Here is a 53,921-nt window from a genome sequence, read left to right as displayed (position 1 = left end):
AACCTGTCGGTTACAGGTTTCAGCGCAGGATCGGCGAGTTCCGTCGATTTCGCATCCAGCTCGCGCCGCAAACGCCACGACGAGAAATGCCACATGGCGAGGGCATAGAGGATCGGGAGGACGAAAATCAGATAGCGCATGGTGTAAATATGGGGACCTCACGCCCCGCGACAAGCCTAACCATGGCGATGATGATCGCGCCATCGTTTCCACAACCAATGGCCAAAGCCTAACGTGAGGACGAGCGCGACCAGAAGGCCCGAGAGGTCAGAGGCAACTTCTGCCGCATAGATGATCTGATCCGCGAACAAGAGGCCGAGGGTGATGTAGATGAAAACCCAAACGGCCTCGCCTGCGGCGCCCCAGATGGTGAACCGCAGACGGTTCATCCCCACGATCCCGCCCGCGACATTGGCATATGGCCCCAGCGGGCTGAGCGCCCAACGGCTAAGGAAAATTGCGATGCCGCCATGTTTTTGGGTGAGGTCTTGGGCCTGTTGAAACAGCTTCGCCCGTTTTGGGTGGCTAGTGATCTGATGGCGGATGTGGCGGCCACCATGTTTTCCGATGATATATCCCGTCTGATCGCCCACCATCGCGCCCCCAAAGGCCGCAGAGGACACGGCGAGGTAGCTCAGATCACCCGCGCCAACAAAGGCGCCCCCCGCCATCATCGCAAGAGAGGCGGGGATCGGTAGGGCGAGGCACGACAGGAAGGTTACAATGAACAAGATCCACGCGCCATAAACCGCGACTTGCCCCAAAACCCATTCGGTCACCGCGCATTCTCCGCCAAAAAGGCCTGAACTTCGGCGATGACTTGGGCCACGGGGACACCGCGCATCTCTGCGATATCTTCGAGCGTTGGTCGGCCTTCGGGTTTTTCCGTGATGCCGATGGCGTTGGCTAGGTCGCGGCTATCCACATGCCAGCTGTGCGCGATGAAACCAGGGGTCATCCATTCCGCAGGATCAACGCGCCGATGGGCGGGATCGTTCCAAAACAGCATGTCGAGCACGAATTTAACCAGGAAGAACCCCAGCAAAACGACAGCCAGCACAAAGCCAACAATGGCGATGCGGTGTTTGGTAAAGAAACGGTTTAGCCTGCTCATCCCAGCGCCTTCATGCCGCGTTCGATCCCTTCGAGCGTCATTGGCACCATGCGGTCAGCACCAAAGATGTCGCGGATCATTCCGATGGATTGAGTATACCCCCAAAGCCGTTCCGGAACAGGGTTGATCCACAGGTGATTGGACCACTGATCTCGCGCCCGTTCGAGCCAAACCTGTCCTGCCTCTTCGTTCCAATGTTCATTGGCCCCGCCGCGATAGGCGATTTCATAGGGGGACATCGAGGCGTCACCGACAAAGATGCATTTGTAGTCGGGGCCATAGGTGTGCAGCACGTCCCATGTGGGCGTTTGCGCATTCCAACGGCGGGCATTGTCGCGCCAAACGCCTTCGTAGAGGCAGTTATGGAAATAGAAATGTTCGAGGTGTTTGAACTCGCTCCGTGCGGCGCTGAACAGTTCTTCGACCACCTTGATATGCGGGTCCATTGAGCCGCCGATGTCAAAGAACAGCAGCACCTTCACCGCGTTGCGCCGTTCGGGGCGGGTCTGCACATCGAGATAGCCGTGCTCTGCCGTGGCGCGGATCGTGCCGTCGAGGTCCAATTCATCCGCCGCCCCATCGCGTGCCCATTTGCGTAGACGTTTCAGAGCGACCTTAATGTTTCGGGTGCCAAGTTCGACGCTATCGTCGAGGTTCTTGAATTCCCTTTTGTCCCAGACTTTTACGGCACGTTGGTGTCGTGATTTGTCTTGGCCGATACGGACGCCTTCGGGGTTGTAGCCATAGGCGCCAAAGGGCGACGTGCCCGCTGTACCGACCCATTTCGATCCACCCTGATGGCGGCCCTTTTGCTCTTCGAGCCGCTGTTTCAGCGTCTCCATCAGCTTTTCAAACCCACCGAGCGATTGGATTTCGGCTTTTTCCTCCTCGCTCAGCGTCTTTTCCGCGAGCTTGCGGAGCCATTCCTCGGGGAGGTCCATCGCCTCGACCACATCGTCGAAACTGATGGCGTCAAGACCTTCAAAACTGGCGGCAAAGGCGCGGTCGAATTTGTCGAGGTGGCGTTCATCTTTTACCAGCGCGGCGCGGGCGAGGTAGTAAAACGCATCCACGTCATATGTGGCGATCCCTGCGGCAAGCCCGTCGAGGAACGACAGAAACTCCCGCAACGAGACCGGCACGCCGCCTTTCCGAAGGGTTTCGAAAAACGGCAGAAACATCGGTTACGGCCGATAGCTGCGGTCGATCCCGATCATGATGAACAGCGCGATCGTGCCGAGGATTAGCGCATAAACCGCAGCCCATTGCAGGATGTCGAGGGCGGAGCCGCCCCGTAGCTTTGCCCGAAGGCCCCCGAAAATGGCACCGAGAAGCAGGCCGAAAATGGGGATAAGCATGGGGCGTTTCTCCTTATCTTGGATCGAGTGCGGCAACCTCGCGCAATCGGGTCCTGACGTTTTGATCAGAGCCAAATCCATACCGCGCCCACGCCAGACTGTCCATGCGGGTTTGGGACGCCTCTGACGCGCGACCGAGGTTGTCCAGTGCTTCGGCTTTGAACATCATGAGGGTTGCAAGTAGGGCCGCGTTTTCATGGGCGGCGGCAATCGGGATTGCCTCATTCGTGATCTGCAGGGTCTGGATGTTGTCTCCTTCAGAAAGAGAGAACGCCGCGAGTTGCACCGCCACATGGGCGCGTTGCAAACGGGTTTCGGCACTGGCGCGATAGGCGCGGTCTGCTGCCTCGAACGCGGCACGGGCGAGGGCAGGGTCGCGCCCGACTTGCAGGCGACCATAAACAAAATTGGCAAAGCCTTCGCGGGTGTTCGACCATCCATAGCTACGCGCAAGGTTCACAGCGCGCTCTGCCGCGGCGGTTCGTCCACCAGCGGGTGTCCCAGAGGACAGCGCCGTTTCCATCGCGTCAATCCAGTCGCGGGACGTGTCGTTGACGGGCCGACCGTCGCTGCGTTCACCGGCGGGGTTCAACCGAGCTAGAATGGCGGGCAGGCGCGCGGCGACTTCACCGCGGGTCATGCCATTGCGCAGTTCGGGCGAATAATAGGCCTTGAGCATCAGCATATCAAAGCTGGTCAGCACCGCATGCATGTTATCGTCGTTAAAGATCGAATCCGGCAGGCGGTAGAGATCGTTGAGCGGGCCGATGGCTTGGGCTAGTTCTTCGTGCAGGCAGTCGCGAATTTCTTGCGGTGCCACATCGGCGGGCACAAAGACGGTCGCGCGGTCACGGCGTTCCAGAGTGGTCCAATCGACCTGCGGCGTGCGGCGCACTTGTTTAAACTCTTCCCAGCTTGACACTCGGGGCACAACGAAACAAGCGGCGCGTGGGACAGCGCGGGTTAGCTCGGCCCGAGGAATGGCTTGGATTGTGATGGCTGCCTCAGGCGCACCTGTGAGGAAAATGTCGATGCCCGCCTCGTTCTGCATCCGCGCCAAAAGCGCGCGCAAATCGGTGACGAGGGTCGCATTGGCGGGGCCAGTGACGCGCACTGAAATCGGGCCTTCGAACCGTGTGAGCGTGGCAATCGGGCGACCGCTCTCCATCCGGAACGAGAGGTCGAGGAAATCGCGCAGTAGTTCGCTGTTCGGGCGGGTCGGCAAGGAGACGTTGTTATTCGCAAAGGTCCGCATCGGCGGCAGGTGATCCTCCATGCTCAGCGCACGGGTCGGTTCAAACGTCTGCGGCATCGGTGTGCAGGCGGTCAGCGTTGTTACGGCCATAAGGTAGGCAGCTCTCATAGCAGGCCTCCTTTGGGCAGACAGGTCGCATTGGCGCCCAGCAGGGTGGCGCCAATTGTTTGTAACAGTCCAGACAGGCGCGATTGCGCGGTCTGGTGATCTTTAACGGTCCACAGCCTAGCCCGACCCGCAACCATTGCGGGGGGGAACTGGCGGCATTCGACCGGCATTTTTGCCTTGGTCAAAGTGCTCTCCTCAATTTACCCACAACCCTAACCTGCCGAAGGAGTGGGGCCGCATTCAGATCGCAAAGGGGTTTTACCAAGGCGAGCCTCACGCAACACGACAACTAAAAGGCGTCGTGCTGCCACAAATCACGCGAAAAATGGCAATTGTTTACCAATTTGGCGAAATCGTGTCGCAGCCGCGCCACTATCGTAGTGCGTGGCAACAATCGTGCCGCTAGATGTTGAATCGAGGCCTTAGCGCGCCCGACGCGCCATAAAGGCGAGTCGTTCGAAAAGATGAACGTCCTGTTCATTTTTCAGCAGCGCGCCGTGCAGTTTCGGCAGCGCATTGCCCGAATCCTGTCGCAGATCCTCAGCGCTGAGGTCTTCGGCGAGGAGGAGTTTCAGCCAGTCGAGCACTTCAGAGGTCGATGGTTTCTTTTTCAACCCAGGGGTTTCACGCACTTCAAAGAAGCGGGTGAGGGCGGTCGACAAAAGGTCGGCTTTGATATTGGGGTGATGGACCGCGATGATCTGGCGCAGCGTGTCGGCATCGGGGAAACGAATGTAGTGAAAGAAACAACGGCGCAGAAACGCGTCGGGCAGTTCCTTTTCATTGTTCGAGGTGATGATGACGATCGGGCGGTTGGTGGCGCGGATCGTTTCGCCCGTCTCATAGACATGGAACTCCATCCGATCGAGTTCTTGCAACAGGTCGTTCGGAAATTCGATGTCGGCCTTGTCGACCTCATCAATCAAAAGGACGACCTTTTCGTCGGCCTCAAACGCCTGCCAGAGCTTACCTTTTTTGATGTAGTTTTTCACGTCATGGACGCGTTCGTCGCCTAGCTGGCTGTCCCGAAGGCGGCTCACCGCGTCGTATTCATAAAGACCCTGTTGCGCCTTTGTGGTCGATTTGATGTTCCATTCGATCATCCGCAGACCAAGCGCCGCAGCGACCTGACGAGCCAGTTCCGTTTTACCCGTTCCCGGTTCCCCCTTGACCAAGAGCGGACGTTCCAGCGTGACCGCGGCATTCACCGCAACCTTAAGATCGTCGCCAGCCACATAAGAATCGGTTCCGTTGAACTGCATTGTCGTCCGTCCCTTCAAAGTCGTGTGACAGTATCACGACGAAAACGACCTGCAACCATTGAAGAAATTACCATTTTCGGGCGTGACACTCCTGTGCTGAGAGAGTAAAGGAGGGCGCGAGTTAGAGGGAGTGGCTGATGGCCGATGAACCCAACATGACGGCCGACAGCGCGATTAAGGGTAGTTCGATGAAAGCCGAGAATTTTCTTCCGGAAGATTACCGTCCCGCCGAGGACGAACCGTTTATGAACGAGCGTCAGCTCGAGTATTTTCGTCGTAAATTGATTGCGTGGAAAAACGACATCCTCGAAGAAAGCCGTGACACGATCACTGGCATGAAAGAGGGCACACGGAACATCCCAGACATCGCTGACCGCGCGTCCGAGGAAACCGACCGTGCGCTGGAACTGCGCACCCGTGACCGTGAGCGCAAGCTGGTGTCGAAAATCGACGCTGCGATCCGTCGGATTGACAACGGCGAGTACGGCTATTGCGAAATGACCGGCGAACCGATCAGCCTCAAACGTCTGGATGCGCGTCCGATCGCGACCATGACGCTCGAAGCACAAGAACGCCACGAGCGCCGCGAAAAAGTTCACCGCGACGACTAAGGCATGACCACCGGCGCAAATTCCGGCCGGCGGGTCGTTATCATTGGGGGCGGCATCGCGGGTCTCGCGGCCGCCCTTTGCTTTGCCCGCACGGGGGCAGAGGTTCAGGTTTTCGAACAGGCCGACGAACTGCGCGAAGTGGGCGCAGGGTTGCAGATCACGCCCAACGGCGGGGCTGTTCTGGCGGCGTTGGGGCTGGGTGCGATTGCCGATCAGCGCAGTATTTCCGCATCAGCCTTAGTGCCTGTCGATGCGATGACGGGCGAGGCGATTGGGCGGTTCGATCTATCGCGGCTCCCCGGTCATCCCTATCGATTTTTCCACCGAGCCGATTTGTTGGATCTTCTGGCCGAAGGCTGCGAACGGGCCAAAGTCAAAATCACCTTAGGCGCAAAGGCGGTCGAGGTTGGTGAAACCCATGTTCGGTTTTCCAACGGCGATACTGCAGAGGGCGATCTGATCGTCGGCGCCGATGGTCTTCATTCCGTGGTGCGTCCGATCCTGAACGGTGAGGATAAGCCGTTTTTCACAGGGCAGGTCGCGTGGCGGTCAGTGGTCAAGGTGCCCACGGCCCAGCCTGAGGTAAAGATCTGGATGGGCGCGGGCAAACACGTCGTCACCTATCCACTGGTGGGCGGGCGGATGAATATCGTCGCCGTGCAAGAGCGCAAGGAATGGGCCGCTGAAGGCTGGAACTTCTTTGACGAACCTGACGTTCTGCGCGAGGTTTTTGCCGATTGTCACCAGAGCCTCTTTGACCTCTTTGATCAGATGCAGACCGTCCGTCGCTGGGGGCTGTTCCGTCATCCCGTGGCCAAGGTCTGGCATGACCAAAGTCGTGCGATCTTGGGCGATGCGGCGCATCCGACGTTGCCATTCATGGCGCAGGGCGCAAACCTTGCGCTAGAGGACGCCTTTGTCATGGCGCGTTGTCTGGACGATGATCCGTCCGTTCATTTCGGCCTCAAGGCCTATCAATCGGCGCGGCGGTCGCGGGTCAATCGTGCGATTGAGGCGGCGAACCGCAATGCGGTGAACTACCACCTCACAGGGATCAAACGCCGCGTGGCGCATGCGGGTCTGCGGACGATGGCGCAACTCACGCCGAACCTGTTTTTGGGGCGGTATGACTGGCTCTATAACTACGATGTGACGGCTTAGGCGTCCAATTCGAGCCAAACAGGAACGTGGTCGCTGGGTTTATCCTTGGCCCGTTCGTCTTTCTGAATGTAGCAATCGACCATGAGGTCTGCGCACTGCGGTGTCAGCAGGAAGTGGTCAATGCGGATGCCGTCATCGCGGTTCCATGCGCCTGCCTGATAATCCCAGAAACTGTAGTGACCGCCGCCAGTGGTGCGGGCGCGGAAGGCTTCGGTAAAACCGAGGTTCAGGATACGGCGAAACGCGGCGCGGCTCTCTGGGCGGTAGAGCGCGTCTTCGGTCCATGCCTCTGGGCGCTTTGCGTCCTCTGCCTGCGGGATGATGTTGTAATCACCCGCCATGAACGCGGGCATCTCATCCGCCATCAGCGCTTGCGCGCGGGCATAGAGGCGCTCCATCCAGGCAAGTTTGTAGTCGAATTTTGGACCCGGTGCGGGGTTACCGTTGGGCAGGTAGAGGCCACAAATACGGACAGCCTCTTTGTCGCCAATCACGGTCGCCTCGATCCAGCGGGCCTGTTCGTCGCTGTCATCGCCGGGCAGACCGCGGGTCACATCCTCGAGCGGGAGGCGGGACAGGATCGCGACGCCGTTAAAGCTCTTTTGTCCATGGGTTTCAACGCGGTAGCCCATGTCCTCAAAATGTTCGCGGGGGAAGTTTTCGTCGACTGATTTTATCTCTTGCAAGATCGCAACGTCGGGTTTGCTCTCTTCCAGCCATTCAGTCAGCCGTTCAAAACGCGCTTTGATCCCGTTGATATTGAACGTCGCGATTTTCATGGGCTGCCTCCTGCGTTGCGCCTGTTGTCCTCGCTAGAGCCTTCAGGCGCAAGGGCTTTGTCACATGGAAAACGATGTTCCGCAGCCACAAGACGAAGCCGCATTAGGGTTGTCGATGGCAAAGCGAGCACCGATCAGTTCTTCGGTAAAGTCGATGGTGGCACCAGCGAGGAACGGCAGCGATGTCGGGTCTATCACGACTTTTTCACCAGCCCCCTCAAGGATCAGGTCATCCGCCGCAGGTTCATCCAATTCGATCTGATATTGAAACCCAGAACAGCCGCCGCCTTCAACCGCGATGCGCAGGGCCTTGCCCTGATCAGCCGCGCCGATTTCGGCCAGTCGTTCAAAGGCACGTTGGGTCACGTTGGGCGGGAGGTTGAGCATTTTCAGGCCTATAAGTTGCAGCGTGTTTCAAATATAGAGGTCCTAGGCAGACACAACAAGGCAGGGCAGATCACATGAGTGCGCCTTTTGCGACCGATCCGACGAAAACACGCGGACGTCTTTACCCCGAAGAAGAGAGCCATTTCCGCTCCCCGTTCCAGCGGGACCGTGACCGCATCATCCATGCGAGCGCGTTTCGGCGGCTGAAACACAAGACGCAGGTCTTTATCGAACACGAAGGCGATTATTTCCGCACCCGTTTGACCCACTCGATCGAGGTGGCGCAGGTCGGACGGACGATCGCGGGCACCTTGGGTCTGAACCAAGAGCTGACAGAGGCGGTCGCGCTCGCGCATGATCTCGGCCACCCGCCGTTCGGTCACACGGGCGAGGATGCGCTGCACGAGTTAATGGCGCCCTACGGTGGGTTCGATCACAACGCGCAGGCCATTCGGATCGTTACCAATCTGGAACGCCACTATGCGGAATGGGACGGGCTGAACCTGACCTGGGAAACGCTTGAGGGGATCGCGAAGCATAACGGGCCTGTTGAGGGCGAGATCCCGTGGGCGCTCCAGCAATATAACGCGCTGCATGACCTCGAACTCCACACCCACGCGAGCGCTGAGGCGCAGGTTGCGGCGCTGTCGGATGATATCGCCTATAACAACCATGACTTGCACGATGGTCTGCGGGCAGAGCTATTCAGCACCGATGAATTGGCGGACCTTCCGATCCTTCATGATTGCTGGGCGGAGGTCGATAAGAAATACCCGGGCCTCAACTATTACCGCCGCCGTCACGAAGCCCTGCGCCGTTTCTTTGGCATTTTGGTCGAGGATGTGATCGCGGTCAGTCAGCGCAATCTGGCAGAACTCGACGCTCATTCGGTCGAGGACGTGCGCCATGCTGGACGGATGATGATTCAGTTCTCTCCCGCCCTGTGGGAAGATTTAAAAGTGATCCGTAAGTTCTTGTTTACGCGTATGTATCGCCACCCAAGCGTGGTTGAAATGCGCCGCCATGTCACCGCCGCGGTCAAGGATTTGTTCCCGCTCTTTATGGCCGACCCGACCCATCTGCCGAAGCAATGGCGGAAGGATTTAGAAAATGTCGGTTCAGAGACTGACCTTGCCCGCATCGTCTGCGACTATATCTCAGGTATGACAGACCGCTTTGCCATTCAGGAACATGCGCGTCTGACCGGATCGGATATAATCGAGAGGACGCGCGTTACAAATGTCGGTTGAAGGGACAGTGGGGCAGATGGCCCCCGTGATGGCGTTCGCACTCGTTGGCGCCTTGGGGGTCGGATCACAATGGTTGGCGTGGCGGCTACGAATGCCCGCAATTGTTCTGATGCTGCTCGCTGGGATCATCGTCGGCCCCGTGTTGGGCATCTTTGATCCGTCCCGCGATATCGGGACGCTCCTCTCACCCATGATCGCGATTGCGGTTGCGATTATCCTGTTCGAGGGCGGGTTGACGTTAGAACGCCACTCGCTGTCGGACGCGGCAAAAGGTGTGCGGCGGTTGGTCTTTGTCGGGGCGCCAATGGGCTGGATTACTTCGGCGGCGGCCTTGCACTATGCGGCGGGACTGTCGTGGGAAACCTCTGCCGTTTTTGGCGGGATCATGATCGTTACTGGCCCCACCGTCATCGCGCCTTTGCTGCGGCAGGCACGATTGTCGAAACGTCCTGCGAACCTCCTCCAGTGGGAAGCCATCTTGAACGACCCCATCGGCGCATTGGCCGCCGTTCTTGCGTTCGAAGTCGTCGTGGTCGCGCGGACCGCATCGGACGGCGGGGCCGCGACGTTAGAGTTCATCACGGGCATTGGGATCGCCACGGCCTTGGGCCTCTTGGCGGGGTGGGGCGTGTCGAAATCGTTCAAGCGGGCGTGGGTGCCCGAATACATGAAGGTCCCCGTGATCTTTACCGTGCTTCTGGCCGTATTCGCGATCGCAGACACGGTGCTTCATGAAAGCGGGCTATTGACGGTCACGATCATGGGTATCTGGATCGCCAACGCCAAACTGCCATCTTACGTTGAGCTGCGCCGTTTTAAAGAGCACGCGACGGTTCTACTGGTGTCGGGTGTCTTTATCCTGCTCGCGGCGAACCTCGACTTTGCGGCGCTTGGGCGGCTCGATTGGCATGCGGGGCTGTTTGTGGTGTCGGTCATTTTGATCGCGCGACCTGTGGCGGTGTTCACCTCATTGGCGTTCACGGATGTGCCGTGGCGGGAACGTGTGTTGGTCGCCTTCACCGGTCCTCGTGGCGTTGTGCTGGTCGCGGTCGCGGGGCTGTTCGGGGAACGCCTTGCGCAGATCGGGGTTGAGGATGGCGCGGTCGTTGCACCGCTCGCCTTTGTCCTCGTCGCGACGAGCGTGGTTCTTCACGGCTTTACGCTAGCGCCTTTTGCGCGGTTCCTTGGGCTGACGGGCGGCGAACGTCCGGGGGTTATTATCGCGGGCGGATCGCGTTGGGCGACGGGGCTTGCTGAGGCGTTGAAAAAGGCAGATGTGCGGGCGCTGATCACGGACCCTAACCACATCCATTTACGTCATGCGCGATCCGCTGGCGTGCCGACGTTCACAGGTGATATTCTGTCAGAGGCTGCAGAGGATCGTCTGGAATGGGTGGGCTATCAGACGATCATCGCGGCGACCGACAACGATGCGTATAACACCCTCGTCGCGACCGACCTTGGCCCTGAATTCGGGCGGGATCGGGTCTATCAGGTGCAGCGCGAAAAGAGCGACAGTTCGCGGCACGCCTTGCCCAATAGCTTGGGCGGCAAACCCTTTGGTCCTGAAAAGACCATGCGCGATCTAGAGACGATGATGCGCGAAGGGTGGCTGTTCCGAGTTACTCGGCTGACCGAAGAATTCACTGCCGATCATTGGCGCGAAAAACGGCCTGATGCGGTGTTGATCGCGCGGGTCAGTGCGTCGGGGGATATTAGGTTCATTCGCCGCGATGATCAGATCAAGGGTGCGCCAGATGTACAGATCATCTCAATGTTGCCGCCCGGTAGTCTAGAGAGCGAAGCATCCAAAGTGCGTCCAAACTTGCCCGACGATTTACCTGCGTGAACTAAACAGGCGCGGGGCAAAGAGGCCCAAGAGGATCACCACGACCAGAACGGCGGACCCAATGCTCGACGTAAGGTGGAGAACGGGGAACTCATTGGTGGAGTCTGGCATGTGCCGCATCCCGCCTCGTTGCCCGATGGTCATCATCGGCAGGTAGGTCAGCAAGAGCGCTGATCCGAGTGCGCCAGAGTGGACCCACAGACACCACTGCGGACCCTGAGGTAATTTCCATCGAAACCAAGCGGCAAAAAACGCAAAGAGCATCAGACCGTGCTGGGCAAGATGGTTGTTGGCGATGAAATAATAGCTGCGCCCGAGGTACATATCGTCCGCCAGAGTCGACACGAGGTCAAAGGCCATGCCTGTGATCAGAACCAACCCGATGCCGACAGTCAGGTGTGGTTCGTCAGGACGCATCGGGTCGATCATGACAATCGCGAGGATCGCCAAAAGAATGACCTCGGGCACGATAAAGAGCGACAATCCAATGTCAGCGCCCGTGTGCAAACGGAAGAAATTAAAGAGACCAAAGGTCATTAGGGTAATGACCGCAAGGAGGGCCGAGCCGAGCTTATAGGGTTTCGATGTGCAGACGTTAGAGGCGCTCGCGAGGATGGTGAGTGTGAGAGCGGTCATTCGAAAGTAATCTTCGGAGAGGAACATGGCCCCAGCGGAGAAGTCTTTGATCTCTGAATAATGTTCCAGACGAAGTGGATAAATCGGGAAACTCGCAGGCCAGAGCATCGCCCCTGTTTCCCACAGCGCAAGCAGCAATTGAATGAGCGCGATGATAAGCGCCGTATTGCCCCACAGATTGCCGAGCGGTGCGCCGCGCATACCTGCGGTGAAGGCAAGGAATGAAGCCGACAAAAGGAAGAGCGTTGTCGCAAAGAGCCCGTGGACGTGGCTGATATTCTCATAGGCCGCTTTTACATCGGGTTCGCCAATCCAGCGGGTGAAGGCCATAATTGCGGGGAACGCGAGTTCGATCCTGATGTAGGACACGAGCCCGAGCGTGATTAAACCAACAAAAGCAATGAGCGAAACAGTAAAGCGTATCATGCTGAATCATCGCTTTACTGGATAGGGTTGGCAAGTGGTAAGATCGCTTGACCGTTGACCTTGGCGCATTGCGTGGTAAACCCGCCTCGAACCCGAGAAAGACGATAAAATGAACCTGTTTTCCGATATCCGTGTGCTTGTCATTGATTGCCTCGATACCCTCGTGACCGAAGGCGTGCTGCCTGCTGGTCTCGACTTTGCCAACGTTGCGGTCGAACCGCCGCGTGATGCGCTGCATGGGGACATGGCGACGAACGCCGCGATGGTATTGGCAAAACCTGCTGGTAAGAACCCACGCGAGATTGCGACGGCTCTTGTTGAAAAGCTGCTCGCGGATCCGCGGATCGACAGCGCTGATGTGGCTGGTCCGGGGTTCCTGAACATGCGTCTGGCGGCTGCGGTTTGGCCGCAGATCGTGTCGGCGGCTCTGACCGATGCGACCTATGGCCAGTCGGCTTTGGGTAAGGGTATTAAGGTAAACGTCGAATACGTGTCTGCCAACCCAACAGGTCCAATGCACGTCGGGCACACCCGTGGCGCGGTGTTTGGTGACGCGCTTGCGTCGCTCTTGGCCTATGCGGGCTATGACGTGACCCGCGAATATTACATCAACGACGGTGGTGCACAGGTCGATGTTCTAGCGCGCTCTGCCTTTGAACGTTACCGCGAGGCGAACGGCCAAGAGCCGCATATCGCCGAAGGTCTTTACCCCGGTGACTACCTGATCCCCGTCGGTCAGGCGCTGAAAGAGAAATACGGCGATAGCCTGCTCGGTCAGCCCGAAGAAGTGTGGCTCGCCGATATCCGCGAAATCGCGACCGCTGCCATGATGGACATGATCCGCGACGACCTTGCTCTGCTCGGCGTGAAAATGGATGTGTTCTCGTCCGAAAAGGCGCTCTACGGCACAGGCAAAATCGAAGGCGCGATTGATCAGTTGCGCGGCGATGGCCTGATCTACGAGGGCGTTCTGGAACCACCCAAGGGCAAACTGCCTGAGGATTGGGAGCCGCGCGAACAGACCCTATTTAAATCGTCTGACTTTGGCGACGACGTCGATCGTCCGGTTAAGAAATCAGATGGCGCGTGGACCTATTTCGCACCCGATATCGCCTATCACTACGATAAGGTGCAGCGCGGCTTTGATCAATTGATCGACGTCTTCGGCGCCGACCACGGTGGCTATGTGAAACGGATGAAGGCGGCTGTTGCGGCGCTCTCTGGCAATCGCGTGCCGCTGGACATCAAACTCATCCAGTTGGTGAAGCTCTTCAAAAACGGCGAGCCGTTCAAGATGTCGAAACGGGCAGGGACCTTTGTGACCCTGCGCGACGTGGTTGAACAAGCGGGCGCTGACGTGACCCGTTTCCACATGCTGACCCGCAAGAACGACGCGCCGTTGGACTTTGACTTTGATAAGGTGCTGGAACAGTCCAAAGACAACCCAGTGTTCTATGTTCAATACGCCAATGCGCGGATTAACTCTGTTGTGCGTAAGGCGACCGAGGCGGGCGTTGATGTGTCTGACGCCGCGCTTCAGGGTGCTGACCTGACCAAGATCGGCCACGAGGCCGAGGTGACGCTGATCAAAAAGCTCGCTGAATGGCCGCGTCTTGTTGAAATCGCCGCCAAAGGTCATGAACCGCACCGGATCGCGTTTTACCTCTATGAACTGGCTTCTGACTTCCACGGCCTGTGGAACAAGGGCAACGACGATACCTCTTTGCGGTTCCTCCAAGAGGGCGATGTTGCAACATCCCAAGCGAAAATCGCACTGATCAAGTCCGTAGCGGTTGTCATATCGCACGGATTGGGTATTTTGGGCGTCAAACCGGCAGAAGAGATGCGCTAAAGCGTCCGATTGTCGGCAAAGCAGGCAACCAAAATGGATCGTCGGGGCAGACTGAAACCCGACGGCGATGAGGCAACGATGGCAGCGTACTCAGACATGAACGCCCCGCAAAACGGGCGTGCACTCGATACGGGTAAACTCGTGAACGTCGCTGGGGGATTGGTGTCCCTCGGTCTCGTGATTGGTATTGGTGTATGGGGCTACAAGCTCGTGATGCGCGATGTGACGGGTGTTCCTGTGGTGCGGGCGATGGAAGGTGCGATGCGCACTGCGCCCAGCAATCCCGGTGGTGATATCGCGGATCACGTTGGTCTGTCGGTCAATGCTGTTGCCGCGCTGGGTGGCGCAGCTGCGCCCGAGGATGCAGAAACCCTGATGCTTGCGCCGCAGATGGCGGCACTCCCTGCCGAAGATTTGGTTATCATGCCCACCGCAGAAGCGGGCGAGGTTATCCCTGACGGTGTTGATACCCGCGCACCAGCGCCCGAAGCTGACGCTGTTGGTGTCCCGAGCGTTGCTGTGACTGACCTCTCTGCGAGCGGAATCCAACCATTGAGCGCTGATGACATCCTCGCTATGGCAGATCAATTGGCTGCGGGTGCGACACCGATGGAAGCGGTGGATACCTCCGCCGTGCCGCCCGTTGAAACTGCGATCAATGGCGTGTCCTCTGCGGTCATTGCTGACATCATTCCTGCCTCTGTCCCCGGTGTGTCGCGGTCCCCGCGTCCAATGGCGCGTCCCGAAGGTCTGAACCCGATTGCGGCGGCGCTGGCTGCGGCAGCGGCGGCGCCTGTTGCGGCACCGCGCACTGTGGCGACCGATGCAACGGTGACCACCACTGCGATCCCCGTTGGCACGAACCTTGTCCAGCTTGGTGCTTATGACTCGGTCGAGATTGCAGCCCGCGAGTGGGTCCGTTTTAACGACCGTTTCCCTGATTTCATGGCGAATAAAGACCGCGTGATCCAGCAGGCCGAACGTGGTGGCCGGACGTTCTTCCGCCTGCGGGCGATGAACTTTGCTGACCTGTCGGATGCGCGTCGGTTCTGTGCGGCTCTGACTGCTGAAGGCACAGACTGCGTTCCTGTCGTGGTGCGCTAAGTGGCGCATGGGGCGTTTATCTTCGCACCTGAGGGGGGCGAGGTAACGGATTGGGAACGCGGGTTTTTCAAGGATGCGGACCCTTGGGCCTTTATCCTCTTTGCCCGCAATATCGACACGCCTGACCAAGTTCGTCGCCTGACGAATGACCTGCGGGATACCGTGGCTCGCGATGCTCTTGTCCTGATTGATCAAGAGGGCGGACGCGTGCAGCGGATGCGCAGCCCGCATTGGCGCGAATGGTTGCCGCCATTGGATCAGGCAGAAACGGCGCGGGACGTGGCGCGGGCGTTTTGGCTGCGCTATCGGATCATTGCAGATGAATTGCGGGCTGTAGGAATCGACGCGAATTGTGCGCCGACCTGTGATGTGGCCCAGCCTGACACACATCCATTCTTGCGCAATCGCTGCCTCGGCACCGATGCTGCGACGGTCATCGCCAATGCGCGGGCCAGCGCAGAGGGGCATCTAGCAGGGGGCGTTTTGCCGATCCTCAAACACATGCCTGGACATGGACGCGGGAAGGTGGACAGCCACCTTGGCCTGCCTGTCGCGGATGTTGCCTTGGACGAAGCCGCCATCACTGACTTTGCCCCGTTTCGGGCGCTTAACGATCTGCCCTTGGGCATGTCAGCGCATATCGTTTACCCCGCGATGGGCGATCGACCCGCGACGCAGAACCCCGAAATGATCCGCCTGATCCGCGAGGACATCGGGTTCAACGGCCTTCTCATGACCGACGATATTTCGATGGAGGCCCTCAATGGCACCGTCGATCAGCGCGGGCTGGTGTCTTTGCAAGCAGGCTGCGATGTGGTGCTCCATTGCAATGGCGAGGGCGCAGAGATGGAGGCAATTGCCAACACCTGTGGTCAAATGTCAGCGACGGCAATGACCCGCGCAGAGGCGGCGATGGCCTGTCGGAAAACGCCAGAACCCGTTGACATCGAAGCGATTGAAGCCGACCTTAACGCGCTATTAGCGTAGGGACGGCATGGCCGAACAGCAGCAGTTATTCAACACCGACCGCGTGAGCGTGTCAGAGCGCCTTGCCGCCGAGGCGCTGGTTGTTGACGTGGGCGCGTTCGAGGGGCCGCTCGACCTCTTGCTGACGCTTGCGCGGACGCAAAAGGTTGACCTTCTGCAGATTTCGATGGTCGCGCTGGCCGAGCAGTATCTGGCCTTTGTCGAAAAAGCCAAGGAACTGCGGCTCGAACTGGCGGCGGATTATCTGGTGATGGCGGCGTGGCTGGCATTCCTGAAATCGCGTCTTTTGCTGCCCCCCGATCCGACCGAAGAAGGCCCATCGGGTGAAGAGCTCGCCGCGCACCTCGCGTTCCAGCTTGAACGGCTAGAGGCGATGCGAACCGCTGCGGCAAACCTCATGGCGCGGGACCAGAAGGGCCGTGATTTCTTTGCCCGTGGTATCCCTGAAGATGTCGAACGGGTACGGTCCGTGCGATATACGGCGACGCTTTTGGACCTTATGCAGGGCTATGCGCGGATCAGGACAAAGGACGAATTCCGTCCCTTTGTCTTTGACCGCGAACACATTGACACGATGGAGCGCGCGCTAGAGCGGATGAAACCGCTGATTGGCTACGCAAAAGAATGGACCGATCTGGTGATGTATATGCCAGATGGCTGGCAGGGCGACAGTATGCGGACACGATCTGCCACGGCTGCGACCTTTGCCGCAACGCTGGAATTGGTCAAAGAAGGTAAGATCGAATTGCGGCAGGGCGAAACCTTTGCTCCGATCCAGATCCGTAGGAGAGCGCCACGCGATGGTTGACGAAACTGAAGCCACACACCGCGATATCGAGACCGAAGAGGCAGAGATCAGCCTCTTTGACGCGCCGCCGATTGGTGAACAAGAGCGCATGGTCGAAGCGATCCTCTTTGCCAGCTCTGAACCTGTCACGATCCGTGAGTTGGAAGGACGGATGCCGCATGGTTGCGATCCCGCCGAGGCCATCGCCCACCTGCGCAAACGCTACGAGGGGCGGGGGGTGCGTCTGGTCAAGGTCGGGGAGGCATGGGCGCTGCGCACTGCGCCTGACCTCGGCTATCTGATGCAGAAAGAAACGATCGAAGTGCGGAAGATGTCCCGCGCAGCGATCGAAACGCTGGCGATCATTGCCTACCACCAGCCCGTCACACGCGCTGAGATCGAAGAAATCCGTGGCGTGTCCGTATCGCGCGGAACAATCGACCAGTTGATCGAGATGGAGTGGATCCGCTTTGGCCGCCGCAAGATGACACCGGGTCGACCTGTGACCTTTGTGGTGACACAAGAGTTCCTCGACCACTTTGGGCTAGAGAGCGCGCGCGACCTGCCTGGGCTCAAAGAACTGCGGTCTGCGGGCCTATTGGATAACCGTCCGCCACCTGGGATGGGGCAATTACCTGGTGAAGATGACGAGGATGATGATCAGGGCGATCTGTTCATCGAAGAGTGATGTCGTGCGCCTTTGGGTTGTGATAGGCTGTCCCTGAGGCAGTAAAGGATCAGCAATGAACCAAGATCAAATGATGCGGACGGTGATGCGCCTGTTGATGCGTGTCCTACGTCAACGCGGTGTGTTTCAACGGCTCTGGGCAAAGGTCACGGGCAATCGCAATGACACGCCAGAGGCACGGACGAGGTCCCGTCAGATCGGTGAGATGACAGGGCGGATTGGTAAAGCCACGCGGGTTATTCGTGGGATTTCGCGGTTCCGCTAAAGGGTGAGGTCGCGGGGCGCTGCCCCGCACCCCGGGATATTTTCAGCACAAAGGCATCAGGCCTCTTCGTGCAATTTTTTCCATGCATTTAGTCCGCCGCCGATGAATTTTGCATTGGTATAGCCCATGTCACGCAGGCTTGCCGCTGAGAGAGCGCCACGGTTGTAGGCGTTGCAGTAACAAAGAATGGTGGCGTCGAGATTGGTGATGATACCTTCGACGTTCATCTCCAGCTTGCCTCGGCTGATGTTGATCGAGCCGGGGATATGGGTTTTCGCGTGTTCGTCGGGATCGCGGATGTCGAGCGCGATGGCACCGCCAGCGATCAGGGCATCAACATCTTCGGGGGCGACTTCGTCTACGCGGGCGCGGGCGGCGTCGGACATGGCTTGGAATTTTTCGGTATAGGCCATTAGGGGCTCCTTTGGTTGCAGCCCCTTATTCATATATTCAAATTAATATATGTAAATATGTCTTTTGATTGGGGTCGCGAAATCGCAGCCCCAGTTGGTTATGCGCGGAAATGTTTGGAGAGTTTCAAACCCTGTCCCTGATAGTTCGATTTGATCTCGCGACCGTAGAGTTGATCGGGGAGGGCCTCCATTTGTTCGTAGACGAGGCGACCAACGACCTGCCCGTGTTCAAGGACAAAGGGGGCCTCGTGGCAGCGAACCTCCAGGACGCCACGGGAGCCTTGACCGCCAGCCTCCGCATGGCCGAAACCGGGGTCAAAGAAGCCAGCGTAGTGGACGCGGAATTCACCAACCATCGCCAAATAGGGTGCCATTTCAGCGGCTTGCATCGGCGGGATGGTGACGGCCTCGCGGCTGACGAGGATGTAGAAAGCACCCGGATCGAGGATGATCTTGCGGTCTTTTGTGTGCACTTCTTCCCAGTATTCGCCGGGGTCATAGTGGTTCAGGAGGTCCAGATCGATCACGCCCGTATGCGGCTTTGCACGGTAACCGACGAGGGTGCCAGATGCAGGGGCGAGGTCGACGGAAAAGCCCAGACCGTCGTCGATCACCGCCTCACCGTTTACCAGCGGGGTCTCAGTGTGTAGCGTGCGGAGCTCTTCGTCCGACAGCACGGCTTGACCTGCGCGGAAGCGGATCTGGTTCAGGCGCATCCCTGGACGGACAAGGACCGAGAAAGAGCGCGGGCAAATCTCAGCGTAGAGCGGACCCGTATAACCGAGCGCGATACGGTCAAATTCAACGCCGCCATCAGTGATCGTGCGGGTCAGAAGATCAAGGCGACCTGTGGAGGATTTCGCGTTGGCGACGGCTTGGATGCCATCGGGCAGGGCGAGGCTCTCCATCAAGGGGACGACGTAGACGCAGCCTTTTTCGAGAACGGCGCCATTCGTGAGGTCCACGCGGTGCATTTCAAATTCAGAGAGGCGATCGGCCACGGTACGACCTTCGCCCGCAAGGAACGAGGCGCGGACACGGTAGGCCACTGTGCCGAGGCGCAAGTCGAGGCTCGCAGGTTGGATTTGTCCGTCTACGTAGTCAGTCGTCGCCGTGATCGCGCCCGATTGCATCAGGTCACGGATACGTTGGCTGGGCAGTACACCGGTCATCTTTGCCTCCCATAGCAAAACGCCCGCCCAGAGCGGGCGGGCGATTTTGTTGGTCGGGCTAGCAGGACTCGAACCTGCGACCTTCCGTCCCCCAGACGGACGCGCTACCAGGCTGCGCTATAGCCCGACGTGGAGGCCTAAATACCCGATTTGCCGATAAGGGCAAGGGGCAAGGCCACGAATTATTGCAGCGAGGCAATGATTTCCGGCAAGGCGCGAAAATCGTCAAATGTCGCTGCATGGGTGAGGTCGGAAATGGGCGCTTTGCGGTAGCCCTCGGTAAAGAGGACAAAGGGCACCTGTGCTGCGGTGGCCGTTTCGGCATCGACCTCGCTGTCGCCGATATAGATGCGGTTTGCGCAGCTCAATGCGTCGAATGCCGCGTAGAGCGGCGCGGGGTGTGGTTTGCGCTGGGGCAGGCTGTCGCCCGATATCACAACGTCAAAGAGGTCGCTCAGACCGAGGTGGTCCAGAACAGCTTGCGTCGCGGCGCTCGGTTTGTTCGTGCAGATGCCCAAGGCGTAGCCGGCAGTGCGGAGCCCCTGCAGTGTCTCGATCATGTGGTCGAACGGGATATTGCCGTCATGTGCCGCCTCGTAATGGCGCATCATTGTGCTCAGGGCGGTGTCAAAGTCATCCTCAGGCAGCCCTGCCGCCGCGATCGACTGTTTAACGAGGTTCGGGGCGCCTTTGCCGATGAACCCGCGAATCTGTGTGACGGGCAGGGGCGCACATCCCATGTCAGCGAGCATGGCATTCACAGAGCCAGAGATCGCAGGAAGGCTGTCGATCAGCGTGCCGTCGAGGTCAAAGACAAGAGCAGTATTGTGAGGCAAGGATCAGTCCTTAAGCATCCGCGCGTGGACGTCAGACAGTCGTGCCAAGAGCGGCGCGATCTTGGCGCTTTTGTTAGCGACTTTGGCGGCGTCGGCATGGGCAATCGCGGTCAGGATCGACACTGAACCCGTCGGTGCAGGTGCAGGGGCGATAGGCTGTTGGGGTGCGTGCAATGGCACAACGTTCGACTGCGGATCAAACGCGCTAAAGAGGTCGCCAATCGCAGCGGTTTCATCGCGCTTGTTCAACTCTGGGTCTTTTTTCGATGGCTTCTTGGCGGCTTTCACGGGCGCAGGTGCATCTGCCACTGGCTCTGCCACAGGGGCCTCGATCACCGGTTCTGGCGCAGGGACGGCAACAGAGGCTTCAGCCTCTGAAGTTGCACCGCTGCCAATGCCGACAACATGCTTAATGCCTTGTTCCCGCAGCAATTTCTGAGCTTCTTTGATCGACAGGCCATCACCGTGCAAAAGCTGTTTAAGCCCTGCAATCAGTTGGATGTCTTGAGGGCGATAGTAACGTCGACCGCCCGCACGTTTCACGGGTTTGATCTGGGAAAACTTGCTTTCCCAGAACCGCAGGACATGCGCGGGCGTATCTAATAGCTCTGACACCTCGCTGATGGTGCGAAAGGCGTCATGCGACTTCTTCATCGGGAATTAGCCTTTGTTGCCAGCCGCAATGCGGTCTTTCATCAAGTGGCTCGGACGGAAGGTCAGCACACGACGCGGAGAGATTGGAACCTCTTCGCCCGTTTTGGGATTACGACCGACACGAGCCGCTTTTTCACGGACCGAGAAGGTGCCAAATGAACTGATTTTCACAGTTTCATTCTGAACCAATGCGTCGGAAATATGGGTCAGCACGCTTTCGACCAGTTCTGCGCTATCGTTGCGCGACAGGCCCACTTCAGCGTGGACAGCTTCGGCCAGATCCATACGTGTCAGTGTTTTTTCAGACATCTCATCCCCCTGAGGTTTTCAGAAGCTTAGGCAGAGCGCAATTTAGGAGTCAATAACAACGACTTGCAGATCGCAGTTTCAGCGGCTCTTTACCACCGTACGACGACTGAACCCCAAGCGAGTCCGCCACCGATGGCTTCGGTGACGACCAGATCGCCTTGTTTGATCTGTCCGTTTGCCACGCCAACCGACAGTGCGAGAGGAATCGAGGCCGCCGAGGTGTTGCCGTGATCCTGAACGGTCACAACAACGCGGTCCATGCCAACGCCCAGCTTTTTCGCGGTCGATTGAATGATACGGATGTTCGCTTGATGCGGCACAACCCAATCCACATCGTCAGAGCCGAGGCCGACCTTATCCAAGGCGGTATGCGCGGTCTGAGCGAGTTTTTCGACGGCATGGCGGAAGACTTCTTTGCCTTCCATGCGCAGAACGCCCGTCGATTGGGTCGACACGCCACCATCCACATAGAGGAGGTCACGGTAGCTGCCGTCAGAATTCAAATCGGTCGAGAGGATGCCACGATCATCGGTCGACCCGGTGCCCTCTTGGGCCTCAAGGATCAATGCGCCAGCACCATCGCCAAAGAGAACGCAGGTGCCGCGATCTTGCCAATCCATGATGCGGCTAAAGGTTTCGGCGCCAATAACCAGCACGCGTTTTGCAGAACCTGCCTGAATCAGTGCGTTCGCATTAGTCAGGGCAAAGACGAAGCCAGCGCAGACCGCTTGAAGGTCAAAGGCAAAGCCACGGGTGTTGCCGATGTTGTGCTGCACCATAGTTGCTGCCGACGGGAAGGTCAGATCAGCGGTCGAGGTCGCCAGAACAATCGCGTCGATGTCATTGCCCGTAAGACCCGCGTTTTCCAGCGCGGCTTTGGCGGCATTGGTGGCTAGGTCGGATGTGGTCTGGCCTTCGGCGGCGAAATGACGGCGTTCGATGCCAGAGCGCGAAACGATCCAATCGCTGGACGTGTCGAGCTTGTCTTCGAAGTAGCTGTTGGGAACGACGTTCTCGGGCAGGTAGTGCCCGACACCTTTTACAACAGCGCGTATCGTCATTTAGTTTTGCTCGCCTTCTTGGCCGGAGGTCGGGACCGGCTCACCCTCGTGGAGGATATCTTGGGGGAGGGTGGCCGCAGATGCAACCCGTGCCGCAAGTTTGTCAGCAAATCGGTTCTGACCCAGCGTGTAGGCCAGTTTAAATGCGGCTGCGTTGCCTTTGGCATCTGCACCACCGTGGCTTTTGACCACAGTGCCGTTCAGGCCAAGGAAGACACCACCATTCACATTGCGTGGATCGATCTTTTTCTTCAAACGGCTCAGCGATGTGTAAGCGAAAGCTGCGGCCAGTTTGGACCAGATCGAATGGGTGAACGATTCTTTCAGGGCGTCCGAAATCAGGCGGGCGGTGCCTTCGCCTGTTTTCAGCGCAACGTTGCCAGTAAAGCCATCGGTCACGATCACATCAACGCGGTCAGAAGGCAGATCGCCACCTTCGACAAAACCGATGTATTCGAATTCGCCCTTTTCAGCGGCGGCACCGATCAGTTCATGCGCGACCTTAAGTTCGGCACGACCTTTGTGTTCTTCGGTTCCGACGTTCAAAAGACCAACGCGCGGACGAGTGAGGCCCATGCCGTTGCGGGCATAAGAGGTGCCCATCAGCGCGTAGGTCAAAAGGTCGTCTTCGTCGGCGCGAATATCGGCCCCTGCATCAAGCATCACGTTGAACCCGTTGGGGTTCCGCGAGGGCCAGAGGCAAGCGATGGCCGGACGGTTCACACCTTCGGCCTTGCGCAAACGCAACATCGACAACGCCATCAGCGCACCTGTGTTGCCGCATGACACGGCAGCATCGGCCTCACCACTGCGCACCGCGTCAACGGTGGCAAGCATAGAGGTGCCTTTGGAATTGCGGAGAACCTGTGCGGGTTTGTCATCCATGGTCACAGCCCGCTCTGCATGGCGGATGGTGACACGTTTAGACAGGCGACGCTTTTCAACGAGCGGCGCAAGCACGGCTTCATCACCGTGAAGAATGACTTTGGCGAGCGGTTCTTCTTCGAAGAAATACGCAAGGCCCGCAACAACAGCTGCAGGCCCTTTATCGCCACCCATGGCGTCGATTGACAGCACTACGGATTTCGAGGCGGTTTTGGACGTATCCATCCCGTCAATTCCCCACCCGTAATGGCAAGCCCTTAGGCTGCGTCTTCGTCCAGATCGACGTCGTTCGCTTGAGCGATGACTTCGCGGTCAGCGTACGAGCCACAGGACGGGCATACGTGGTGCGGACGGCGCAGTTCGCCACAGGACGGGCATTCGTTCGGGTTTGCTGCAACCAGAGCGTCGTGTGCACGGCGCATGTTGCGGCGCGATTTGGAGACTTTGTTCTGCTGAACGGCCATGTCTCTACCTATTATCTAAGGGGCACAGGGCCCGTTGTTTCGTTATCTCGGTGAAGTTCGTGGGCGTCATAGTAGATATGACGCGGCCTGTCGACCCTCGTTCGAAAGAGGTCGCGAACATACTGCGAATCCGCAAATGTTCAACCCCATTTGATGAGGGGGCTTATGCGCCAGATTCGTCCTTCTTTTCAAGCGCATCTTTTAGCGAAGATAGACCTGCGAACGGACGGGTGTCTTCGTCGCGCATTGGGGCCACACCTGGCTCTGTGAAAATAGCTTCGCCCAGCTCTGCGCCATCGGCCCGCGGGAAGTCGGGCAGGGCGAGCGCGAGCGCTTCGGTCATGACATCAACGAGGTTCAGTGTGGCTGGAAGTTCCTCAACAGTGTCATCTTCGGGCATCTCGACCTCACCGATCAGCGGATCTTCGATGTCGCTGAGGTAGGTGCGTTTGATCTTTTGGTCGATCCGAGTGGTCACAGGTTCGAGAGTGATCACGCAATCCTGAACGACCGTCGCGCCCAGATCAGCGAACAAAACCCAGTCGTGTTTGCCCTCGGCGCGGATCAATCCGTTGAACCGCAGCTTACGAATAGCAGGGATTCCTAGGCTTTCGGCGATTTCCGCACGCTGCGCGGCATCGGGTTCAATCGCAAAGGTCGTATCGGCGCGATTGGGAAGATCGGCGAACCGTAATGTGGTCTTAGAGGTCTCCATGGCGCTTCAATCCTTGAACTTCGGGTCTGTGGTGATGTAAGCGGATTAAAAGGCTCGGGCAGGCGATACAAGGGGGCAGGTATGTTCAAATCAGGTCGCATCATCCGCAAAGGTGTTTTCGTGGTCGCTACTGTGGCTGCGGTCGCCGGTCTGTCGGGCTGTGTTGAGCGGGTCGCCAATCACGGCTTTGCACCCAAGGCAGAGGCCATCGCCACGGTCACTCTTGGCAGCGACACCCGCGAATCTGTCATTGAAAAGCTGGGCCGCCCGACGATGGGTGGCGTGCTCGAGGATGGCGGGCTCTATTACGTGTCCTACCAAATGCGCCACTACGGTGCGATGCCCCCCAAAGAAATCGACCGCACGGTCGTTGCTGTGACATTTGACACAGGTGGGATTGCGCGCAACATCGAAACCTTTGGCCTCAACGATGGTCAGGTGGTGTCGCTGTCGCGCCGTGTGACCGACGACAATCTGCGTGACAACGTATTCCTGCGTCAGCTGCTCGGCTCGATCGGTCGCTTCAACGCTGCCGATATCTTTGGCTCCGATTAAAATCGCATTGCGGCTTTACCGTTCAGGATCAATATACCTGTTACATCCCGCGCCTATGGTGGCGGGAGCATGAGTGCAGAGGGTGATCCCATGCGGGTGATGTTGCGTAAGGGTCGCTATGCGGCTCGACTTGCAGAAACTGATCAAGACCTGAAGGCCGCGCAGCGCCTGCGCTATGCTTGTTTTATCGCAGACGGTGGGCAGGACGACGGGATTGAAGCCGATGATTTCGACGCCCGCTGCCAGCATATGCTGGTCGAGGATACCCGCACAGGCGAACTGGTCTGCTGTTTCCGCCTCATGCCGCTCTCTGGTGGTGCTGAGATCGGGCAGAGTTATTCCGCACAATATTATGAACTCTCCGCGCTCAAGGCCTTTGATGGGCCGATGGTCGAGATGGGGCGGTTCTGTATCCACCCCGACCACAAAGACCCCGACATTCTGCGGGTCGCATGGGGTGCCATGACCCGCTTTGTCGATGACAATGGGGTCGAGATGCTATTCGGCTGTTCGTCCTTCTGGGGCACGGAGGCTGAGGCTTATCTAGATGCCTTTGATATGCTCGCCGAAAAGCACCTCGCGCCGATGCGGTGGTTGCCCAAGGTCAAAGCGCCCAAGGTGATCCGTTTCGCGGCAGAACGTCTGCGTAGGCCCCTCGACCGCAAACGGGCGATGTTAGGGATGCCACCGTTGCTCAAGACCTATCTGCTGATGGGCGGCTGGGTGAGCGATCACGCAGTGGTCGATAATAACCTGAATACGCTGCATGTTTTCACCGGCCTCGAAATCCGCGCGATCCCGCCCGCACGGGCAAAGGCACTACGGATGGTGGCCGGGTAAGGGGGCTCTGCCCCCAAACCCCCGGGATATTTGCGGCACAAAGGCAGGGGCGATGGACCTAAGCGCGATGCGTGGTTATATCGGGGCTAAGTCGAGCCAAGGAGAGCCCCATGCATCGCGTTACAATCAGAAATGTAGAAGTTGCCAATGATCTGCCGTTCGCGCTGATCGCGGGGCCGTGCCAGCTCGAAAGCCTTGATCATGCACGTATGTTGGCTGAAAAAATTGCTGAGGCTTGTGCGGCGACGGGCACGGGGTTTGTGTTCAAGGGGTCTTATGACAAGGCCAACCGTTCGTCGCTGGGTGGAAAGCGCGGGATTGGCGCAGAAGCGGGGCTGACGATCCTTTCGAAAATTCGCGACGAATTCGGCTGCCCTGTGATCACCGACGTGCATGAAACGCACCATTGCACGATGGCGGCTGAGTTCGTCGATATCCTGCAAATCCCAGCATTTCTTTGCCGTCAAACAGACCTTTTGTTGGCTGCAGGTGAGACGGGCAAGGCGATCAACGTAAAGAAGGGTCAGTTCCTTGCGCCTTGGGACATGAAGAACGTCGCGGCCAAGATTGAGAGCACGGGCAACACCAACATCATGCTCTGCGAGCGTGGCACGTCGTTCGGCTACAACACACTCGTCAGCGATTTCCGTGGCCTGCCGACGATGGCCGAGACGGGCTATCCTGTCGTATTTGATGCGACCCATTCGGTGCAGCAGCCCGGCGGTAATGGCAATTCCTCGGGCGGTGATCGTCGTATGGTGCCACCATTGGCACGCGCTGCGGTTGCGGTTGGCTGTGCCGCCTTGTTCATTGAGACGCACGAAGATCCCGACAATGCGCCGTCTGATGGACCGAACATGGTGCCGATCGAACAGTTGCAGGGGCTATTGGCGCAGCTACGCGGGCTGGACAATGTGATGAAGGGCTAAGGCCTGAAACTAATAAAGCCCGCCAATTGGCGGGCTTTTGTTTTAGGTTCGATCCGATCAATCGAGGAAGGCTTTTTCAACCACGTAATGCTGTGGGTTCGAATTCGCGCCCTCAACCAGACCATAGCCCTCGAGCATGTCTTTGATCTCGAGGTTAAAGGCGAGGTTACCACAGACCATCGCGCGGTCGTCGTTCGGGTTGATCTGCGGCACGCCGAGATCCTCAAACGCTTCGCCCTTGCGCATCAGGTCGGTGATGCGGCCCATTTTCGGGCTCTCTTCGCGAGTGGTGGTCGGGTAGTACTTGATTTTTTTCCAGAAGCCGTCACCGATCACCTCGTTCAACAACTCGTCGGTTTTCAGGCTTTCGATCAGGTCGTGACCATATTTCAGTTCGCCCACTTCGCGGCAGGTGTGGGTGATGATGACCTCATCGTAGTCTTCGTAGGTTTGTGGTTCACGCAAGAGCGACGCGAACGGCGCAAAGCCGGTGCCAGTCGCAAAGAACCAAATCCGTTTGCCGGGCAGAAGCGCATCATGCACCAGTGTGCCAACAGGTTTCGGACGCAAAATCACTTCATCACCGACTTTGATGTGTTGAAGCTTCGAGGTCAGCGGGCCGTCTTGAACCTTGATCGAATAGAACTCCAACTCTTCGTCCCACGACGGCGAGGCGATGGAATACGCGCGCAACAGCGGTTTTTGTTTGCCCGTTGCAGGATCAGGATCACCCATAAGGCCGATCATCACAAACTCGCCCGAACGGAACCGCATCGACGCAGGACGGGTGCAGCGGAACGAAAACAGGCGGTCGGTGTAGTGCTTTACCTCCGTGACGACTTGAGCGTCAGGCAGGTGTGGCTTTGCAGCGGCTTCTTTCACGGGGGCGTCTTTCACGAGTGTCTGTTCGGTCATATCTGTCATATGGGCGGCTTAAAGCCCAATCCATCATTAAACTTTGATCTGTGTCAGGAAAGGGCAATTCAGCCCCGCATACGCGCCTGATAATCGTTTGCTTGCCAATTTGCACGTGTCAGCCACAGGTTTTCAGGCTGACGTGCGGCCAATTCGTCACTGATCGCGACCTCGTCAAAGCCCGAACGGCGGGCCATGGCATATTGTTCGCAGATCACGTGCCCTTGGGCGCGGAGGCGGCCTTTGAACCCGAGGCGGCGCAGTTGTGCCGCAAGGGTGAACCCGCGACCGTCCGCAAAGGACGGGAATTCGACCGCGATCACCGAGGCAGAGAGCGCCTTGGGCAAATCTGCAGGATTGGTGTTCGACGGGATCATGATCGCGGTTTCACCCGCTGCTTCTCCCAATGCGGTGAACGGTGCGTTGTGGTCATCGGCGGCAAAGCCGGTATCGGTGACGATTACAGTCATGTCAGTCTCCTTAGGCGGCTTGGCCGTTGCGCACGACCTTGCCATCTACGATGTGGATGCCACATTCGGTTTTGTTCGAGTTGCGCCAGCGACCAGCGCGCGGGTCTTCGCCTTCTTTCACAGGGCTGGTGCAGGGGGCGCAACCGATGGACGGATAGCCTTGGGCGACCAGCGGGTGACGCGGCAGACGGTTTTCGGTCATATAGTCCTGCAGATCGTTCATATCCCAATGGCAGAGCGGGTTGATCTTGATCCTGTGATCGTCCTCGTTCTCAAAGAACTCGAGCGCAGCGCGGGTCGTGCCCTGATACCGTTTCCGACCTGTAATCCATGCGTCATAGCCCTTGAGCGCGTCTTGCAATGGCTGGGTTTTGCGCAGGTTACAGCAGGCATCAGTGTTGAACTGATGCAGCGTGCCATCAGGGTCTTCAATCCGCTTTGCCTTATCCGCCGCACGAATGATCTGAAGGTTTTTCAGGTTCAAACGTTCTGTCAGTTCCTGCTGATAAGCCAGCGTTTCGGCAAAAAGCATTTCGGTATCGATAAACAACACGGGTGTTGTGTTATCGATGACGGACACGAGGTGCAAAAGCACGACGGACTCTGCCCCAAAGGACGACACCATCGCCGTTTTACCGACTTGAGCGTCCTTTAGCGCGTGTTCGAGAACCGCAGTTGCACTGTGGTGTTTGTAGCGGGCATTCAGAGCGTCAACCCGTTGTTGGACGGGTTCACTCAGCGGCATGGGCTGCGGCCTCCTCGTAGAGTGCGGCTTTGAACGGCTCTAGGCCGAGGCGCTTATAGGCGTCGAGGAACGTCTCAGCAGGCGATTGGCGCAGGGCGAGGTAAGCCATAACGATCCGTTCAATTGCGTTGGTGATCTCCTCAGCCGCAAAGCCGGGGCCCGTTTTATCGCCGATGACCGCGTCTTGGGTGCCGTCACCGCCAAGTGTGATCTGGTAGTTTTCAACCCCAGCGCGATCAAGGCCAAGAATACCGATGTGGCCCACGTGGTGGTGACCACATGCGTTGATGCAGCCCGAGATTTTGATCTTGAGCGGACCAATGTCATGTTCCAACTTCAGGTCGTCAAAACGCTGCGCGATTTCCTGTGCGATCGGGATCGAACGTGCGGTCGCAAGGGCGCAATAGTCCATGCCGGGGCAAGCGATGATGTCAGAGATCAGGCCAACGTTCGCGGTTGCCAGATCAGCAACCTTTAGCGCGTCATAGATCGCGGGCAGGTCGGCCTTGTGAACGTGAGGCAGAACAACGTTTTGTTCATGGCTGATGCGCAGTTCGTCGTGACCATAGGCCTCGGCGAGGTCGGCCATCGCCCGCATCTGGTCAGCGGTCGCATCACCCGGAGTTGCCCCGTGCTTTTTCACCGAAATGGTGACGATGGCATAGTCATCTGCCTTGTGTTCGCTCAGGTTCGTGTCGACCCAAGACCGGAACGCAGGGTCCGTCGCGTAGCGTGCGTCGAATACACCTTTAGATTTAGTTGAGTATTCGGGTTCTTGGAAAAATTGTTCGATTTCTGCAAGAATTTCCTGATCGACACCCGTAAATCCTGCCCGAATTTGTTCGAAACGTTCATCCGTAAGTTGAGTGAATTCTTCCAAGCCGTTCTCGAACACGGTGATTTTGATCCGTGCTTTATACTTGTTGTCGCGACGACCCAGCAGGTTCCAAACGGACACGACGGCCTCAACATAAGGCAGCAGGTCTTCTTTAGGGAGGAAGTCACGAATAACCTTACCGATCATCGGGGTACGGCCCAAACCACCGCCGACGATGATCTGATAACCGATCTCGCCTGCAGCATTACGGACGATGCGGATGCCGATATCGTGCGCTTTGGTCACGGCGCGGTCTTGTTCGCCGCCAGAGACAGCGATCTTGAACTTACGAGGCAGAAACTGGAACTCTGGGTGGTCGGTGGACCACTGACGCAGCAGTTCAGCCACAGGACGCGGGTCCGCAACTTCATCGGCGGCAGCACCAGCAAAGTGGTCAGCCGTCACGTTGCGGATCGTGTTGCCCGAGGTTTGCAGCGCGTGCATTTCCACATCGGCCAATGCCTCGAGGATATCAGGCACGTCCTGCAGTTTCGGCCAGTTGAATTGGATGTTCTGACGGGTGGTGAAGTGGCCGTAGCCCTTGTCCCACTTTTCCGCAATCATTGCGAGCTGGCGCATTTGACGGCTGTTGAGCGTACCGTAGGGGATCGCAACGCGCAGCATGTAGGCGTGCAGCTGCAGATACAGGCCGTTCATCAGGCGGAGCGGACGGAATTCGTCTTCGGTCAGTTGACCTTCAATGCGGCGTTCCACCTGATCGCGGAATTGCGCAACGCGAGAGCGGACAAAGGCTTCGTCAAAGTCGTTATACTTATACATTAGTTCAGCTCCACCTGTTTGCCGTGGGCATAGTTGGACGGGCCACGGGTGCGGAATTCTTCGCGGAAATGGGTCGGTTCGGGGCCGTTCGGGCCAGCCTTTGCATCTGCGAGGTACGGACCGACGACGATGTTTGCTTGACCGTTGGCAAAGAGGATGCGGATGTCAGCGTGGGCTTCGTCCTCAATAAGCTCAGCATCAAGCATCGACTTCGACCAGCGGTCGTCGGCGGTCAGCCAGACAGCATCCCCATCAAGGAGAAGGTTTGCGGTAATCACTTTTGGGGTAAAGCGGCGGCTCATTGTGCGGCCTCCTTTTGCGGTAGAGAGCGGGCGACCTGAACCGCGTGACGCGGCGCAAGTCCATAAAAGGTGAGGGCAGGGCCAGTGAGGCCAGAGGTCGACATCGTCGGCTCTAGCTCGGCCAAGGTTGTGGCGATCACTCGGCTTTCAGGACGAGAGACATTTTCGATGATGGTCACAGGCGTGTCAGCCGACGCGCCGTGCATCAACAGACGGCCCTGAACGAAACGCGCAGCGCGTTTGCCCATGTAGATCGCGGCGACTTCACCGTCGCGGGCTAGACCACGCCAGTCCTGCTCGGCAAAGCCTTTCATATCGTGACCCGTCAGCAGACGAACCGATCCATTGCGGCCGCGTTTCGTCAGGCTCTGCCCGATTTGCGCAACGGCAGCAGAGGCCGCAGTGATGCCCGGCACGATGCGGTAACTGATCCCAGCCGCCTCAATCGCTTCGATTTCTTCGTCCAAACGGCCAAAGACAGTTGGATCACCCGATTTGAGGCGCACAACATGGTGGCCATCTTTCGCATGCTCAACGATCAGATCGTTAATGTCGTCCTGAGAGGTCGAAACACCGAAACCCTCTTTACCCACATCGACCATAATCGCCTCACGGCGGGCCAGTTCGAGGATTTCAGGCGCAACCAAACGGTCGTAGATTACAACATCGGCCTCATCCAGCGCTTTACGAGCCTTCAAAGTCAGTAATTCTGGATCACCTGGACCCGCGCCAACGAGGTCAACATGACCTTTGCGGGTCTTTGCCATCACATGATGATCGAGCGTGGCCTCAAGCGCCGACTGCGCACCAGCTTCACCGTCTGTCTCAACAGCCTTGGGGCCCGTGTTGAAATAGTAGTCCGCCCAGAAATCGCGACGCTTGCGGCCCATTGGCAGAATGTCCACCGCATGACGGAACGCCTTACCCACCCGTGCCAAAAGACCAAGGTTGGATGGCAAACGCGCCTCAAGGTCCGCCTTAATCGCGCGCGCCAAAACAGGGGCTGCGCCCTCGGTGCCGATTGCAATCGTTACAGGATCACGGTCAACAATCGCGGGCGTGATAAAGTCCGATCCATGCAAATCGTCCACGATATTAACGATCGCACCCTCGCTGCGGGCAATACGTGCGACACGGGCGTCTTCGACTGCATCTTCGTTCGCCGCATAAACCAACCGTGCGCAGAGCGTATCGCCGTAATCGAACGCCCTCTGAACCAGCGAGAGGCGACCCTCAGCCGCCATACGCAGAAGGTCAGGATGCGGGGCATCTGCGAAAACAGTGATCTTGCCCTCAGTCTTGAGCAAGAGACGCAATTTCGCCAGTGCCGCCTCGCCACCACCTGTCAGGACGATGCGGCGGTGGGTCACCGATAGGAAGATTGGAAAGTGCTGCATGGGACGCTCCGGTTTCTACACGGATATATAGAATAATATCCCCCTTTTTGCCTATTGCGTCCGATGAATAAGGACGTATGTTCGCCCTGTGCGTCCAGTGATGACGTTTGTTCCAATCCAGCGGGGAATACAGAATGGCGTTTCGGTTAGACGATATGGATCGGAAAATCCTCAAGGAGCTTCAGGCCGACGCGGCGCAGTCGCTCGACGATATTGCCCGCAATGTTGGGTCCTCAAAGACGCCTGTTTGGAATCGTATCCGCAAGATGAAAGAGGCCAATATCATTGGTCGTCAGACGGTGTTTCTGGATGCAGAGGCTCTTGGGTTCGAGGCATGTTTCTTTGTCCTGATCCGCACCAGCGAACACGAGGCCGATTGGCAGCGCAAATTCCTCGCCGCGTTGCAGGCCCGCCCCGAGGTTCAAGAGGCGCACCGCCTTGCAGGGGATATTGACTACATCCTGAAGGTCCGCGTGAAAAACGCCCGTGCTTATGACGAATTTTATCAGGCTCTGATTTCGGAGGTGCGCATCCACAACGTGACCGCGCTCTTGTCGATGGAAGAGATCAAGTCGACGCTTGAGCTGCCGTTGTAACCATCAACCGATCTAGCCCGTGGAAATGATAGAGATCCGCATAGGTCGCGGGCTCTGTCATCCGTAGGTCGGGGCAGCGGGTGAATAGCGCATCAAGGGCGAGGTGAACTTCCATCCTTGCGAGTGGCGCGCCAACACAGAAATGGATGCCGCCGCCAAAGCTGGCATTCACGGGGCCGCTGCGATCAGCTTGGAACGTATTGGGTTCAGAGTACGCTGCAGGATCGCGGTTCGCGCTCGCCAACAGACAACCCACCTCATCCCCGCGTTTGAAGTCATGTCCAAAGAGCGTCACGTCCTCATAGACCCAACGCATGAACATATGGAGCGGCGGATCAAAGCGCAGGATTTCCTCGGCGGTTGCAGGTGTCACGTCAGGTTTGCCGTTTTCAATCAGTGCCTTGATGCCGTTTCCTAACGTGTGAACCGTAGCCTCATGCCCCGCGTTCAACAGCACCATCACAGTCGCGATCAATTCGTCCGAGGTTAGCTTTTCCCCCTCGGCCTCTGCTGCGATGAGATCGGACAGAAGGTCGGATTTCGGGGCCTTCCGTCGGGCCGCGATATAATCAGTCAGGAAGGCGCGGAATTCGAGCGTTGCAGCGACAGCGGCCGCTTCAATCGCGGGGGTGCGGCGGGCCTGATACATCGCGACCATATCGTTCGACCACCGCAACAGGTCAGAGGCGCGATCCTCTGGCACGCCGAGCAATCGGCAGATCACGATCACAGGGATGGGTCGCGTAAAGGCGTCGATGATGTCAAACGGCCCGTCAGGGAACTGATCGATCAAATCGTTCGCCAATTCACTGATCATCGGCCCCAACGACGCGATCCCACGCGACGTAAACGCCCTTATCACCAGTGCCCTCAGCTTTGTATGCCGTGGCGGTTCTAGTTCTAGTATCGAATGCGCTTCAATGTCGTAGAAGGGGCGTAGGTGGTCAGGAATGGCGCGGGCGAATTCGGCGGGTGCCTCGCGGCCAAACCGTCGATCCTTGAGGATCGTCGTCACGGCCTTGTGGGATGTCGCGCACACTTTATCGTAGTCGGACCAATAGACCAAATCGCCAGCAGCACGCATCTGATCGTAAAGCGGGTAAGGGTTTTGGACAAAATCGGGGTCAGTCGGGGATTGGTCGAAACGTTGCATGGTGCAACTTTGACGATCCTCTCTGGTCAAGACAAGCGGGATTTTCTACTCTGCCCCAATCCGTTCGAGCCTCTCTCACCGTCTAATCGCCGTGGCCCTGTTTTCAGGGTTTTTGGGTGTATTGACGGGCGCTGTGTGGTGGTGGGGCTACGGCGCGGCCTTGGATCAATTGGCGCGACGGGGGCGGTCGGATTTGGCCTTAGCGGCAGATCGATTGACCAGCGAATTACAGAGTTTTCGTGAACTCGCGGCTCTCGTGTCAGATCATCCTGTGGTCGGCGTCGCCTTGGCAGGATGGGACGCGAAATCCACATTGGCGCAGATTGCGGATAAAACGGGTGCGCTCGATGTGACGGTGTCGAACACGGCCGGCGACGTTCTGGCCAGCGCCCGTGGGATCGCTGCGCCGCAGGTCGACCGCTATGGGTTCAAACGTGCGATGAGCGGCGCACTGGGCGTTGATCACTATTTCAGCGAACCCTTCGGGCGGCGCGTGTTCACCTTTACCTCGCCCGTGTTCAGTCCCGAAGGCCCCGTTGTGGGCGCAGTGACCGTCACCGTCGACGTTGAGGCGATCGAGGCCTCGTGGCGCGGGGATCGTCCTGCGGTTCTGTTCACCGATGAATTGGACGTTGTCTTTGTGTCGAACCGTTCCGAGTTGGTGTTCCGTTCGCGATCGAATGACATTACCGCTGTGGCTGACAGCGACGACTACCGCGCCGACGACATCGCGCCGTTCTTTGACTACGACAGCAGGATGCGCGGCCCGCATGATATCTGGTCAATCGACGGTGGGCGTTACCTCCCGAATGAAGCGCTGCATCTGACGCTCAGCATGCCAACCGTTGGTTTGACAGGGGAGGCACTGCTGGACGTGGCCCCTGCACGACAAATCGCAGGGCTTCAGGCGGCTGTCGCGGCGGCGTTGTCTCTTGCGTTTGGCGCGATGCTGTTTCTGGCGACCGAACGACGGCGGACTTTGGCGCGGGCGAACCAATTGCTTGAGGCGCGGGTGAAACGGCGCACATCAGAGCTAGAGGCTGTTGCCGTGAACCTCCGTCGTGAGGTGGCCGAACGGACCGCTGCTGAGGCGCGTTTGAAAAAGGCGCAGGATGATCTGGTGCAGGCGGGCAAGCTTTCGGCCTTGGGGCAAATGTCGGCTGGCATCAGTCATGAACTGAACCAACCGCTTATGGCGATCCGATCCTTTGCTGAAAACGCCGAGGCGTTTCTGGAACGGGGAAACCCTGAACGGGCCGCCGAAAACCTGAACCGCATTTCCGAACTTGTCCGCCGTATGGGACGCATCATTCGCAATCTGCGGGCCTTCTCTCGTCAAGAGAGCGAACCGCTCACCGATGTTGAGGTTGGCGCCGCGATTGAAGCCGCGATGGAGATGGCCGCGACCAAAGCGCGTCAGGAAGGCGCTGTTCTGCACTGGGACAAAACCGAGGCTCCGATTTGGGTCAGGGCAGGGGAAGTGCGCTTGCAACAGGTGGTTCTGAACCTCATTTCGAACGCCATCGACGCGATGGAAGGGCAAGACGAAAAGGCTGTGCATATCGACGTCATTGCAGGGGACCGTGTGACGGTGTCGGTACGTGACACAGGGCCAGGGATTGCGGAGCCTGAAAAAATCTTTGACCCGTTCTATTCGACCAAACAGGTGGGCGCCGCCGAAGGTATGGGCCTTGGCCTTTCGATTTCCTATGGTCTGGTGCAGAGTTTCGGCGGCGCGATCCGTGGTCGCAATCATCCCGATGGCGGTGCCATTTTCACCGTTGAATTAGACGCTACAAAAGGACGGGACGCAGCATGAGCGCGAGACATGTTCTCTTGGTCGATGATGACAAAGAAGTGCGCGAAGCACTGGGGCAGACGCTCGAACTAGCTGATCTGAAACCGATCCTTGCAGGGTCGTTCATCGAGGCCAAAGACCACATCGCGAAGTCGTTCAGCGGCGTCGTCGTCACCGATGTGCGGATGCCCGGTAAGGACGGGTTCCAGCTTTTGGAATTCGCGCAATCGGTCGATCGGGAACTGCCCGTGATCCTTTTGACGGGAGAGGCCGACGTGCCGATGGCGGTGCGCGGTATCTCTGGTGGGGCGTTCAGTTTTCTGGAAAAACCGTGTTCGCCCAAGGATTTGCTGGCCACTGTTGAACGTGCGCTAAAGACCCGAAACCTGATCTTGGAGAACCGTCGTCTCCGCCGTGAGGTTGAGACGGGCGATGCGGCGGCGCGGCTTTTGCGCGGGCAATCGGAACATTCACACAAAATGCGAGAGGCCGCTAGGGCGGTGGCACGGACGACTGCCGACGTGTTGATCACAGGCGAACCGGGGGTCGGGACGGCCAAGATGGCAGAGGTGGTGCACCTCTTGTCCGTTGGGTCAAACGCGCCGTTCCTGAAATTCTCTGCCGCCTCCATGACGGGGGAGACGCTGGCCGTCGCGCTGCGAGATGCGGCGGATGGGTCGATCTTTTTGGACGAGGTGTTGCGGTTGTCACCCGCCGCGCAATTTGCGCTCCTTGATGCGATGGAGGGGCATGATCGGCCTCGCATCATTGCGGGAACCTATGCCGACCTCGCCAAAGAGGCACAAGAGGGACGGTTTTCGCCCGACTTGTTCTACAGGTTGCAGGCGGCAACCATTCGTATTCCGCCGCTGCGGGAACGCCCCGAAGATATTCCAGTGCTCTTCCGTCACTACGTCGATATCGCCTGCGAACAATCTGACCTTCCCGTGCCCGAGATCACGCCTGATGTGATTTCGAAACTCATGGCGCAGGATTGGCCGGGCAATGCGCGGTCACTGATGAATGCGGCGATGCGTTTTGCGATGGGTTTGTCGGATGGCGAAGGGACACATACCGAAGAACTGGGGCTGGCAGAGCAAATGGCGCAGGTCGAACGGTCGTTAATCATCGCCGCGCTGACCCGTCATAATGGCAACGCGACCGTTGCGGCGAAGCATCTAAAACTGCCGCGCAAAACGTTCTACGACAAACTGGCAAAGCACGCGATAAAAGCAGAGCTTTACCGCGATTGATCACAAACTGATCTCTTTTTGGTGATTCACTCAGCGTTCGGGGTGTGCGGATTTCCGCACATCTGGCGCTAACAGTGTGTGTGGATTTCCGCCACTTTACATCTGCAGAATGGGTGTGTGCGAAAGTTGACTGCTGTCAACTTACTGTAAACAATAGGTTAATTTCGATGTATGCGCCCTGCGCAATATAGCCTTGCGTGGTGTGCCTAGCTGACGCTTCTTAATGCCACCCGCCCTTATTGGGCGTTCGAATATCCTTTGGGAGGAACAAATGAAATTCATGAAATACGCGGTATCTGCCGCTGCTTTGGCTGTTGCTGCAAACGCTGCTTACGCTGACCCGATGGGCTGTGACGAAGGCGAGATCGTCGTCAAATTTGCGCACGTGACCAACACCGACAAGCACCCCAAGGGGATCGCTGCGAGCCTGCTCCAGTCGCGTGTAAACGCTGAGATGGACGGCACGATGTGCGTCGAAGTTTACCCGAACTCGACCCTTTACAACGATGACCAAGTTCTCGAAGCAATGCTTCAGGGTGACGTTCAGCTCGCAGCACCGTCGCTGTCGAAGTTCGAAACCTTCACCAAGCAATTCCGCATCTTCGACCTTCCGTTCATGTTCGTGAACATCGAAGCTGTTGACGCGTTCCAGTCGTCTGACACTGGTCAGGCAATGCTCGACTCCATGCAGCGCCGCGGCCTGCAGGGTCTGGGCTTCTGGCACAACGGTCTGAAGCAGTTCTCGGCGAACGTTCCGCTGATCGCCCCAGAAGACGCAGCTGGCCTGAAATTCCGCGTTCAGACCTCGGACGTTCTGGTTGCTCAGATGGAGGCGCTGAACGCGTCGCCGCAGCCGATGGCATTCTCCGAAGTTTACGGCGCTCTGCAAACTGGCGTTGTTGACGGTCAAGAAAACACCTGGTCGAACGTTTACGGTCAGAAGTTCTTTGAAGTTCAGGACGGCACCACTGAAACCAACCACGGTGTTCTGGACTACCTCGTTGTGGCTTCGGTTGACTGGCTCGACAGCCTTGATCCGGCAACCCGTGATCAGTTCCTGACCATCTTCAATGAAGTGACCACCGAGCGTAACGCTGCTGTTGGCCAAGTCGACGCAGAAGCACGTCAGGCGATCCTCGATGCGGGCGGCGAAATCCGCGTTCTGACACCTGAACAACGTCAGGCTTGGGTTGATGCGATGCAGCCAGTTTGGGCGAAGTTCCTTGAGGACGTAGGTCAAGAAAACATCGACGCTGCACAGGCATTCAACGCACAGTTCGGCGGCTAATCTATCTGGGCTGGCTTTGGCTGGCCCAACTCTATCGGCGGGCGCTGCACTGGTGCCCGCCTTTTTTACATCCAATGGTGTAGGGGACTGTCATGGCGACAAAATATGTGCCCAAGGGGCCCGTATCGCGGGCAATCCACGAATTCGAAGAAACCTTTATCGCGCTCCTCTTGGGGCTGATGACATTGGTGACTTTTGCGAACGTGGTGCTGCGATATGCATTTAACTCTCAGTTGATCTGGGGGCTTGAGCTGGTTTTGATCCTGTTTGCGTGGCTTGTGCTGTTTGGCATCAGCTATGGTTTCAAGGTGACGATGCATTTGGGCGTGGACGCTATTTTGGCGATCGTGAATCCGCGTGTTCGGTTCGTTATGTCGTTGGCGGCGGCTGTGATCACCTTGGCGTATATGCTGCTTTTGCTCAAAGGGGCTTGGGATTACTGGGCACCGTTTGCGGGCTTTGACGCGACGAGTGGGCGTTGGTTCCCTACAGGGTTCGAAAACACTCGCGATCAAGGTTGGTATGAAACCGAGCAGATCCCGATCCCGTTCCTGCAAGGCTGGCTGGAGAACACCTTTAACGTAGGCGAACCCTACGAAAAGATGCCCCGCCTTGTTCCGTATTTCATTCTGCCGTTCGGCGCATTCCTGATGGTTGTTCGCGTGATCGAAGCCACCCTGCGTCTGATCAAGGCCGGTGACGGTTCGCTGATCGTCAGCCACGAAGCCGAGGATGCCGTCGAAGAAGTCGCGGCCCTCAACAAGGAGAACTGATCCGATGACCGTCGCACTCCTCTTTTTGATGATCGTCGGGCTGTTGCTCTTGGGCGCGCCGATTGCGGTGTCGCTGGGCTTCTCGTCGATCCTGTTCCTGCTGTTCTTCTCTGAGACCTCGCTCGCCTCTGTGGCGCAGTCGATGTATCAGGCGATGGCGGGGCATTATACGCTATTGGCGATCCCGTTCTTCATCCTCGCCTCGTCGTTCATGTCGACGGGTGGCGTGGCAAAGCGCATCATCCGTTTCTCGATTGCCTGTGTGGGTCACATGCAGGGCGGTCTGGCGATTGCGGGCGTGTTCGCCTGTATGATGTTCGCGGCTTTGTCGGGGTCTTCGCCTGCGACCGTGGTTGCGATTGGTTCCATCGTGATCGCAGCGATGCGTCAGGTTGGCTACACCAAGGAATTCGCAGCAGGCGTGATCTGTAACGCGGGCACCTTGGGCATCCTGATCCCGCCGTCGATCGTTATGGTGGTTTACGCCTCTGCGACCGACGTATCGGTTGGTCGTATGTTCCTTGCTGGTGTGATCCCAGGCATTTTGGCAGGTGTTATGCTCATGGTCACCATCTACGTCATGGCGCGTGTGAAAAACATGCCCAAGGGCGAATGGCAGGGCTGGGGCGAGATCGGCGCGTCGTTCAAAGATGCACTCTGGGGCCTGTTGCTGATCGTGATCATCATGGGCGGCATCTATGGCCACCCTTGGATCCGCTTTGAAGAAGGTGCGAGCCTGTTCTACTGGAAAGGTGGCGCGTTCACCCCGACTGAGGCTGCTGCCGTTGCTGCGATCTATTCGTTCATCGTTGCGACCTTTATCTACCGTGACATGGGTCCTCTGGCGGACGAAAACGGTGCGATCCCGCTGTGGAAGAAACCGCAGGCTTTGGTCACGGCGTTCTTTCACAAGGACACCCGCCGCACCTTGCTCGACTCCGGTAAGCTTACCATCACCCTGATGTTCATCATCGCGAACGCACTGATCCTCAAACACGTTCTGACCGACGAACAAATCCCGCAACATATCGCGGGGATGATGCTCGACGCTGGCTTTGGCCCGATCATGTTCCTGATCATGGTGAACGTGATCTTGCTGATCGGTGGTCAGTTCATGGAGCCGTCGGGTCTGATCGTGATCGTTGCGCCGCTGGTGTTCCCGATTGCGATGGAACTGGGCATCGACCCAATCCACCTCGGTATCATCATGGTCGTGAACATGGAGATAGGCATGATCACCCCGCCCGTTGGTCTGAACCTCTTTGTGACGTCGGGCGTGGCAGGGATGCCGATGATGAAAGTGGTCAAGGCCGCACTGCCGTTCCTCGCTGTGCTCTTTGTCTTCTTGATCCTGATCACCTACGTCCCTTGGATTTCGACGGTCTTGCCGACCAGTCTGATGGGACCAGAGATTGTGGTCCGCTAAAACGACAAACGGCGCCTCTCGGGGCGCCGTTTTTTATTGGGTGGGGTGGGGAGTTAAACGGCAGCTGCGAGCGCGTCGATGATCCCGCCAAAGTCTGCAGCCTTGAGGCTCGCGCCACCGACCAAGGCACCGTCCACATCCTGAACCGCAAAAATCTCTGCCGCGTTCGAAGGTTTTACAGAGCCACCGTAGAGCACGCGGAACGCATTGCCCGCATCGCCAAACCGTTTCACCAGTTCCGCACGGATAAAGCCGTGCACTTCGGCGATTTGGTCGAGGGTCGGAACCTTGCCCGTGCCAATCGCCCAAACGGGTTCGTAAGCGATCACGGTATTCGCGCCTGTCGCAGCATCAGGGGTCGATCCAGAGAGTTGCGTGCCGACGACATCAAGCGTCTTTCCGCCTTCGCGTTCGTCGAGCGTTTCACCGATGCAGATCACAGCGATCAGGCCAGCGGCAATTGCGGCTTCTGATTTCGCCAGAACGATGGCGTCCGTTTCACCATGGTCCGTACGGCGCTCAGAGTGGCCGAGGATCACGTGAGATGCGCCTGCATCAATCAGCATCTCAGCAGAGATATCGCCTGTATGCGCGCCGTTCGATTTCGCGTGGCAGTCCTGACCTCCAACGGCAACCGCGCTGCCCTTCGCCGTGTCAGCCATGCGCGCAACAAGCGTAGCCGGCGGGCACAAAAGGAGGTCCACTTTGGGCGCAGGGTAGGCCGCAGCGAGGGCGGTGACCTCTGCCAGGCTGCCTCCGGTTCCGTTCATTTTCCAGTTTCCGGCGGCGAGTTTGCGGCGCATGGGGGTCTCCTCAAATATGGTTGAACTAGGGTTAGCAACTGCCGCGAGAATGGAAAAGCCCTTGCGTTCGCTGGTCATATCTTAAAAAACGCGCCCCAACGTAAACCGGAGAGTGCCATGATCCCGCGTATTGACGCCGCAGCCTTGATTGATCCCACGCACGAGGGCCATGCAAAGGCCATCGCGGATGTGCGAGTAGGGGCGTCGGATGTCGGGTTCCTGACCATCTACAACACGCCGATTTCAGGCGATCGCGTGCGTGAGGTCATCGAAGGCTACCGCCAGTTTTTCCATCTGCCTGCCGCAGCCAAAGAAGCGGTCGATATGGCAAAAACGGGGTCTAACCGTGGATGGGGTGCGGCAGGGTCTGAGCAGGTCGATCCTGATGCGAACCCCGACTATAAACAGGTTTTCGACTGTGGTTTGGAATTGCCTGCTGGTGATCCTCTGTCCGAGGTGTCTGCCTATGCACCGAACCAGTGGCCCGAAACGCCCGCTGGTTTTGCCGATCTCCTGCGCGGTTATTACCGCGATGCGACGGGTTTTGCGCTTGATTTACTGAAATCGGTTGCGGGTGCGATTGGCGAAGATCGGGATTATTTCACCGATAAATTCTCCACCCCAATGGCGCTGTTGCGCGGGAATTTCTATCCAGAGCGGCCTGAATGGGCGACCGAAAAGGATTTCGGCATCGGCACGCATACGGACTACGGTTGTCTGACGCTCCTTGCCACGGACGGGTCGGATGGGTTGGAGGTGCGTCAGCGCGGTGGCGGCTGGATCGCGGTCAGCGCCGAACCCGGTGATTTCATCATCAACTTTGGTGAGATGCTAGAAATGTGGACTGATGGTCGTGTTGTTGCGACCCCGCACCGTGTGGTGGGTCAGGATCATGAACGAATTTCGGTGCCGCTGTTCTTTAACCCGAACCACGACACCAATGTTGCGCCGATCGGGTCAGGCAAAGTGATCCGTGCCGTTGATCATTTGCAGAAACGGTTCGATGAAACCTACCTGCACCTAAAGCGCGCGTAGGGCGCGGCGACCCCAGTCAGAGGCAAGATCTGGATCGTCCAGTGCGTCATCGGGCAGGGTCCAGTAATTCATTTCGCGTCCATCTTCGGTGCGGAACTTTTCTGAACCTTCGGCGGCAAGAGCTTCGGCAAAGTCGCCAGAGGCCTTGAGGTAATAGCGACCTTCGGCATTGATGATCGCGAAAATCTGGCCGTCCGCATAGATCGACAGCCCACCCATCATTTTCCGATGCGTGATTTTTCCAACGCCCGCGTAGAGTTCGTGAGCGAATGCGATATCCTCGTCAGAAATGCTCATTCCGATTGCGTGAGGTTTTCGTCGAATTTGATCGACTCACCGCAGCCGCAGGCATCCACAACGTTCGGGTTTTTGAATTTGAACCCAGATTCGAGGAGCGAGACCTCGTAGTCGATCTCTGTCCCAAAGAGGAACATCTGCGCCATCGGAGCGATCATGACACGGGCGCCGCCCTGTTCGACGACCTCGTCGAGCGGGTTCACCTCGTCCACGTAGTCCATGGTGTATTCCATGCCCGCGCAGCCGCCTTTTTTAACGCCAATGCGCAGCCCTTGATGCCCATCCTTGGCCATCAGTTTCGCGATTTGCGCCGCAGCGCGGTCGGTAATGGTTACGGCCTGTTTGCCAGGAATGCCGAACATCGGTCTCTCCTTGCCCCTTGCAGCGGGGCGGTCAGCTTACATAAAGCCCAGTTCGAGACGGGCCTCGTCGCTCATCATGTCCATGCCCCACTGGGGTTCCCATGTCAGTTCCACGTCGACGGATTTAACACCAGCCACAGGGCTGATCGCGTCGTAGAGCCAACCGGGCATCTCGCCTGCCACGGGGCAGCCGGGGGCGGTGAGGGTCATGATGATCTTAACATCATTTTCGTCATTAATCTTGATCGTATAGACCAGACCAAGATCAAAGATATTCACTGGAATTTCGGGGTCAAACACGGTGCGGCACGCCTCTACCACGCCGTCATAGAGCGGGTGGTCGGTTGTCGATGGTTCGATCAGCGGTGTGCCTTCGAGTTTGGCTTGAGAGTCAGTCATGTCACGGCCCTGTAAATTCCTGACCATTCATATAGGTTTTAATCCCGTCAGGGTAAAGACCAGCAATGCGCCGTTATTGTTTCTGTGGTAGCAATAAATTTCGCGCCAGAGTAGCATTGTGAAATAGATCGCTACAACTTTTTGAGATTCTCCCTATTTCCGCCACAACTTATTGGTAAATATTAACCACTGGTGAGGGTAGAGATATGTTTGCATGGTCTTTCGACGGGTTTGTGTCGCGACATGGAATTGCTGGGGCTCTTCGTCAGCTCCAGATGGAACGCTTTGGTGATTTTGACGATATCGCTCGTTTTGCAGGGATGTCTTCGCATCGTGCGGCGGCGAGCGTGTATTTATGTTGGGAAAACGAAGTCGTCGTTATCGGTGGCTACAACCTCAAACGCAGCCAAGTTCGTCGCACCGTTCCCGACTACGATTTCAAAGATGGTTTCGCGGAATACGAAGATGCGATTTGTCAGTTGAAATTGGGGAACAACTTCAGTGCATTGGCGCCTGATGTTCGTGCGTTGGCGTTGTGTGAGATGACGTATCAGGGCCAATCGATTGGGGGCATAGCGGTGCATTCGCCGCGTGTCCTTGACCCGTTGACGGAAAATCAGCGGACCGTTTTGAAGGACCTTGCGCAGACCGCACAGGAACTGGTCATGCGTCGGGCGCGGTTGAAATTCATCGCTTATCAATTGCATTCCGAACCTGTCTCATACGGAGCGTGACATGCCGAGAACCCGTATCATTACAGCAGAGAGCACTCGGGCGAAATTGGCGGAATTGGGGATCCAACGGACCGAGAGCTATGATCGTGCCGCGCGGATTGCGACCCTTTCTGTCGATGGCGATCACGGCGCGATTTGGCTGTATTTGCCCGATAACGAGGACATGATGATCGGTGGGCATAAGGTTCCGAGCAATGTTGTGATGCTCGATCAAACCCGCCTGACCAATGCAGAGAAGATTTTCCTTTTAGACTTGGACCCAAATGCTCATCCAGATCATCCAATGATCAATGGCGTTGCGGGAAACTGTCGGTCTGTCATGGCAATCCCATTGGTCGATATGGCGGTGGTGGTTGGTCAAATCACCATCGGGTTTGAGCGGCCAGCCGAAGAGGTCGCCGACGAGGCCGCAGAGATTGCGTCACTCTGGGCCGAGATCGTAATGTCCAGTTTGGTGGAACATTCGAATATCAAGGCCATGCTGAATGATCTAACCGCGGCCTACAGCGCCTGATCATCTTTTCATCTGGCTCGGAACGGCGTATCAGCACACGGTCCGACCGGAGAGAGATATGACCCGTTTTTCATTCGACCTGAACGCAACTGATGGCAAGGCCCGCACAGGTGTGATCCACACGCCGCGCGGCGATATTCGCACACCTGCTTTTATGCCCGTTGGGACGGCGGCCACGGTAAAGGCGATGATGCCTGAAAGCGTCGCGGCGACGGGGGCGGATATCCTTCTGGGCAATACATATCATTTGATGCTGCGACCAACGGCCGAGCGGATTGATCGTTTGGGCGGTCTGCACAAGTTTATGAACTGGGACAAACCGATCCTGACCGATAGCGGCGGATTTCAGGTGATGTCTCTCGCGGATCTTCGGAAGCTGACCGAAGAGGGCGTAACCTTCCGCAGCCACGTTGACGGGTCGAAACATTTCCTGACACCAGAGCGGTCGATGGAAATCCAAAAACTCCTCGGCTCTGACATCGTGATGTGTTTTGACGAATGTCCTGCGCTGCCTGCCGATGATCAGCGTGTCGCTGAATCGATGCGCCTTTCGATGCGGTGGGCCCAGCGGAGCCGCGATGCTTTTGGCGACCGTCCGGGGCATGCTCTGTTTGGGATTATGCAGGGCGGGGTGACGCCGCATCTGCGCGAGGAATCTGCCAAGGCCTTGGTCGATATCGGCTTTGATGGTTATGCCGTGGGCGGACTTGCCGTGGGTGAGGGGCAGGAGGCCATGTTCGGCGTTCTGGACTATGCGCCTGATTACCTGCCGACCGATAAGCCGCGCTACCTCATGGGCGTTGGTAAGCCTGACGACATCGTGGGAGCGGTTAAACGTGGGATCGATATGATGGACTGCGTGCTGCCGTCACGGTCGGGGCGCACGGGGCAGGCTTGGACCCGACGTGGTCAAGTGAATATCAAAAACGCCCGCCATCAGGACGATCCGCGTCCGCTCGATGAACATTGCACGTGCCCTGCGTGCCGCAACTACAGCCGCGCCTATTTGCACCATGTGTTCCGTGCCGGAGAGATGATTTCGGGGATGCTGCTGACGTGGCACAACCTGCATTACTACCAAGAGATCATGCAGGGTATGCGCGACGCGATTGCCGAGGGTCGCTTTGCCGCCTGGGAAGCTGCGTTCCATGCGCAGCGTGCTGAGGGCGATATTGAACCCGTTTAGGGCTTATCGTACTACAGCTTGCATTTCACCGAGGATCTTGCGGGCATTTGCGCGTCCTCGCAGGACAGAGATCGTCAGGTCGCGCAGAGAGAATAGGGTGTCGACCAATTCGGGCGATGGCTCTCCGACGCGGGTTTCGAAGGCCATCGCGACATAGCCGACCTTTTGTTTTTTGTAGGTGATGTCGAGGTAATATCCGCTGCGCATACTCGCCAATTCGCCGTTAATCAGCGGGTAATTAATCACTGCTGCCTTTTCGTCCGAGATCGGTTCATAAAGGACCTTACCCGCTAAATCGCGATGCAAAAAAGGCGGCTCTGGTAGCGGTGAGGGTGTGTTATGTGATCCGAGGAGCATTTGGTTGCCTTTGAGGACAAGCCAGAACGCTGACATATTTGCGCCCGTCGCATAGGCAAACATAGCAGCAATGTTATTATAGTGCTCGCCCGGACTGATCCCGACTTTAATCAGCTCGTCTTCGCTATCGGCATTGCTGAGGAGTTCGAGAATGTCCATGATCGTCCGTTCTAAAAGTTCGAAAGACTAAAGGCGTTCATGAGCGTAGTCTTTAATCTGGCTTTGGTTTCGACCACGCAGGCAGCAAGCTGGGCGGCTTGAACAAGGAAGTCCTTCTGCGACTCTGTGAGGGCGGCGCAGTCCTGATAATCGTGGACGCTGATACCGCCAACCGTCTCACCAGCGACGTTGATGGTCGCCATAGTGAACGATTTCATCTGGGCTATCGTTTGCGGATCCGAATTGGTGCTCTGCAGGACGAAATCAGACAGTTCTACAATCGGCTGTTGCAGGATCGGCCCGTAAAGAGACCGCTTCATTCGCATACAGACGGGGTTGTAGCTGCCGATCGTGTACACTTCGTCTGCGGAGTAGAGAACGATGTTAACATGCGGGCGTTTTGTGACTTTAGCACAGCTCCGCGCCAATTGGTCTAGGACGGGCGAATTGGTTAACTCAACTTTCTCCAAGACATCTTGGGGTGTCGCTACAGCGAGCATATCATCAAGGGTAATAGAGGTCATGGAGTTTCGCTAGCTTCTCTACGGCACATTCAGGCCGTCGCCGCAGTATACCATCAAGGTTAGATAGTTTAGTGCACTAACGTATAGTTGTGTGGGTGAATTCGTGTAGTTTAAATAATTGATTTTTTGGGAAAATTTTAGGTCGGTTGTGTGGCGCTTTGCCACGCTCGGCCTTAGACCTAATTTGTTATGCGTATTTTGTGGCGGTCAGTTTCGGTTTTGGCTGCAGCTTCATCGCGCGTTTTCCCTTGAGCGCGGCGGACACGCCGTCGATGCCCATCCCGATTTGATTGTCGAACCAACGTGCGAGGGCGATCCTTGGGGGGAGGGCGTCTTGTTCGATCTGTGTCTCGACCAGACAGAGGCCGTCGTCGATTTCCGCGATGGCGATTGTGACGGTCATGTCGTCGCGTCCGAGGGGTTCTTCGCGTTCGAGGAAATAGCGGCAGTAGTTCCCCGTGGTTTTTGCAACAAAGGTCAGCGTCATTTCTTCGGCGAGCCCTGTTTCGTCGCGGAAGCGGAGGTAGACTGTGTCAGGGTCTTCGGGGTCGCGGTTGTAGTCGATTAGGTCTGGGTTCCAGAAATCGGACGGGTGGCCTTCGGCGGGGACAAGGCTGATCCAAACGTCTTCGGCTTGGCCGCCGAGTTCGCCCTTGTGATGCGCAAAAACCGAGAGGTTGAGGCCGAGGGCGTCTGACCAATGGCCATACAAAATGCTGTGAGAGAGAAACGCGAGGCCGACGATGGCAGGGGGGAGGGCGTCCGCAGGGATCGGGATCAGTGCGGCGACGAACAGTCCCACTGCGCCGCTTTCGCAGGCTTTGCGATATTTGGGCATGGCGTAGACCATGTAAAGGGCGGCAATGGCGGCAGCGAGGCCTGCCAAGAGCGCAGCCACAGTTGGGCCAGATATCAAAATTGCGCCAAAAAGCGTGAAGACAGCCGTGAACGCTACACGACGATAATGATGGCCCAGGAACTCTTTCATATGATTAGCCTATCCCGTTCGGGGGTAATGAAATCAGAAGTAATCCCCTATTGGTTGCCGATGAATGTGTCCTGCAAAGGGCGAAAGGGCGGTATTTTACGGAACTGGCCCTTGCCCCCGTTCGCGGCAAAAGGCACATTGGAATAAACGGGGATGCTTGAAACTGGGGTCGCTTCGGCCCATCTGTATCCTCTAGTGGAAACGATTGCGGTTGCCGAAATGCGGGGCCTGATCGTTTTGCCAAAAAAAGGACAAGAGCATGGAAGAAACCTTCAGCACCTCCTATCCCGTCCTGCCGCTGCGCGATATCGTTGTGTTCCCTCACATGATCGTGCCGCTGTTCGTCGGGCGTGAGAAATCGGTGCGGGCACTCGAAGAAGTGATGCAGGACGACAAGCAGATTTTGCTGTCGAGCCAGATTGACCCTTCGCAGGATGATCCAACCACAAAGGACATTTACCAGACGGGTGTTCTGGCGAATGTGCTGCAATTGCTGAAACTGCCTGATGGCACCGTAAAGGTGCTCGTCGAGGGTAAGAAACGCGTTCGGATCACAGAGTTTGTCGAGAACGACAGCTTCTTTGAAGCGATGGCCGACGAACTGATCGAAATTCCGGGTGCCGAGGACGAATTGGCGGCCCTCGTGCGGTCGGTTGGCGAAGAATTCGAACGTTACGCGAAGATCAAAAAGAACATCCCCGAAGAGGCGCTGGCCGCGGTCAGCGACACGACTGAGCCCGCGAAATTGGCAGACCTCGTGGCGGGCCACTTGGGTGTTGATGTTCAGCAGAAACAATCATTGCTAGAAACGTTGCCGATCAGCGAACGTCTGGAAAAGGTCTATGGCCTGATGCAGGGCGAAATGTCTGTGCTGCAGGTCGAGAAAAAGATCAAAACCCGCGTGAAGTCCCAGATGGAGCGGACACAGCGCGAATATTATCTGAACGAACAGATGAAGGCGATCCAGCGCGAGTTGGGCGATGGCGAGGATGGCGCGAACGAAATCGCCGAACTCGAAGAAAAGATCGCTGCGACGAAGCTGTCGAAAGAGGCCAAGGAAAAGGCCGACGCTGAGGTTAAGAAGCTCAAGAACATGTCGCCGATGTCCGCAGAGGCAACGGTGGTGCGCAACTACCTTGACTGGATGCTGAATATTCCGTGGGGCACAAAATCCCGCGTGAAAAAGGACTTGGGTCGGGCCGAGGAAATCCTCGACGCCGAACACTATGGTCTGGAAAAGGTCAAAGAGCGGATCGTCGAATACCTCGCAGTGCAATCGCGCAGTGCGAAACTGAAGGGGCCGATCATGTGCCTCGTCGGTCCTCCGGGCGTTGGTAAAACCTCGTTGGGTAAATCGATTGCAAAGGCCACGGGGCGCGAGTTCATCCGCATCAGCCTTGGCGGTGTGCGCGATGAATCTGAAATCCGCGGCCACCGTCGGACCTATATCGGCTCTATGCCCGGTAAGATCATTCAGGCGCTGAAAAAGGCCAAGACCACGAACCCGCTGATCCTTCTCGATGAGATCGATAAGATGGGGCAGGATTTCCGTGGCGACCCGGCGTCGGCCATGCTTGAGGTGCTCGATCCAGAACAGAACTCGACCTTTGTGGACCACTACCTTGAGGTAGAATACGACCTGTCGAATGTGATGTTCCTGACCACGTCGAACAGCTATAACATGCCTGGTCCGCTTCTCGATCGGATGGAGATCATCCCGCTCTCTGGCTACACCGAAGATGAAAAACGTGAGATCGCGAAGCAGCATCTTTTGGCTAAGCAGATCAAGAACCACGGCCTCCACGCCAAAGAGTTCGAGATCACAGACGATGCGCTGACCGCGATCATCCAGACCTACACCCGCGAGGCTGGTGTGCGTAACCTCGAGCGCGAGATCGCAAAGGTTGCCCGCAAGGCCGTGACCAAGATCGTGAAAAAGGAAACCGATCGCGTTCAAGTGACGGCTGAGAACCTTGATGATTTCCTTGGCGTGCCGCGTCACCGCTTTGGCCTCGCTGAGAAAGAGGATCAGGTCGGTGTTGTGACAGGTTTGGCCTACACCTCGGTCGGTGGTGAGTTGTTGCAGATCGAAGCCCTTCGTTTGCCGGGTAAAGGTCGGATGAAAACCACGGGTAAGCTTGGCGATGTGATGAAGGAATCGATCGAGGCGGCATCGTCTTATGTGCGGTCGATCTCACCACAGCTCGGGGTGAAACCACCGCGTTTCGATAAGCTGGACATCCACGTCCACGTGCCCGATGGCGCAACGCCCAAGGATGGTCCGTCGGCTGGTCTGGCTATGGTCACTGCGATTGTGTCAGTTCTGACCCAGATCCCTGTCCGCAAGGACATCGCGATGACGGGTGAGGTGACACTGCGTGGCAATGCGACTGCGATTGGTGGGTTGAAAGAGAAACTCTTGGCGGCGCTGCGCGGTGGTATCAAAACCGTGCTGATCCCTGAAGAGAACGTCAAAGACCTGCCAGAGATTCCAGACAACGTGAAATCTGGACTGGAGATCATTCCAGTCACCCACGTGTCGGAGGTTCTAAAACATGCTTTGATCGCAGAGCCCGTGCCCGTCGAATGGGATGAGGAGGCGGAAGAAGAAGCCGCCGCCGCCCGCGCCCTCGCCAAAGGCGAAGATGGGGCAGGGGCCATCGCACATTAATGGAAAGGGGCGCCGCGAGGCGCCCTTTTTTATTGGAAAATCATATCATTTTAAGTGAATACCCCCTGCACAACCATCAGCGGAGTTGTTAGGGTGGAAACAATCAATCTATTTGAGGCAATTTATTATGGCGACCACCGCTAAAACCACCAAACGCAAACCCGCAGCCGTCCAAGAGGTACCTGAGGCAACGCAGGCGACCGAGAGCGAAACATCCTCTGTTGTGGTGAAGAAACCTGAATTCATCGACCGCGTCGTTGCGCGCTCTGGTCTCAAGAAAAAAGACGTCAAACCCGCGCTGGAAGCGATCCTTTCGCAATTGGGCGAGGAACTGACCGAGGACAAAGAATTGTCGCTGCCGCCTTTCGGCAAGATCATGGTAAACCGCACCAAAGACACCGCAAACGGCACCGTTGTTATCGCGAAAGTGAAACTGTCAAAGCCCGTTGTGAAGGTTGATGGAAATTCTTCGGAAACCCCTCTTGCGGATGAAGACGAGTAAGGGTAATCACGCCGCCACGGGTCGTTAGCTCAGTTGGTAGAGCGCTTCGTTTACACCGAAGATGTCGGGAGTTCGAGTCTCTCACGACCCACCAGAATACAAGGCGCATCCCACGGGTTGCGCCTTTTGTTTTTTGGTGGATAAGTCACGCCATGACCCTGCCTGAGCTTTACATCATCCGCCATGGTGAAACCGAATGGAACCGCGCTGCGCGTATGCAGGGCGGGCTGGATTCGGCGCTGACAGAGTTGGGCCGTGCGCAGGCGGATCAGGTTGCTGCCACGCTTGCGGGCGTTATCCATCCTGACACCCATGATTTATGGAGCAGTCCGCAGGGTCGCGCCTTGGCCACGGCTGAACCGATATCAAAGGCAACGGGTTGTCCCGTGGTCCCTGTCGATGGTTTGCGTGAAATCCACATGGGCGACTGGGTTGGATTGTCGCGATCAGAGATCGACGCGAAATGGCCAGCGCCGTCGCCAGATGAACATTTCATCGAATTTTACCGTCGCGCGCCCAATGCGGAGACCTTTCCAGCACTATGGGAGCGTGTTGGTCAGGTATTGGACCACATCCGTCGCCCGACGGTGATTATCACCCACGGTTTTACCTCGCGCTTCTTGCGGACGCGGGCGTTGGGGCTGAGCCTTGACGATATTGGCCAGGTCGACGGCGGTCAGGGCGTTATTTTTCGGATAAAAAACGGCCAACACGAGATTTTTGAAAAATAGATGACATTGGGGTCTTGCCCCTTTGATAATCTGCGGCTACTTACGCCGCCACGGGTCGTTAGCTCAGTTGGTAGAGCGCTTCGTTTACACCGAAGATGTCGGGAGTTCGAGTCTCTCACGACCCACCATTTCCCTCACATTCATAACCGCTTATAGCCTGTGAATTCGTGTGCGTTCCGCATTGACGCGTCTGGCACAGGATTGTAGCAAGCGAACGGGGGCCTGTAGCTCAATGGTTAGAGCAGAGCGCTCATAACGCTTTGGTTGCGGGTTCAAATCCTGCCGGGCCTACCAATTTTTCCCCATTTGTTGATAAACTATAAGCTTGCTCGCTTTTTTGCCTATTTTAGGCGATTTGGGGCGGGGGTTTGGGTTTATCTATATGATTTTGCTTATCTATCTGGACCCTGAGGTGAGCAATTATTTAGTCTGTTTATCGACCATATCATCACGGAATCTATCTACGTCTGACTTCTGAACGACCAAGCCGTTGAACCCTTCGGTCATACGGCCAACCTTCAGGTCACCGTTCAGGATCAAATCAATCAGGAAAGTGAGTGGTTTCTTTATCCGATTGCTTGATTGCAATAGGCGCTCCCATCCTTGGGCGTCCTGCAAAGGGATCGCATTTTTCTGCAGTGATGCCAGGAATTCGGCAGCTTCTTTGACGCTCCACTTCTTCCGAATTTTTTCATCAGATGTGCGCGGTACGATGTGCCCCTCAAGGATCAATTTTTCAACTTCGGCTTTCGTGGCATGGAGCGTCTTGATCACATCTCCGATGGTCACAAGGCTGGCGGCCTCTTCAATGATGTGTATGTATTCCTTCGCGTCGAAGGTTTTTCTATTGAATGGACGCTTATCGTCGTGCTGCAGCGCGCCTGCATTAATGAGGTATGCTTCCATAAGTTGAGGTTTTGTTCCGACTTTACCTGCGGCTGATGTGACGGAGTGCAGGATCCGCTCCTGAAGTGGTTCCCCAAGGACGATCTCACCGTCATCGAAATCCCAAATTTTCAAAAGCACATCTCGGAAAATTCTCTGGTAAGTGGAGAATGCGGGGTTCGTGCAGTAAAGTTCGTTAAAAGAGTGGTAAAGCTTGCCATAAGTCGCACTCTTATCCCGTAAGCCAGAATGAGTGGCCTCGGAAAGCTCAATGAGTATCGCTTCGATTGCGGCTTCTCCCTTGCGCATAATTGCGAAGGCCGTGTTGTATGCGGTCGAACTATTGGGCGTCTTTGTCTTTAGGGTCTGACCTCTAAGCTTTTCCACCTCAGCTCCAAGCAATTTACCGAATGTAAGCGAGGCATGGAGAGGTTGGCTGGCCAGCCATGTGTCGTCGGCACCTGTGTCTTACTTTGTGTCGAGCCAGAGATCGAATTCAGTAATCTCGCAAATGTCCTGATCGAAAGCCCCCGATAATATCTTTGGTGCAATCTCGTTGATCCGCGCTTGATAATCGTATCGTTTCAATACGGCGCCGGCCTCCCAAAGAACCACGAGGGGGTGAGAATGACGTATGCAGGCTGTGACGCTTCGTAGTTGCCAGTGGCCTCGCATCGCCATGTTCTCTGCAGGTGTCCCCTTCTTACCCTCATGGTCTTCTCTAAGACAAATGGGGCAGCCTCGAACAGGTGGGCTTCGAAGCGTTCTAGAACCGTGATCCTCACCTCTAAATCTCTGTTTTACCTCTCCAATGCTCATGCCAGTCCAAGACTTCATTTCTTCAAATTGAGCGTCGGATAGACCGCCCCAATATGCGAGCTCTGCAAGGGCAGTGTCGTCATCTTGAGACAGTTTCCGAAGGCTGGTCCCCATATGAAGTGCGAACTTTCGGGTTGTCGTTTTGCGCATCGCAGCCAGGCGAGAGATGAACGAGGGGATGGTTTCGCGATGCACTGGCGTGGGGCGCAGGGGGAATTTCTGGGTCATGAGAAAGATCATAAATATGAAAGTGAATTACGACCTTTCCTGTTGGGGGCAGAAAAGTCTAGCGGGTCCGCCAAAGGTGTAGGAACTTTCGGCCCTATCCGGACGTTCGTGTTGCTCGCAGCGAACGTCCGTTTTCCGCCGATGCTGTTGAAAAAGTCTTTGTTGCAGCGCGGCAAGTCCTTTGATTCACTCGAATATGAGGGGATTGGAGGATTTCGTCATGATGGGCACCCAAACGGCAC

62 protein-coding genes and 4 tRNA genes (1 of these 66 running past the window's edge) are annotated in these 53,921 nt (G+C 57.1%); 30 read left to right on the top strand and 36 right to left on the bottom strand.

What is annotated here, in order from left to right; genetic code table 11:
- The 7 genes from AC07ED_RS07755 to AC07ED_RS07725 form a co-directional block, all read right to left on the bottom strand.
- Positions 1-140 carry the 5' end (the start) of a M48 family metallopeptidase gene (locus tag AC07ED_RS07755; protein ID WP_105235279.1) on the bottom strand. Its footprint begins 538 nt before the window's first position, so 140 of the gene's 678 nt are visible here — the first part of the coding sequence; its start codon is at positions 138-140; the stop codon falls past the left edge of the window.
- Positions 141-176: 36 nt separating this feature from the next.
- A complete protein-coding gene (locus AC07ED_RS07750; RefSeq protein ID WP_105235278.1) occupies positions 177-779 on the bottom strand; it encodes a DedA family protein in 603 nt (200 codons plus the stop codon).
- The gene (locus tag AC07ED_RS07745) at positions 776-1,114 is read right to left on the bottom strand and encodes a hypothetical protein (protein ID WP_105235277.1); all 339 of its coding nucleotides are present in this window, start codon (positions 1,112-1,114) and stop codon (positions 776-778) included. The genes AC07ED_RS07750 and AC07ED_RS07745 overlap by 4 nt, the downstream gene beginning before the upstream one ends.
- A complete protein-coding gene (locus tag AC07ED_RS07740) occupies positions 1,111-2,295 on the bottom strand; it encodes a vWA domain-containing protein (protein ID WP_105235276.1) in 1,185 nt (394 codons plus the stop codon). Before AC07ED_RS07740 ends, AC07ED_RS07745 begins: the two co-directional genes overlap by 4 nt.
- 3 nt (positions 2,296-2,298) lie before the next feature.
- On the bottom strand, positions 2,299-2,472 hold the full coding sequence (locus tag AC07ED_RS07735) for a hypothetical protein (protein ID WP_167668774.1): 174 nt from the start codon (positions 2,470-2,472) through the stop codon (positions 2,299-2,301).
- Between the two features lie 13 nt (positions 2,473-2,485).
- Positions 2,486-3,835, bottom strand: coding sequence for a DUF2927 domain-containing protein (locus AC07ED_RS07730; protein ID WP_105235275.1), 1,350 nt, complete (start codon positions 3,833-3,835; stop codon positions 2,486-2,488).
- A gap of 422 nt (positions 3,836-4,257) precedes the next feature.
- Positions 4,258-5,097: an AAA family ATPase gene (locus AC07ED_RS07725; RefSeq protein ID WP_105235273.1), complete on the bottom strand. Its 840-nt coding sequence runs from the start codon at positions 5,095-5,097 to the stop codon at positions 4,258-4,260.
- Between the two features lie 188 nt (positions 5,098-5,285).
- On the opposite strand from AC07ED_RS07725, the gene dksA reads away from it, so the two are divergent.
- Positions 5,286-5,708 (top strand): RNA polymerase-binding protein DksA, encoded by a 423-nt coding sequence (dksA, locus tag AC07ED_RS07720; RefSeq protein WP_067549703.1) that lies wholly within the window; start codon positions 5,286-5,288, stop codon positions 5,706-5,708.
- A gap of 3 nt (positions 5,709-5,711) precedes the next feature.
- Entirely contained in the window at positions 5,712-6,869 is a 1,158-nt protein-coding gene (locus tag AC07ED_RS07715; protein WP_105235272.1) for an FAD-dependent monooxygenase, read from the top strand.
- On the opposite strand, the gene xth is transcribed toward AC07ED_RS07715, so the two are convergent.
- Together xth and AC07ED_RS07705 are read right to left on the bottom strand one after the other, a co-directional pair.
- Complete coding sequence (xth, locus tag AC07ED_RS07710) at positions 6,866-7,648, bottom strand: exodeoxyribonuclease III (protein ID WP_105235271.1); 783 nt, start codon at positions 7,646-7,648, stop codon at positions 6,866-6,868. The two genes, AC07ED_RS07715 and xth, sit on opposite strands and share 4 nt — an antisense overlap.
- 60 nt (positions 7,649-7,708) lie before the next feature.
- Positions 7,709-8,035 carry a HesB/IscA family protein gene (locus AC07ED_RS07705; RefSeq protein ID WP_067548831.1) on the bottom strand — a complete coding sequence of 109 codons (327 nt, stop codon included), beginning with the start codon at positions 8,033-8,035 and terminating at the stop codon, positions 7,709-7,711.
- A gap of 74 nt (positions 8,036-8,109) precedes the next feature.
- Here AC07ED_RS07705 and AC07ED_RS07700 point away from each other — a divergent pair, with 74 nt between their 5' ends.
- Both AC07ED_RS07700 and AC07ED_RS07695 read left to right on the top strand, forming a co-directional pair.
- Positions 8,110-9,285, top strand: a complete 1,176-nt coding sequence (locus tag AC07ED_RS07700) for a deoxyguanosinetriphosphate triphosphohydrolase (protein ID WP_105235270.1) — start codon at positions 8,110-8,112, stop codon at positions 9,283-9,285.
- On the top strand, positions 9,275-11,134 hold the full coding sequence (locus AC07ED_RS07695) for a cation:proton antiporter (RefSeq protein WP_105235269.1): 1,860 nt from the start codon (positions 9,275-9,277) through the stop codon (positions 11,132-11,134). The genes AC07ED_RS07700 and AC07ED_RS07695 overlap by 11 nt, the downstream gene beginning before the upstream one ends.
- Here AC07ED_RS07695 and AC07ED_RS07690 read toward each other — a convergent pair.
- Complete coding sequence (locus tag AC07ED_RS07690; RefSeq protein ID WP_105235268.1) at positions 11,123-12,196, bottom strand: hypothetical protein; 1,074 nt, start codon at positions 12,194-12,196, stop codon at positions 11,123-11,125. The two genes, AC07ED_RS07695 and AC07ED_RS07690, sit on opposite strands and share 12 nt — an antisense overlap.
- A 109-nt stretch (positions 12,197-12,305) precedes the next feature.
- Here AC07ED_RS07690 and argS point away from each other — a divergent pair, with 109 nt between their 5' ends.
- From argS to AC07ED_RS07660, 6 genes are all read left to right on the top strand, one after another.
- Positions 12,306-14,048, top strand: a complete 1,743-nt coding sequence (argS, locus tag AC07ED_RS07685) for an arginine--tRNA ligase (RefSeq protein WP_105235267.1) — start codon at positions 12,306-12,308, stop codon at positions 14,046-14,048.
- 78 nt (positions 14,049-14,126) lie between these two features.
- Positions 14,127-15,152: an SPOR domain-containing protein gene (locus tag AC07ED_RS07680; protein WP_105236363.1), complete on the top strand. Its 1,026-nt coding sequence runs from the start codon at positions 14,127-14,129 to the stop codon at positions 15,150-15,152.
- The gene (locus AC07ED_RS07675) at positions 15,153-16,139 is read left to right on the top strand and encodes a glycoside hydrolase family 3 N-terminal domain-containing protein (protein WP_105235266.1); all 987 of its coding nucleotides are present in this window, start codon (positions 15,153-15,155) and stop codon (positions 16,137-16,139) included. It abuts the gene before it with no gap.
- 7 nt (positions 16,140-16,146) lie between these two features.
- Positions 16,147-16,947: a segregation and condensation protein A gene (locus tag AC07ED_RS07670; RefSeq protein ID WP_067548813.1), complete on the top strand. Its 801-nt coding sequence runs from the start codon at positions 16,147-16,149 to the stop codon at positions 16,945-16,947.
- Entirely contained in the window at positions 16,940-17,614 is a 675-nt protein-coding gene (gene scpB / locus AC07ED_RS07665) for an SMC-Scp complex subunit ScpB (RefSeq protein ID WP_105235265.1), read from the top strand. Before AC07ED_RS07670 ends, scpB begins: the two co-directional genes overlap by 8 nt.
- 55 nt (positions 17,615-17,669) lie before the next feature.
- Positions 17,670-17,879 carry a hypothetical protein gene (locus AC07ED_RS07660; protein ID WP_105235264.1) on the top strand — a complete coding sequence of 70 codons (210 nt, stop codon included), beginning with the start codon at positions 17,670-17,672 and terminating at the stop codon, positions 17,877-17,879.
- Between the two features lie 56 nt (positions 17,880-17,935).
- Here the strand turns inward: AC07ED_RS07660 and AC07ED_RS07655 are convergent, their stop codons facing one another.
- From AC07ED_RS07655 to AC07ED_RS07610, 10 genes are all read right to left on the bottom strand, one after another.
- Positions 17,936-18,292: a rhodanese-like domain-containing protein gene (locus AC07ED_RS07655; RefSeq protein ID WP_105235263.1), complete on the bottom strand. Its 357-nt coding sequence runs from the start codon at positions 18,290-18,292 to the stop codon at positions 17,936-17,938.
- 98 nt (positions 18,293-18,390) lie between these two features.
- Positions 18,391-19,464, bottom strand: a complete 1,074-nt coding sequence (locus AC07ED_RS07650) for a 2'-deoxycytidine 5'-triphosphate deaminase (protein WP_105235262.1) — start codon at positions 19,462-19,464, stop codon at positions 18,391-18,393.
- 50 nt (positions 19,465-19,514) lie between these two features.
- Positions 19,515-19,591 (bottom strand) — tRNA-Pro (locus AC07ED_RS07645).
- Positions 19,592-19,646: 55 nt separating this feature from the next.
- Complete coding sequence (gene gph, locus AC07ED_RS07640) at positions 19,647-20,300, bottom strand: phosphoglycolate phosphatase (RefSeq protein ID WP_105235261.1); 654 nt, start codon at positions 20,298-20,300, stop codon at positions 19,647-19,649.
- Between the two features lie 3 nt (positions 20,301-20,303).
- Entirely contained in the window at positions 20,304-20,954 is a 651-nt protein-coding gene (locus tag AC07ED_RS07635; protein ID WP_105235260.1) for a MerR family transcriptional regulator, read from the bottom strand.
- Positions 20,955-20,960: 6 nt separating this feature from the next.
- Positions 20,961-21,263: an integration host factor subunit alpha gene (gene ihfA / locus AC07ED_RS07630; protein ID WP_105235259.1), complete on the bottom strand. Its 303-nt coding sequence runs from the start codon at positions 21,261-21,263 to the stop codon at positions 20,961-20,963.
- Between the two features lie 89 nt (positions 21,264-21,352).
- Complete coding sequence (locus AC07ED_RS07625) at positions 21,353-22,324, bottom strand: beta-ketoacyl-ACP synthase III (protein WP_067548789.1); 972 nt, start codon at positions 22,322-22,324, stop codon at positions 21,353-21,355.
- On the bottom strand, positions 22,325-23,434 hold the full coding sequence (gene plsX / locus AC07ED_RS07620) for a phosphate acyltransferase PlsX (protein ID WP_105235258.1): 1,110 nt from the start codon (positions 23,432-23,434) through the stop codon (positions 22,325-22,327). It lies immediately after the preceding gene.
- A 32-nt stretch (positions 23,435-23,466) separates the two neighbouring features.
- Positions 23,467-23,673: a 50S ribosomal protein L32 gene (rpmF, locus tag AC07ED_RS07615; RefSeq protein WP_067548783.1), complete on the bottom strand. Its 207-nt coding sequence runs from the start codon at positions 23,671-23,673 to the stop codon at positions 23,467-23,469.
- Between the two features lie 163 nt (positions 23,674-23,836).
- Complete coding sequence (locus AC07ED_RS07610; protein ID WP_105235257.1) at positions 23,837-24,388, bottom strand: YceD family protein; 552 nt, start codon at positions 24,386-24,388, stop codon at positions 23,837-23,839.
- Between the two features lie 81 nt (positions 24,389-24,469).
- Here AC07ED_RS07610 and AC07ED_RS07605 point away from each other — a divergent pair, with 81 nt between their 5' ends.
- The 3 genes from AC07ED_RS07605 to kdsA all read left to right on the top strand — a co-directional run bounded on the left by AC07ED_RS07605 (position 24,470) and on the right by kdsA (position 26,712).
- Positions 24,470-24,943: an outer membrane protein assembly factor BamE gene (locus tag AC07ED_RS07605; RefSeq protein ID WP_105235256.1), complete on the top strand. Its 474-nt coding sequence runs from the start codon at positions 24,470-24,472 to the stop codon at positions 24,941-24,943.
- 69 nt (positions 24,944-25,012) lie between these two features.
- On the top strand, positions 25,013-25,783 hold the full coding sequence (locus tag AC07ED_RS07600; RefSeq protein ID WP_478242045.1) for a GNAT family N-acetyltransferase: 771 nt from the start codon (positions 25,013-25,015) through the stop codon (positions 25,781-25,783).
- Between the two features lie 110 nt (positions 25,784-25,893).
- On the top strand, positions 25,894-26,712 hold the full coding sequence (gene kdsA / locus AC07ED_RS07595; protein ID WP_105235254.1) for a 3-deoxy-8-phosphooctulonate synthase: 819 nt from the start codon (positions 25,894-25,896) through the stop codon (positions 26,710-26,712).
- A gap of 57 nt (positions 26,713-26,769) precedes the next feature.
- On the opposite strand, the gene AC07ED_RS07590 is transcribed toward kdsA, so the two are convergent.
- From AC07ED_RS07590 to cysG, 6 genes are all read right to left on the bottom strand, one after another.
- On the bottom strand, positions 26,770-27,627 hold the full coding sequence (locus AC07ED_RS07590; protein WP_105236362.1) for a ferredoxin--NADP reductase: 858 nt from the start codon (positions 27,625-27,627) through the stop codon (positions 26,770-26,772).
- Positions 27,628-27,695: 68 nt separating this feature from the next.
- Positions 27,696-28,097, bottom strand: coding sequence for a DUF934 domain-containing protein (locus AC07ED_RS07585; RefSeq protein WP_105235253.1), 402 nt, complete (start codon positions 28,095-28,097; stop codon positions 27,696-27,698).
- A 10-nt stretch (positions 28,098-28,107) separates the two neighbouring features.
- Positions 28,108-28,842, bottom strand: a complete 735-nt coding sequence (locus tag AC07ED_RS07580; RefSeq protein ID WP_105235252.1) for a phosphoadenylyl-sulfate reductase — start codon at positions 28,840-28,842, stop codon at positions 28,108-28,110.
- The gene (locus AC07ED_RS07575) at positions 28,829-30,499 is read right to left on the bottom strand and encodes a nitrite/sulfite reductase (RefSeq protein ID WP_105235251.1); all 1,671 of its coding nucleotides are present in this window, start codon (positions 30,497-30,499) and stop codon (positions 28,829-28,831) included. Before AC07ED_RS07575 ends, AC07ED_RS07580 begins: the two co-directional genes overlap by 14 nt.
- Entirely contained in the window at positions 30,499-30,801 is a 303-nt protein-coding gene (locus tag AC07ED_RS07570; protein WP_105235250.1) for a DUF2849 domain-containing protein, read from the bottom strand. The genes AC07ED_RS07575 and AC07ED_RS07570 overlap by 1 nt, the downstream gene beginning before the upstream one ends.
- The gene (cysG, locus tag AC07ED_RS07565; protein WP_105235249.1) at positions 30,798-32,198 is read right to left on the bottom strand and encodes a siroheme synthase CysG; all 1,401 of its coding nucleotides are present in this window, start codon (positions 32,196-32,198) and stop codon (positions 30,798-30,800) included. Before cysG ends, AC07ED_RS07570 begins: the two co-directional genes overlap by 4 nt.
- 134 nt (positions 32,199-32,332) lie before the next feature.
- Here cysG and AC07ED_RS07560 point away from each other — a divergent pair, with 134 nt between their 5' ends.
- On the top strand, positions 32,333-32,794 hold the full coding sequence (locus tag AC07ED_RS07560; RefSeq protein WP_105235248.1) for an Lrp/AsnC family transcriptional regulator: 462 nt from the start codon (positions 32,333-32,335) through the stop codon (positions 32,792-32,794).
- Here the strand turns inward: AC07ED_RS07560 and AC07ED_RS07555 are convergent.
- Positions 32,766-33,947, bottom strand: a complete 1,182-nt coding sequence (locus AC07ED_RS07555) for a cytochrome P450 (protein WP_105235247.1) — start codon at positions 33,945-33,947, stop codon at positions 32,766-32,768. The genes AC07ED_RS07560 and AC07ED_RS07555 overlap by 29 nt on opposite strands.
- 91 nt (positions 33,948-34,038) lie before the next feature.
- On the opposite strand from AC07ED_RS07555, the gene AC07ED_RS07550 reads away from it, so the two are divergent.
- The 5 genes from AC07ED_RS07550 (at position 34,039) to AC07ED_RS07530 (ending at position 40,485) form a co-directional block, all read left to right on the top strand.
- Positions 34,039-35,766, top strand: coding sequence for an ATP-binding protein (locus AC07ED_RS07550; RefSeq protein ID WP_245918053.1), 1,728 nt, complete (start codon positions 34,039-34,041; stop codon positions 35,764-35,766).
- The gene (locus tag AC07ED_RS07545) at positions 35,763-36,998 is read left to right on the top strand and encodes a sigma-54-dependent transcriptional regulator (RefSeq protein ID WP_105235245.1); all 1,236 of its coding nucleotides are present in this window, start codon (positions 35,763-35,765) and stop codon (positions 36,996-36,998) included. The genes AC07ED_RS07550 and AC07ED_RS07545 overlap by 4 nt, the downstream gene beginning before the upstream one ends.
- Before the next feature lie 271 nt (positions 36,999-37,269).
- On the top strand, positions 37,270-38,286 hold the full coding sequence (locus AC07ED_RS07540; protein ID WP_105235244.1) for a DctP family TRAP transporter solute-binding subunit: 1,017 nt from the start codon (positions 37,270-37,272) through the stop codon (positions 38,284-38,286).
- Between the two features lie 92 nt (positions 38,287-38,378).
- Positions 38,379-39,059: a TRAP transporter small permease gene (locus AC07ED_RS07535; protein WP_105235243.1), complete on the top strand. Its 681-nt coding sequence runs from the start codon at positions 38,379-38,381 to the stop codon at positions 39,057-39,059.
- A 4-nt stretch (positions 39,060-39,063) separates the two neighbouring features.
- The gene (locus AC07ED_RS07530) at positions 39,064-40,485 is read left to right on the top strand and encodes a TRAP transporter large permease (RefSeq protein WP_105235242.1); all 1,422 of its coding nucleotides are present in this window, start codon (positions 39,064-39,066) and stop codon (positions 40,483-40,485) included.
- 53 nt (positions 40,486-40,538) lie between these two features.
- On the opposite strand, the gene tpiA is transcribed toward AC07ED_RS07530, so the two are convergent.
- Positions 40,539-41,288 (bottom strand): triose-phosphate isomerase, encoded by a 750-nt coding sequence (tpiA, locus tag AC07ED_RS07525; RefSeq protein WP_105235241.1) that lies wholly within the window; start codon positions 41,286-41,288, stop codon positions 40,539-40,541.
- A 117-nt stretch (positions 41,289-41,405) separates the two neighbouring features.
- Here tpiA and AC07ED_RS07520 point away from each other — a divergent pair, with 117 nt between their 5' ends.
- A complete protein-coding gene (locus tag AC07ED_RS07520) occupies positions 41,406-42,323 on the top strand; it encodes an isopenicillin N synthase family dioxygenase (RefSeq protein WP_105235240.1) in 918 nt (305 codons plus the stop codon).
- Here AC07ED_RS07520 and AC07ED_RS07515 read toward each other — a convergent pair.
- The 3 genes from AC07ED_RS07515 to AC07ED_RS07505 are packed head-to-tail and all read right to left on the bottom strand — an operon-like array spanning position 42,309 to position 43,381.
- The gene (locus AC07ED_RS07515; RefSeq protein ID WP_105235239.1) at positions 42,309-42,620 is read right to left on the bottom strand and encodes a TfoX/Sxy family protein; all 312 of its coding nucleotides are present in this window, start codon (positions 42,618-42,620) and stop codon (positions 42,309-42,311) included. The two genes, AC07ED_RS07520 and AC07ED_RS07515, sit on opposite strands and share 15 nt — an antisense overlap.
- Positions 42,617-42,982 (bottom strand): HesB/IscA family protein, encoded by a 366-nt coding sequence (locus AC07ED_RS07510; RefSeq protein ID WP_105235238.1) that lies wholly within the window; start codon positions 42,980-42,982, stop codon positions 42,617-42,619. The genes AC07ED_RS07515 and AC07ED_RS07510 overlap by 4 nt, the downstream gene beginning before the upstream one ends.
- Positions 42,983-43,018: 36 nt before the next feature.
- Positions 43,019-43,381: an SUF system Fe-S cluster assembly protein gene (locus tag AC07ED_RS07505; protein ID WP_067548726.1), complete on the bottom strand. Its 363-nt coding sequence runs from the start codon at positions 43,379-43,381 to the stop codon at positions 43,019-43,021.
- Positions 43,382-43,587: 206 nt separating this feature from the next.
- Here AC07ED_RS07505 and AC07ED_RS07500 point away from each other — a divergent pair, with 206 nt between their 5' ends.
- Genes AC07ED_RS07500 through tgt form a run of 3 tightly spaced genes read left to right on the top strand, consistent with a single transcriptional unit; the run spans position 43,588 to position 45,815 of the window.
- The gene (locus AC07ED_RS07500) at positions 43,588-44,115 is read left to right on the top strand and encodes a GAF domain-containing protein (protein ID WP_105235237.1); all 528 of its coding nucleotides are present in this window, start codon (positions 43,588-43,590) and stop codon (positions 44,113-44,115) included.
- A 1-nt stretch (position 44,116) separates the two neighbouring features.
- Positions 44,117-44,629: a hypothetical protein gene (locus AC07ED_RS07495; protein WP_105235236.1), complete on the top strand. Its 513-nt coding sequence runs from the start codon at positions 44,117-44,119 to the stop codon at positions 44,627-44,629.
- Between the two features lie 58 nt (positions 44,630-44,687).
- Positions 44,688-45,815 carry a tRNA guanosine(34) transglycosylase Tgt gene (gene tgt, locus AC07ED_RS07490; RefSeq protein ID WP_074038977.1) on the top strand — a complete coding sequence of 376 codons (1,128 nt, stop codon included), beginning with the start codon at positions 44,688-44,690 and terminating at the stop codon, positions 45,813-45,815.
- Positions 45,816-45,818: 3 nt separating this feature from the next.
- Here tgt and AC07ED_RS07485 read toward each other — a convergent pair whose 3' ends face one another.
- The 3 genes from AC07ED_RS07485 to AC07ED_RS07475 all read right to left on the bottom strand — a co-directional run bounded on the left by AC07ED_RS07485 (position 45,819) and on the right by AC07ED_RS07475 (position 47,843).
- On the bottom strand, positions 45,819-46,331 hold the full coding sequence (locus tag AC07ED_RS07485; RefSeq protein ID WP_105235235.1) for a hypothetical protein: 513 nt from the start codon (positions 46,329-46,331) through the stop codon (positions 45,819-45,821).
- Positions 46,332-46,342: 11 nt separating this feature from the next.
- A complete protein-coding gene (locus AC07ED_RS07480; protein WP_105235234.1) occupies positions 46,343-46,855 on the bottom strand; it encodes a GAF domain-containing protein in 513 nt (170 codons plus the stop codon).
- 187 nt (positions 46,856-47,042) lie between these two features.
- Positions 47,043-47,843, bottom strand: coding sequence for a hypothetical protein (locus AC07ED_RS07475; protein ID WP_105235233.1), 801 nt, complete (start codon positions 47,841-47,843; stop codon positions 47,043-47,045).
- A gap of 259 nt (positions 47,844-48,102) precedes the next feature.
- Between AC07ED_RS07475 and lon the strand changes: the two genes are divergently transcribed.
- The 6 genes from lon to AC07ED_RS07445 all read left to right on the top strand — a co-directional run bounded on the left by lon (position 48,103) and on the right by AC07ED_RS07445 (position 52,041).
- Positions 48,103-50,514, top strand: a complete 2,412-nt coding sequence (lon, locus tag AC07ED_RS07470; RefSeq protein ID WP_105235232.1) for an endopeptidase La — start codon at positions 48,103-48,105, stop codon at positions 50,512-50,514.
- 127 nt (positions 50,515-50,641) lie between these two features.
- A complete protein-coding gene (locus tag AC07ED_RS07465; RefSeq protein ID WP_105235231.1) occupies positions 50,642-51,016 on the top strand; it encodes an HU family DNA-binding protein in 375 nt (124 codons plus the stop codon).
- A gap of 18 nt (positions 51,017-51,034) precedes the next feature.
- Positions 51,035-51,110, top strand: a tRNA-Val gene (locus AC07ED_RS07460).
- A 58-nt stretch (positions 51,111-51,168) separates the two neighbouring features.
- The gene (locus AC07ED_RS07455; RefSeq protein ID WP_105235230.1) at positions 51,169-51,747 is read left to right on the top strand and encodes a histidine phosphatase family protein; all 579 of its coding nucleotides are present in this window, start codon (positions 51,169-51,171) and stop codon (positions 51,745-51,747) included.
- 52 nt (positions 51,748-51,799) lie between these two features.
- A tRNA-Val gene (locus AC07ED_RS07450) sits at positions 51,800-51,875 on the top strand.
- Between the two features lie 90 nt (positions 51,876-51,965).
- Positions 51,966-52,041 (top strand) — tRNA-Ile (locus AC07ED_RS07445).
- A 126-nt stretch (positions 52,042-52,167) separates the two neighbouring features.
- Here AC07ED_RS07445 and AC07ED_RS07440 read toward each other — a convergent pair.
- Together AC07ED_RS07440 and AC07ED_RS07435 are read right to left on the bottom strand one after the other, a co-directional pair.
- Positions 52,168-53,019: a hypothetical protein gene (locus AC07ED_RS07440; protein WP_158664524.1), complete on the bottom strand. Its 852-nt coding sequence runs from the start codon at positions 53,017-53,019 to the stop codon at positions 52,168-52,170.
- A gap of 81 nt (positions 53,020-53,100) precedes the next feature.
- Complete coding sequence (locus AC07ED_RS07435; protein WP_158664523.1) at positions 53,101-53,679, bottom strand: TniQ family protein; 579 nt, start codon at positions 53,677-53,679, stop codon at positions 53,101-53,103.
- Here AC07ED_RS07435 and AC07ED_RS07430 point away from each other — a divergent pair.
- The coding region (locus AC07ED_RS07430) for a hypothetical protein (RefSeq protein ID WP_478242219.1) at positions 53,566-53,921 on the top strand (356 nt) is incomplete at its 3' end. The genes AC07ED_RS07435 and AC07ED_RS07430 overlap by 114 nt on opposite strands.

It is taken from the genome of Aestuarium zhoushanense, from assembly GCF_056431045.1.
This window is presented reverse-complemented; position numbering and strand designations above follow the sequence as displayed.

Coding starts and splice junctions, on each gene's coding strand:
- AC07ED_RS07745 (WP_105235277.1), bottom strand. CDS start 1,114: ATGAGCAGGCTAAACCGTTTCTTTACCAAACACCGCATCGCCATTGTT.
- AC07ED_RS07740 (WP_105235276.1), bottom strand. CDS start 2,295: ATGTTTCTGCCGTTTTTCGAAACCCTTCGGAAAGGCGGCGTGCCGGTC.
- AC07ED_RS07735 (WP_167668774.1), bottom strand. CDS start 2,472: ATGCTTATCCCCATTTTCGGCCTGCTTCTCGGTGCCATTTTCGGGGGC.
- AC07ED_RS07730 (WP_105235275.1), bottom strand. CDS start 3,835: ATGAGAGCTGCCTACCTTATGGCCGTAACAACGCTGACCGCCTGCACA.
- AC07ED_RS07725 (WP_105235273.1), bottom strand. CDS start 5,097: ATGCAGTTCAACGGAACCGATTCTTATGTGGCTGGCGACGATCTTAAG.
- dksA (WP_067549703.1), top strand. CDS start 5,286: ATGAAAGCCGAGAATTTTCTTCCGGAAGATTACCGTCCCGCCGAGGAC.
- AC07ED_RS07715 (WP_105235272.1), top strand. CDS start 5,712: ATGACCACCGGCGCAAATTCCGGCCGGCGGGTCGTTATCATTGGGGGC.
- xth (WP_105235271.1), bottom strand. CDS start 7,648: ATGAAAATCGCGACGTTCAATATCAACGGGATCAAAGCGCGTTTTGAA.
- AC07ED_RS07705 (WP_067548831.1), bottom strand. CDS start 8,035: ATGCTCAACCTCCCGCCCAACGTGACCCAACGTGCCTTTGAACGACTG.
- AC07ED_RS07700 (WP_105235270.1), top strand. CDS start 8,110: ATGAGTGCGCCTTTTGCGACCGATCCGACGAAAACACGCGGACGTCTT.
- AC07ED_RS07695 (WP_105235269.1), top strand. CDS start 9,275: ATGTCGGTTGAAGGGACAGTGGGGCAGATGGCCCCCGTGATGGCGTTC.
- AC07ED_RS07690 (WP_105235268.1), bottom strand. CDS start 12,196: ATGATACGCTTTACTGTTTCGCTCATTGCTTTTGTTGGTTTAATCACG.
- argS (WP_105235267.1), top strand. CDS start 12,306: ATGAACCTGTTTTCCGATATCCGTGTGCTTGTCATTGATTGCCTCGAT.
- AC07ED_RS07680 (WP_105236363.1), top strand. CDS start 14,127: ATGGCAGCGTACTCAGACATGAACGCCCCGCAAAACGGGCGTGCACTC.
- AC07ED_RS07670 (WP_067548813.1), top strand. CDS start 16,147: ATGGCCGAACAGCAGCAGTTATTCAACACCGACCGCGTGAGCGTGTCA.
- scpB (WP_105235265.1), top strand. CDS start 16,940: ATGGTTGACGAAACTGAAGCCACACACCGCGATATCGAGACCGAAGAG.
- AC07ED_RS07660 (WP_105235264.1), top strand. CDS start 17,670: ATGAACCAAGATCAAATGATGCGGACGGTGATGCGCCTGTTGATGCGT.
- AC07ED_RS07655 (WP_105235263.1), bottom strand. CDS start 18,292: ATGGCCTATACCGAAAAATTCCAAGCCATGTCCGACGCCGCCCGCGCC.
- AC07ED_RS07650 (WP_105235262.1), bottom strand. CDS start 19,464: ATGACCGGTGTACTGCCCAGCCAACGTATCCGTGACCTGATGCAATCG.
- AC07ED_RS07635 (WP_105235260.1), bottom strand. CDS start 20,954: ATGAAGAAGTCGCATGACGCCTTTCGCACCATCAGCGAGGTGTCAGAG.
- ihfA (WP_105235259.1), bottom strand. CDS start 21,263: ATGTCTGAAAAAACACTGACACGTATGGATCTGGCCGAAGCTGTCCAC.
- AC07ED_RS07625 (WP_067548789.1), bottom strand. CDS start 22,324: ATGACGATACGCGCTGTTGTAAAAGGTGTCGGGCACTACCTGCCCGAG.
- plsX (WP_105235258.1), bottom strand. CDS start 23,434: ATGGATACGTCCAAAACCGCCTCGAAATCCGTAGTGCTGTCAATCGAC.
- rpmF (WP_067548783.1), bottom strand. CDS start 23,673: ATGGCCGTTCAGCAGAACAAAGTCTCCAAATCGCGCCGCAACATGCGC.
- AC07ED_RS07610 (WP_105235257.1), bottom strand. CDS start 24,388: ATGGAGACCTCTAAGACCACATTACGGTTCGCCGATCTTCCCAATCGC.
- AC07ED_RS07605 (WP_105235256.1), top strand. CDS start 24,470: ATGTTCAAATCAGGTCGCATCATCCGCAAAGGTGTTTTCGTGGTCGCT.
- AC07ED_RS07600 (WP_478242045.1), top strand. CDS start 25,013: ATGAGTGCAGAGGGTGATCCCATGCGGGTGATGTTGCGTAAGGGTCGC.
- kdsA (WP_105235254.1), top strand. CDS start 25,894: ATGCATCGCGTTACAATCAGAAATGTAGAAGTTGCCAATGATCTGCCG.
- AC07ED_RS07590 (WP_105236362.1), bottom strand. CDS start 27,627: ATGACCGAACAGACACTCGTGAAAGACGCCCCCGTGAAAGAAGCCGCT.
- AC07ED_RS07585 (WP_105235253.1), bottom strand. CDS start 28,097: ATGACTGTAATCGTCACCGATACCGGCTTTGCCGCCGATGACCACAAC.
- AC07ED_RS07580 (WP_105235252.1), bottom strand. CDS start 28,842: ATGCCGCTGAGTGAACCCGTCCAACAACGGGTTGACGCTCTGAATGCC.
- AC07ED_RS07575 (WP_105235251.1), bottom strand. CDS start 30,499: ATGTATAAGTATAACGACTTTGACGAAGCCTTTGTCCGCTCTCGCGTT.
- AC07ED_RS07570 (WP_105235250.1), bottom strand. CDS start 30,801: ATGAGCCGCCGCTTTACCCCAAAAGTGATTACCGCAAACCTTCTCCTT.
- cysG (WP_105235249.1), bottom strand. CDS start 32,198: ATGCAGCACTTTCCAATCTTCCTATCGGTGACCCACCGCCGCATCGTC.
- AC07ED_RS07560 (WP_105235248.1), top strand. CDS start 32,333: ATGGCGTTTCGGTTAGACGATATGGATCGGAAAATCCTCAAGGAGCTT.
- AC07ED_RS07555 (WP_105235247.1), bottom strand. CDS start 33,947: ATGCAACGTTTCGACCAATCCCCGACTGACCCCGATTTTGTCCAAAAC.
- AC07ED_RS07545 (WP_105235245.1), top strand. CDS start 35,763: ATGAGCGCGAGACATGTTCTCTTGGTCGATGATGACAAAGAAGTGCGC.
- AC07ED_RS07540 (WP_105235244.1), top strand. CDS start 37,270: ATGAAATTCATGAAATACGCGGTATCTGCCGCTGCTTTGGCTGTTGCT.
- AC07ED_RS07535 (WP_105235243.1), top strand. CDS start 38,379: ATGGCGACAAAATATGTGCCCAAGGGGCCCGTATCGCGGGCAATCCAC.
- AC07ED_RS07530 (WP_105235242.1), top strand. CDS start 39,064: ATGACCGTCGCACTCCTCTTTTTGATGATCGTCGGGCTGTTGCTCTTG.
- tpiA (WP_105235241.1), bottom strand. CDS start 41,288: ATGCGCCGCAAACTCGCCGCCGGAAACTGGAAAATGAACGGAACCGGA.
- AC07ED_RS07520 (WP_105235240.1), top strand. CDS start 41,406: ATGATCCCGCGTATTGACGCCGCAGCCTTGATTGATCCCACGCACGAG.
- AC07ED_RS07515 (WP_105235239.1), bottom strand. CDS start 42,620: ATGAGCATTTCTGACGAGGATATCGCATTCGCTCACGAACTCTACGCG.
- AC07ED_RS07510 (WP_105235238.1), bottom strand. CDS start 42,982: ATGTTCGGCATTCCTGGCAAACAGGCCGTAACCATTACCGACCGCGCT.
- AC07ED_RS07505 (WP_067548726.1), bottom strand. CDS start 43,381: ATGACTGACTCTCAAGCCAAACTCGAAGGCACACCGCTGATCGAACCA.
- AC07ED_RS07500 (WP_105235237.1), top strand. CDS start 43,588: ATGTTTGCATGGTCTTTCGACGGGTTTGTGTCGCGACATGGAATTGCT.
- AC07ED_RS07495 (WP_105235236.1), top strand. CDS start 44,117: ATGCCGAGAACCCGTATCATTACAGCAGAGAGCACTCGGGCGAAATTG.
- tgt (WP_074038977.1), top strand. CDS start 44,688: ATGACCCGTTTTTCATTCGACCTGAACGCAACTGATGGCAAGGCCCGC.
- AC07ED_RS07485 (WP_105235235.1), bottom strand. CDS start 46,331: ATGGACATTCTCGAACTCCTCAGCAATGCCGATAGCGAAGACGAGCTG.
- AC07ED_RS07480 (WP_105235234.1), bottom strand. CDS start 46,855: ATGACCTCTATTACCCTTGATGATATGCTCGCTGTAGCGACACCCCAA.
- AC07ED_RS07475 (WP_105235233.1), bottom strand. CDS start 47,843: ATGAAAGAGTTCCTGGGCCATCATTATCGTCGTGTAGCGTTCACGGCT.
- lon (WP_105235232.1), top strand. CDS start 48,103: ATGGAAGAAACCTTCAGCACCTCCTATCCCGTCCTGCCGCTGCGCGAT.
- AC07ED_RS07465 (WP_105235231.1), top strand. CDS start 50,642: ATGGCGACCACCGCTAAAACCACCAAACGCAAACCCGCAGCCGTCCAA.
- AC07ED_RS07455 (WP_105235230.1), top strand. CDS start 51,169: ATGACCCTGCCTGAGCTTTACATCATCCGCCATGGTGAAACCGAATGG.
- AC07ED_RS07435 (WP_158664523.1), bottom strand. CDS start 53,679: ATGACCCAGAAATTCCCCCTGCGCCCCACGCCAGTGCATCGCGAAACC.